The sequence below is a fragment of the Aeromonas sp. QDB30 genome, from assembly GCF_027707645.1.
Lineage (GTDB): Bacteria > Pseudomonadota > Gammaproteobacteria > Enterobacterales > Aeromonadaceae > Aeromonas > Aeromonas caviae.
This window is the reverse complement of the sequence record NZ_JAPCIY010000003.1, coordinates 57,370-115,040: the sequence shown is the minus strand read 5'-3', so window position 1 is coordinate 115,040 and position 57,671 is coordinate 57,370. Positions and strand designations below refer to the sequence as shown.

General features: G+C 62.0%; 50 protein-coding genes and 1 pseudogene (2 of these 51 only partly in view). 25 read left to right on the top strand and 26 right to left on the bottom strand.

The features are described from left to right. The 9 genes from PG896_RS01900 to PG896_RS01860 all read right to left on the bottom strand — a co-directional run. On the bottom strand, window positions 1-373 hold the 5' portion of the coding sequence (locus PG896_RS01900; protein WP_010674780.1) for a sulfite exporter TauE/SafE family protein. 314 nt of this gene lie to the left of the window's left edge; the window shows 373 of its 687 coding nt (coding positions 1-373); it begins with the start codon at window positions 371-373; the stop codon falls past the left edge of the window. Next, complete coding sequence (gene ccoS, locus PG896_RS01895) at window positions 357-563, bottom strand: cbb3-type cytochrome oxidase assembly protein CcoS (RefSeq protein ID WP_010674779.1); 207 nt, start codon at window positions 561-563, stop codon at window positions 357-359. The genes PG896_RS01900 and ccoS overlap by 17 nt, the downstream gene beginning before the upstream one ends. 82 nt (window positions 564-645) lie before the next feature. Next, complete coding sequence (locus tag PG896_RS01890; RefSeq protein ID WP_029314548.1) at window positions 646-3,042, bottom strand: heavy metal translocating P-type ATPase; 2,397 nt, start codon at window positions 3,040-3,042, stop codon at window positions 646-648. 88 nt (window positions 3,043-3,130) lie between these two features. Next, on the bottom strand, window positions 3,131-3,619 hold the full coding sequence (locus PG896_RS01885; protein ID WP_010674777.1) for a FixH family protein: 489 nt from the start codon (window positions 3,617-3,619) through the stop codon (window positions 3,131-3,133). A 113-nt stretch (window positions 3,620-3,732) separates the two neighbouring features. Then, entirely contained in the window at window positions 3,733-4,722 is a 990-nt protein-coding gene (ccoP, locus tag PG896_RS01880; RefSeq protein ID WP_010674776.1) for a cytochrome-c oxidase, cbb3-type subunit III, read from the bottom strand. Beyond that, on the bottom strand, window positions 4,722-4,901 hold the full coding sequence (locus tag PG896_RS01875; protein ID WP_202040249.1) for a cbb3-type cytochrome oxidase subunit 3: 180 nt from the start codon (window positions 4,899-4,901) through the stop codon (window positions 4,722-4,724). Before PG896_RS01875 ends, ccoP begins: the two co-directional genes overlap by 1 nt. An 11-nt stretch (window positions 4,902-4,912) precedes the next feature. Further along, window positions 4,913-5,527, bottom strand: a complete 615-nt coding sequence (gene ccoO, locus PG896_RS01870; protein WP_010674774.1) for a cytochrome-c oxidase, cbb3-type subunit II — start codon at window positions 5,525-5,527, stop codon at window positions 4,913-4,915. Between the two features lie 18 nt (window positions 5,528-5,545). Further along, a complete protein-coding gene (gene ccoN / locus PG896_RS01865) occupies window positions 5,546-6,970 on the bottom strand; it encodes a cytochrome-c oxidase, cbb3-type subunit I (protein WP_010674773.1) in 1,425 nt (474 codons plus the stop codon). Then, entirely contained in the window at window positions 6,945-7,208 is a 264-nt protein-coding gene (locus PG896_RS01860) for a hypothetical protein (RefSeq protein WP_125117269.1), read from the bottom strand. Before PG896_RS01860 ends, ccoN begins: the two co-directional genes overlap by 26 nt. Before the next feature lie 41 nt (window positions 7,209-7,249). Here PG896_RS01860 and PG896_RS01855 point away from each other — a divergent pair, with 41 nt between their 5' ends. The 14 genes from PG896_RS01855 to rmf all read left to right on the top strand — a co-directional run bounded on the left by PG896_RS01855 (window position 7,250) and on the right by rmf (window position 27,590). Then, the gene (locus tag PG896_RS01855; RefSeq protein ID WP_010674772.1) at window positions 7,250-7,708 is read left to right on the top strand and encodes a hypothetical protein; all 459 of its coding nucleotides are present in this window, start codon (window positions 7,250-7,252) and stop codon (window positions 7,706-7,708) included. 108 nt (window positions 7,709-7,816) lie between these two features. After that, window positions 7,817-8,275 carry a GAF domain-containing protein gene (locus tag PG896_RS01850; RefSeq protein WP_010674771.1) on the top strand — a complete coding sequence of 153 codons (459 nt, stop codon included), beginning with the start codon at window positions 7,817-7,819 and terminating at the stop codon, window positions 8,273-8,275. A gap of 101 nt (window positions 8,276-8,376) precedes the next feature. Continuing rightward, on the top strand, window positions 8,377-9,021 hold the full coding sequence (gene proQ / locus PG896_RS01845; RefSeq protein WP_010674770.1) for an RNA chaperone ProQ: 645 nt from the start codon (window positions 8,377-8,379) through the stop codon (window positions 9,019-9,021). Window positions 9,022-9,029: 8 nt separating this feature from the next. Continuing rightward, entirely contained in the window at window positions 9,030-11,045 is a 2,016-nt protein-coding gene (prc, locus tag PG896_RS01840) for a carboxy terminal-processing peptidase (RefSeq protein ID WP_247631742.1), read from the top strand. A 129-nt stretch (window positions 11,046-11,174) separates the two neighbouring features. Next, a complete protein-coding gene (gene pepN / locus PG896_RS01835) occupies window positions 11,175-13,799 on the top strand; it encodes an aminopeptidase N (protein WP_010674768.1) in 2,625 nt (874 codons plus the stop codon). A gap of 67 nt (window positions 13,800-13,866) precedes the next feature. Next, window positions 13,867-14,088 carry a DUF2835 family protein gene (locus PG896_RS01830; RefSeq protein ID WP_010674767.1) on the top strand — a complete coding sequence of 74 codons (222 nt, stop codon included), beginning with the start codon at window positions 13,867-13,869 and terminating at the stop codon, window positions 14,086-14,088. Window positions 14,089-14,362: 274 nt separating this feature from the next. After that, window positions 14,363-19,225, top strand: coding sequence for an NAD-glutamate dehydrogenase (locus tag PG896_RS01825; protein WP_270835330.1), 4,863 nt, complete (start codon window positions 14,363-14,365; stop codon window positions 19,223-19,225). Window positions 19,226-19,272: 47 nt separating this feature from the next. Continuing rightward, on the top strand, window positions 19,273-20,283 hold the full coding sequence (pyrD, locus tag PG896_RS01820) for a quinone-dependent dihydroorotate dehydrogenase (RefSeq protein WP_039040791.1): 1,011 nt from the start codon (window positions 19,273-19,275) through the stop codon (window positions 20,281-20,283). An 85-nt stretch (window positions 20,284-20,368) separates the two neighbouring features. After that, entirely contained in the window at window positions 20,369-20,905 is a 537-nt protein-coding gene (locus tag PG896_RS01815; protein ID WP_041211431.1) for a cell division protein ZapC, read from the top strand. 308 nt (window positions 20,906-21,213) lie between these two features. Next, entirely contained in the window at window positions 21,214-23,385 is a 2,172-nt protein-coding gene (rlmKL, locus tag PG896_RS01810) for a bifunctional 23S rRNA (guanine(2069)-N(7))-methyltransferase RlmK/23S rRNA (guanine(2445)-N(2))-methyltransferase RlmL (protein ID WP_162726567.1), read from the top strand. Continuing rightward, complete coding sequence (locus PG896_RS01805) at window positions 23,385-23,612, top strand: glutaredoxin family protein (protein WP_102948506.1); 228 nt, start codon at window positions 23,385-23,387, stop codon at window positions 23,610-23,612. The genes rlmKL and PG896_RS01805 overlap by 1 nt, the downstream gene beginning before the upstream one ends. A 72-nt stretch (window positions 23,613-23,684) precedes the next feature. Next, window positions 23,685-25,595, top strand: a complete 1,911-nt coding sequence (gene uup / locus PG896_RS01800) for an ATP-binding cassette ATPase Uup (protein ID WP_029314544.1) — start codon at window positions 23,685-23,687, stop codon at window positions 25,593-25,595. Window positions 25,596-25,603: 8 nt separating this feature from the next. Further along, window positions 25,604-27,253 carry a DUF3466 family protein gene (locus tag PG896_RS01795; RefSeq protein ID WP_053288446.1) on the top strand — a complete coding sequence of 550 codons (1,650 nt, stop codon included), beginning with the start codon at window positions 25,604-25,606 and terminating at the stop codon, window positions 27,251-27,253. Between the two features lie 157 nt (window positions 27,254-27,410). Further along, window positions 27,411-27,590 carry a ribosome modulation factor gene (gene rmf / locus PG896_RS01790; protein ID WP_005315693.1) on the top strand — a complete coding sequence of 60 codons (180 nt, stop codon included), beginning with the start codon at window positions 27,411-27,413 and terminating at the stop codon, window positions 27,588-27,590. Window positions 27,591-27,670: 80 nt separating this feature from the next. Here the strand turns inward: rmf and fabA are convergent, their stop codons facing one another. The 4 genes from fabA to PG896_RS01770 form a co-directional block, all read right to left on the bottom strand. Beyond that, entirely contained in the window at window positions 27,671-28,231 is a 561-nt protein-coding gene (gene fabA / locus PG896_RS01785; RefSeq protein WP_010674758.1) for a 3-hydroxyacyl-[acyl-carrier-protein] dehydratase FabA, read from the bottom strand. Window positions 28,232-28,309: 78 nt separating this feature from the next. Beyond that, complete coding sequence (locus PG896_RS01780; RefSeq protein WP_102948504.1) at window positions 28,310-30,289, bottom strand: Lon protease family protein; 1,980 nt, start codon at window positions 30,287-30,289, stop codon at window positions 28,310-28,312. A 207-nt stretch (window positions 30,290-30,496) separates the two neighbouring features. Beyond that, window positions 30,497-31,792, bottom strand: a complete 1,296-nt coding sequence (locus PG896_RS01775; RefSeq protein WP_041201615.1) for a tyrosine-type recombinase/integrase — start codon at window positions 31,790-31,792, stop codon at window positions 30,497-30,499. 280 nt (window positions 31,793-32,072) lie between these two features. Further along, window positions 32,073-32,378, bottom strand: coding sequence for a YebG family protein (locus tag PG896_RS01770; protein WP_010674755.1), 306 nt, complete (start codon window positions 32,376-32,378; stop codon window positions 32,073-32,075). 261 nt (window positions 32,379-32,639) lie between these two features. On the opposite strand from PG896_RS01770, the gene PG896_RS01765 reads away from it, so the two are divergent. Together PG896_RS01765 and PG896_RS01760 are read left to right on the top strand one after the other, a co-directional pair. Beyond that, window positions 32,640-32,888 (top strand): hypothetical protein, encoded by a 249-nt coding sequence (locus PG896_RS01765; RefSeq protein ID WP_442866191.1) that lies wholly within the window; start codon window positions 32,640-32,642, stop codon window positions 32,886-32,888. Window positions 32,889-33,730: 842 nt separating this feature from the next. Then, the gene (locus PG896_RS01760; RefSeq protein WP_047337397.1) at window positions 33,731-34,045 is read left to right on the top strand and encodes a DUF736 domain-containing protein; all 315 of its coding nucleotides are present in this window, start codon (window positions 33,731-33,733) and stop codon (window positions 34,043-34,045) included. 71 nt (window positions 34,046-34,116) lie between these two features. On the opposite strand, the gene PG896_RS01755 is transcribed toward PG896_RS01760, so the two are convergent. The 3 genes from PG896_RS01755 to PG896_RS01745 are packed head-to-tail and all read right to left on the bottom strand — an operon-like array spanning window position 34,117 to window position 36,711. Next, window positions 34,117-35,136, bottom strand: a complete 1,020-nt coding sequence (locus PG896_RS01755; RefSeq protein ID WP_116326034.1) for a hypothetical protein — start codon at window positions 35,134-35,136, stop codon at window positions 34,117-34,119. Continuing rightward, window positions 35,133-36,386, bottom strand: a complete 1,254-nt coding sequence (locus PG896_RS01750; RefSeq protein ID WP_116326035.1) for a hypothetical protein — start codon at window positions 36,384-36,386, stop codon at window positions 35,133-35,135. Before PG896_RS01750 ends, PG896_RS01755 begins: the two co-directional genes overlap by 4 nt. Then, window positions 36,379-36,711, bottom strand: a complete 333-nt coding sequence (locus PG896_RS01745) for a helix-turn-helix domain-containing protein (RefSeq protein ID WP_154211320.1) — start codon at window positions 36,709-36,711, stop codon at window positions 36,379-36,381. Before PG896_RS01745 ends, PG896_RS01750 begins: the two co-directional genes overlap by 8 nt. Window positions 36,712-36,989: 278 nt before the next feature. Here PG896_RS01745 and PG896_RS01740 point away from each other — a divergent pair, with 278 nt between their 5' ends. From PG896_RS01740 to PG896_RS01700, 9 genes are all read left to right on the top strand, one after another. Continuing rightward, window positions 36,990-37,340, top strand: coding sequence for a DUF2958 domain-containing protein (locus tag PG896_RS01740; protein ID WP_047337399.1), 351 nt, complete (start codon window positions 36,990-36,992; stop codon window positions 37,338-37,340). A 348-nt stretch (window positions 37,341-37,688) separates the two neighbouring features. Continuing rightward, entirely contained in the window at window positions 37,689-38,459 is a 771-nt protein-coding gene (locus PG896_RS01735; RefSeq protein WP_047337400.1) for a DUF2285 domain-containing protein, read from the top strand. A gap of 111 nt (window positions 38,460-38,570) precedes the next feature. Further along, window positions 38,571-38,855 carry a helix-turn-helix transcriptional regulator gene (locus tag PG896_RS01730; RefSeq protein ID WP_011241663.1) on the top strand — a complete coding sequence of 95 codons (285 nt, stop codon included), beginning with the start codon at window positions 38,571-38,573 and terminating at the stop codon, window positions 38,853-38,855. A 14-nt stretch (window positions 38,856-38,869) separates the two neighbouring features. Continuing rightward, complete coding sequence (locus tag PG896_RS01725) at window positions 38,870-39,727, top strand: replication initiator protein A (protein ID WP_047337401.1); 858 nt, start codon at window positions 38,870-38,872, stop codon at window positions 39,725-39,727. Window positions 39,728-39,980: 253 nt separating this feature from the next. Continuing rightward, window positions 39,981-40,619 carry a ParA family partition ATPase gene (gene parA / locus PG896_RS01720; protein ID WP_116325961.1) on the top strand — a complete coding sequence of 213 codons (639 nt, stop codon included), beginning with the start codon at window positions 39,981-39,983 and terminating at the stop codon, window positions 40,617-40,619. After that, entirely contained in the window at window positions 40,616-40,879 is a 264-nt protein-coding gene (locus tag PG896_RS01715) for a hypothetical protein (protein ID WP_047337411.1), read from the top strand. The genes parA and PG896_RS01715 overlap by 4 nt, the downstream gene beginning before the upstream one ends. A gap of 188 nt (window positions 40,880-41,067) precedes the next feature. Next, a complete protein-coding gene (locus PG896_RS01710; RefSeq protein ID WP_047337403.1) occupies window positions 41,068-41,625 on the top strand; it encodes a DUF2840 domain-containing protein in 558 nt (185 codons plus the stop codon). Then, the gene (locus tag PG896_RS01705; RefSeq protein WP_116325962.1) at window positions 41,622-42,221 is read left to right on the top strand and encodes a S26 family signal peptidase; all 600 of its coding nucleotides are present in this window, start codon (window positions 41,622-41,624) and stop codon (window positions 42,219-42,221) included. The genes PG896_RS01710 and PG896_RS01705 overlap by 4 nt, the downstream gene beginning before the upstream one ends. Window positions 42,222-42,669: 448 nt before the next feature. Next, window positions 42,670-44,664 (top strand): relaxase/mobilization nuclease domain-containing protein, encoded by a 1,995-nt coding sequence (locus tag PG896_RS01700; RefSeq protein WP_210538761.1) that lies wholly within the window; start codon window positions 42,670-42,672, stop codon window positions 44,662-44,664. A gap of 6 nt (window positions 44,665-44,670) precedes the next feature. Here the strand turns inward: PG896_RS01700 and PG896_RS01695 are convergent, their stop codons facing one another. From PG896_RS01695 to PG896_RS01650, 10 genes and pseudogenes are all read right to left on the bottom strand, one after another. After that, window positions 44,671-44,937 carry a glutaredoxin family protein gene (locus tag PG896_RS01695; protein WP_210538760.1) on the bottom strand — a complete coding sequence of 89 codons (267 nt, stop codon included), beginning with the start codon at window positions 44,935-44,937 and terminating at the stop codon, window positions 44,671-44,673. A gap of 10 nt (window positions 44,938-44,947) precedes the next feature. Beyond that, window positions 44,948-45,646, bottom strand: coding sequence for a CopM family metallochaperone (copM, locus tag PG896_RS01690; RefSeq protein ID WP_008786731.1), 699 nt, complete (start codon window positions 45,644-45,646; stop codon window positions 44,948-44,950). Between the two features lie 224 nt (window positions 45,647-45,870). After that, the gene (locus tag PG896_RS01685) at window positions 45,871-47,067 is read right to left on the bottom strand and encodes an MFS transporter (RefSeq protein ID WP_210538759.1); all 1,197 of its coding nucleotides are present in this window, start codon (window positions 47,065-47,067) and stop codon (window positions 45,871-45,873) included. A 78-nt stretch (window positions 47,068-47,145) separates the two neighbouring features. Continuing rightward, window positions 47,146-47,478, bottom strand: a pseudogene (locus tag PG896_RS01680) (MerR family transcriptional regulator); the annotation flags it as partial. Window positions 47,479-47,568: 90 nt separating this feature from the next. After that, on the bottom strand, window positions 47,569-49,074 hold the full coding sequence (locus PG896_RS01675) for an efflux transporter outer membrane subunit (RefSeq protein WP_270835329.1): 1,506 nt from the start codon (window positions 49,072-49,074) through the stop codon (window positions 47,569-47,571). 20 nt (window positions 49,075-49,094) lie between these two features. Further along, complete coding sequence (locus tag PG896_RS01670; RefSeq protein WP_270835328.1) at window positions 49,095-52,271, bottom strand: efflux RND transporter permease subunit; 3,177 nt, start codon at window positions 52,269-52,271, stop codon at window positions 49,095-49,097. Continuing rightward, a complete protein-coding gene (locus tag PG896_RS01665; RefSeq protein WP_234493403.1) occupies window positions 52,268-53,548 on the bottom strand; it encodes an efflux RND transporter periplasmic adaptor subunit in 1,281 nt (426 codons plus the stop codon). Before PG896_RS01665 ends, PG896_RS01670 begins: the two co-directional genes overlap by 4 nt. Window positions 53,549-53,685: 137 nt before the next feature. Continuing rightward, the gene (locus tag PG896_RS01660; protein WP_210538757.1) at window positions 53,686-56,400 is read right to left on the bottom strand and encodes a heavy metal translocating P-type ATPase; all 2,715 of its coding nucleotides are present in this window, start codon (window positions 56,398-56,400) and stop codon (window positions 53,686-53,688) included. Between the two features lie 166 nt (window positions 56,401-56,566). Continuing rightward, complete coding sequence (locus PG896_RS01655) at window positions 56,567-57,136, bottom strand: DUF4148 domain-containing protein (protein WP_003821150.1); 570 nt, start codon at window positions 57,134-57,136, stop codon at window positions 56,567-56,569. A gap of 229 nt (window positions 57,137-57,365) precedes the next feature. Further along, on the bottom strand, window positions 57,366-57,671 hold the 3' portion of the coding sequence (locus tag PG896_RS01650) for an ArsR/SmtB family transcription factor (RefSeq protein ID WP_439328552.1). It continues 153 nt past the right edge of the window; 306 of the gene's 459 nt are visible here — the last part of the coding sequence; its start codon lies off the right edge, out of view; its stop codon occupies window positions 57,366-57,368.

The window sequence follows — 57,671 nt, the reverse complement described above, 5'->3', positions numbered from 1 at the left end:
TGATGAGAGGCCAGAACTTCGCACCGATGCGCTCGAGCAGCAAGACGCCATGCCACCAGCCAGCCAAGTAGAGGCCGAGCGCTATCATCAGCAGGGCGGCGATGAGGCGAAGCCCTGCCAGGGCGTGTTTGCCAGCGCCTATCTCCGTGGTGGTGGCGAGCAAGCCGCCCACCAGCGCGCCCGCCAGCACATAGCTCAGGATGCGCCCCAGGTTGTAGTTGAGCAGATAACCGAGCCTGCCCCAAAAATGCTGCTTCTCGGCAGGTATGGCCATGGAGAGCGCTGCGGACACGCCGCCACACATGCCGATACAGTGGCCGGCACCGGCAAGCCCGACCAGCAGGGCGCCCATGAGGTCAAGGCTGCTGGTCATGGGGCCCGTTTTCCTGTTCTGCTTGTTGTTCAGAGGGGGGCAAGGGGCGCTGCTCCTCGTCAAACAGGATGTTGGAGCCCTGCCTGTCGAGATCCTCGAACTGCTCGGAGCGGATGGCCCAGAAGAAGACGGCGCCGGCAATGACAACGAACAGGATGGCGATGGGGATGAGGACGAAGATAATGTTCATGGCGTGGACCCTGTGGTGAAAGGGGGATGATAACCCGGCGAGGCAAGAGGTGCCGCCACCCGGGAGGATGCCAGATGGCTGCTCACCGGTTGAGCCGCATGGAGTTGGTGACCACGATGAGGGAGCTCAGGGACATGCCAGCAGCCGCCAGATAAGGGGGGAGCCAGCCACTTGCAGCCAGCGGCAGCACAAGCAGGTTGTAGCCGATGGACCAGGCAAAGTTCTCCTTGATGATCTTGCGAGTTCGCAGGGCCAGGGCCCGGGCGGCCAGCAGACGGGAGAGATCGTCGGCCAGCAGGATGGCGTCGGCACTGTTCTTGGCCAGATCCGTGCCCCCCGCCATGGCAAAGGACGCGTGGGCGCCGGCCAGCACAGGGGCGTCGTTGATGCCATCTCCCACCATGATGCTGATATCCCCGGCCGCTTCCCGGGCCTTGAGATAGGCCAGCTTGCCGTCCGGGGTGACCCCTTTTACCAGCTCATCGACCCCCAGCTCGCGGGCCAGCATGTCCGCCTGGTCCGAACCGTCGCCGGTGAGAATGGTGGTTTGCAGGCCTGCCTCCTTGAAGGCCTGGATCAGTGCACCGGCATCGGGGCGCAGCGTGTCGGCCAGGATGAAACGGGCCAGCAGTCCGTGTTCATCGGCCAGATAGATGGTCAGCCCTTGAGCGGCATTCTCTTCTTGCGCCAGTTCGAGCCAGCGTGCACTGCCGATGCGGTAATGCTTGCCCTCAATTACTCCCTGCACGCCGTGGCCGATGACGGGGGTGACGTCGCTGGCGGCGAGCGGCACCCCGTCCGCCAGTGGTTTGCTTCGAAACGCACGGGCGATGGGATGCTCGGAATAGGTCTCCAGGGCCTGGGCGAGGGCGAGGCAGCGGGCTGCGTCGAGCTCGCCGAGGGGCTGGGTGCTCACCAGGCTGATGTTGCCCGTGGTCAGGGTCCCCGTCTTGTCCATCACGATGCGGTTGGCCCGGGTCAGAATGTCCAGCACGTGGCCGCGGCGCAGTAGGATGCCGCTGCGGGTCAGGTTGGCAGTGGCCGAGGTCAGTGCGGTCGGGGTGGCCAGCGAGAGGGCGCAGGGGCAGGTCGCCACCAGCACCGCCAGGGTGACCCAGAAGGCCCGCTCGGGCTCATGAAAATGCCAGAAGGTCCAGACCCCGGCCGCAATGATCAGGAGCACCAGGATAAAGTGGCGCGACAGCACGTCCGCCAGCTGGGCGATGGCGGGCTTGTCGTCCAGAGCATGATCCTGCAGGCGCATGATCTGGGCCAGGCGCGACTCTTCAATGGAATGGCTGACCCGGATCTCCAGGGGGGCATCGGTGTTGATGGTGCCTGCATAGACGGGATCTCCGGCCTGTTTGAGCAGAGGCAACTGTTCGCCAGTCAGCATGGATTCGTTGAGGCTGGCCTGGCCCAGGGTGACGATGCCGTCTGCCGGCAGGGTGGCCCCCGCGAGTACCCGCACCCTGTCTCCGACTCGCAGCGTCTTGGCGGCCACCTCGTGTTCGCCGTCATCATCGATGCGGGTTGCCATGATGGGTACCAGGCGCGCCAGGTTGGAGCTCGACTCCGACGCCTTGCGCCTCGCTCGCAGTTCCAGCAGACGGCCCAACAGCAGGAAAAAGACGAACATGGTGATGGAGTCGTAATAGACCTCACCCGTGTTGAAGACCGTGGCCCAGATGGAGGCGACGAAGGCGCCGATCAGTGCCAGCGACACCGAAACATCCATGGAGAGGTGCCCCTGCTTCAGGCTGCGCCATGCCCCCACGTAAAAAGGCTGGGCCGAGTAGATCATGATGGGGGTGGAGAGCAGAAGGCTTATCCACTTGAAGTAGATCATGAACTCCTCTTCCACGCTGATGAAGAGGTCCATGTAGAGTGCTACGGCGCACATCATCACCTGCATGGAGCCAAGGCCGGCCAGCGCCATGCGGAACATGTAGCTGCGCACCTCTTTGGCGTAGAGCGCTTCCTGCTGATGAGTCTGGAAGGGATAGGCGCGATAGCCGACCCTGGCAAAGCCCTTGAGAATGTCGCTCAAAGAGAGCTGGGCCGGATCCCACTTGATGCGGGCGCGATGGGTGGTGGTATTGACGTTGATGTAACGCAGACCGCGCAGGGTCATCAGGTGCCGCTCGATGAGCCAGGCACAGGCGGCGCAGGTCAAACCTTCCACCGTCAGTTGGATCTCGCGCGTAGTTTCGCGACCCGTACCGGTGTCGGTGACGAACTCCTGCTGCACCTCCGCCAGATCGTAGTGGGTGAGGGCGGCGAGCTCTTCGGGCACCAGTTCCCCCTTGATGCCGGGAGCGGTGCGGTGTTCGTAATAACTGGCGAGGCCGCATTCGAGAATGGTCTGTGCCACGGCCTGACAGCCAGGGCAACACATCGGCTGAACGATGCCTTTGATCTCGAGAGTAAAGTTACTGCCAGTGGGAACCGGTTCACCACAGTGAAAACAGCCGGTCATGGTGATCATCCCTCTTTGATGCAGCCCAGCAGGCCGGGTCGGGGAGAAGGGTGGCTGACCGGCGTGCCGATCACCCTGCCTTCGTGATTCAACGTCCCTTGGGATCGAGCTCAATCGCTGCCTGAGTCGGCAGTTGTGCCGTCTCCTGGAGGCGCCATTCATGGTTGAAGGCATCGACCCGCACGTGCCACTTGCCGGTGAGGGGCTTGTCCAGCATCAGGCGATAGACTCCCTTGCCATCGGCCGTCAGCAGATGTTCGCTGTCCAGGCCCGCCAACGTGGGATGAAACAGGGAGAGGTGCAGTGCCTGCCCGAGGGGGAAATCCCCGGACAGTGGATTTAACGTCAGCTCCTTGTCGCTGACATTGAGGGCGATACGGATGCCGAGCGCCTCGGCGCGATCGAACTTGCTGAGATCCTGATTAATCTCCTTGCCCTGCTTGTAGTAGTCCTCCGCTACCAGGTTGACCCCATCCTTGCTGGCAATGATGGCGGTGGCGATGCTGCCTACCACGGCGGCGCAGGGGAGGGCGATGATGAACCAGGGCCAGAATTGGCGATACCAGGGTTGGGTCATGATGCTACCGAAACAAATGGTTAACGAAATGGCGGTAATTCAGCCAACACAAGATAACAAAAAGCCTCGAAGAGTCGAGGCTTTTTGCTGATTAATCACGTGCTTATCACATGTTACTGCTGATTTTGCCGATCGTTGTGGGACAAGCTGTAAACGTAGGAGGCGAGCAGATGTACCTTGTCTTCCCCCAGAATGTCCTTCCAGGCCGGCATCACGCCGTGACGACCGTGGGTGATGGTCTGTTCGACCACCTGACGGGAGCCGCCATAGAGCCAGATGTTGTTGGTCAAGTCGGGGGCGCCGAAGGCGATGCCGCCCTTGGCATCCGGGCCGTGGCAGGCGGCGCACATGGCAAAGCGTGCTTCCCCTTTCTTGGCTTCCACCAGATCAACCTTGCGACCGGAGAGGCTCAGCACATAGGAGGCCACCTCCTTCACCCCGTCCTGACCCAGGATCTCGCCCCAAGCGGCCATGATACCCTGACGACCGCCCATGATGGTGGTCTTGATCTGGTCGGGTGCGCCGCCCCACTGCCATTCGCTGTCGGTCAGGTTCGGGAAACCGCGGCCACCGCGGGCATCGGAGCCATGACACTGGGAACAGTTTTGCAGGAACAGGCGCTGACCCACCTTCAGGGCTTCCGGATCCTTGGCGATCTCGGTGATCTCCTTGTAGCTCTTGCCGTCAGCCTGATAGGTCAGCTCGCGGAACTTGGCGCCGTAGATCTCGTCGGCCTTGGCAAGTTCCCGATCGTATTCCACCGCGCGTCCTTCGGCCTTGGCGGAAGCCGCCGCTGCCTTGGACTCGGCCAGGGAACGTACATCCTGGTTGGAGCTCTGCCAGCCCAGCAGACCCTTGAAGTTGCCAAGGCCCGGGAAGGCGAGCAGGTAGATGAGCCCGGTGACGATGAAGAAGAGGAACATATAGGACCACCACTTCGGCAGGGGATTGTTGATCTCCTCGATGCCGTCGAAGGTGTGACCCATGGGTTTGCCCTCTTCGGCCCCCATCTTGTCCTTCATGCACCAGGCCAGCAGCAGGAAGCAGCCGAGAATGGTGCCAAGGCTTATGACGGTCACAAAAATGCTAAACAGAGTGCTCATTATTGCTTCGCTCCTGCGTTCTTGTTATCAGCACGGGGTTGCTCGTCATCGGCAAAAACCAGGTTGGCGGCCTCGTCGAAAGAAGCCTTGCGGCGCTTGCTGTAGGCCCAGACGATGATGCCAATCATGATGACCATCAGCAGCAGGGTGTACAGGCCGCGAAATGTGCCGTAATCCATATCCCGACTCCTTATTTCAGGGCATGGCCCAGTGATTGCAGATAGGCGATCAGCGCATCCAGCTCGGTCTTGCCCTTGACGGCCTCACCGGCGCCAGCGATGTCGGCATCGGTATAGGGCACGCCGAAGTGATCCCGGAACAGAGCCAGCTTCTTGCCAGTCAACTCGCCGCTCAGCACATTGGTCTCGAGCCAGGGGAAGGCCGGCATGTTGGACTCGGGCACCACGTCACGCGGGTTGATGAGGTGGGCGCGATGCCAGTCATCGGAGTAGCGGCCGCCGACCCGGGCCAGATCCGGGCCGGTACGCTTGGAGCCCCACAGGAAGGGGTGCTCCCAGACGCTCTCGCCGGCAACCGAGTAGTGGCCGTAGCGTTCGGTCTCGGCGCGGAACGGGCGGATCATCTGGCTGTGGCAGACGGTGCAGCCTTCGCGGATGTAGATGTCGCGTCCTTCCATCTGCAGGGCGGTGTAGGGCTTGAGGCCCTCCACCGGCTCGTTGGTCTGCTTCTGGAAGAACAGGGGGGTGATTTCCACCAGGCCCCCCAGGCTGATGGCGAAGATGATGCCAATCACCAGCATGGGGACGCTTTTTTCAAAAATCTCGTGACGGTTGTTGTTGCTCATGCTTTAAACCCCTTCAAATCAGGCTGGCTGTGCGACGGGTTCCAGAGAACCCTTGGGCGCAGTGACGGTGCGATAGGCGTTGTAGGCCATCAGCAGCATGCCGGTGACGAAGAAGCAGCCACCCAGGAAGCGCACGAAGTAGAAGGGATAGGAAGCTTGCAGCGCCTCCACGAAGCTGTAGGTCAGGGTGCCGTCGTCGTTGACCGCACGCCACATCAGGCCCTGCATCACACCGGAAATCCACATGGCGACGATATAGAGCACGGTGCCCACGGTGGCCAGCCAGAAGTGGACGTTGATGAGCTTGATGCTGTACATGCGCCCCTGCCCGAACAGGTTCGGGATCAGGTGGTAGACGGCACCGATGGACACCATGGCAACCCAGCCCAGGGCACCGGAGTGAACGTGACCGATAGTCCAGTCGGTGTAGTGGGAGAGGGCGTTGACGGTCTTGATCGCCATCATGGGGCCTTCGAAGGTCGACATGCCGTAGAACGACAGGGAGACGATCAGGAAGCGCAGGATGGGGTCATAACGCAGCTTGTGCCAAGCACCCGAGAGGGTCATGATGCCGTTGATCATGCCGCCCCAGGAGGGCACGAACAGGATGAGGGACATCACCATGCCCAGCGACTGGGCCCAGTCAGGCAGGGCGGTATAGTGCAGGTGGTGCGGACCGGCCCAGATATAGAGGGAGATCAGCGCCCAGAAGTGCACGATGGAGAGGCGGTAGGAGTAGACGGGACGACCCGCCTGCTTGGGCACGAAGTAGTACATCATGCCAAGGAAGCCCGCCGTCAGCAGGAAGCCCACCGCGTTGTGGCCATACCACCACTGCACCATGGCATCCATGGCGCCGGAGTACATGGAGTAGGACTTCATGCCGGAAAGGGGCACTTCCATGTTGTTGACGATGTGCAGCACGGCCACCGTAATGATGAAGGCACCGAAGAACCAGTTCGCCACATAGATGTGGGAGGTGGTGCGCTTGACCAGGGTGCCGAAGAAGACGATGGCATAGCTCACCCAGACCACGGCGATGGCGATGTCGATGGGCCACTCCAGCTCGGCGTACTCTTTTGAAGTGGTATACCCCAGCGGCAGCGAGATGGCTGCGGAGAGAATGATCGCCTGCCAGCCCCAGAACACGAAGGAGGCGAGGGGACCACCAAACAGCCGGACCTGACAGGTGCGTTGCACCACGTAGAAGGAGGTGGCCATCAGGGCGCTGCAACCAAATGCGAAGATGACCGCATTGGTATGCAGGGGACGCAGACGGCTGTACGTCAGCCAGGGGGTGTCGAAGTTGAGGGCAGGCCAGATCAACTGGGCTGCAATCAATACACCCACCGACATGCCGACGATACCCCAGACAATCGTCATGACGGTGAACTGGCGCACAACGGTGTAGTTGTACTCAGGGTGGTTTGTTGTATGGCTCATCGTTGTATTCCGCTTCCGATGCTGTTGTTAGTGTTGCCCGGTGTCCTGGGCCATTTTCACCCCGGTTTTGCAAAATCCCCTCGTTAACATCTGTTAATAAAAGGAAAAGCAAAAGGTGGTTAAATGAAAATCCATTGAGAATGATACTGAAATGACCGGTAAAATAACAGTACAAACAGTGATATATTTGGCTCCAGCGGGTCTCATGTCCGCCAGTTTTTACCTTGAGCCAGATCACGAAAATTACATTTTCTACGTACCTTACAGAGCTGTTTTTTCATGAAAGAGAGACTCACTTCACGCAAAATCGTCCACCTGTCCATGGTGCTGGTCATTTTGCTCTCCCTGATGGCCTATCGAACCTGGTTTTCAGGCACAGGAAGCGACCATGCAGAGGGCTCCAATGTTCAGATTTGTGATCTGTCCCACAGCCCCTGCCGCCTCATCGTCGGGGATCGCCCGCTGACGGTCAGCATCGATGGCTTGCCGATCCGCCCTGAACATGACTTTGTCCTGCGCCTTCAAGGGGGTGTGCCGGCCATTACGCCGGTCAAGGCCTGGCTCGAGGGCAAGGAGATGTTCATGGGGCTCATCCCCGTGCTGTTTGAAGCCAGCGATGCGGGGTGGCGAGGGGTGACCCAGGTGGGAAGTTGTACGGCAGAGGCGATGGACTGGCTCTTGACCATCGAGTGGAGCAATGGCCAGCGCCATCAACTGACGTTGGGCGCGGCACGTTGAACGGACTCTCATCGGGCCCCAGGAGGGGGGATAAATGAAAATTGATTTGAAATTTTCAGGCAGGACGGTACCTTGCATTGATTATCAAAGAGTGAAGTTCATTTAATCATGATTGAAAAACAAGCATTTTATCGCACGCTCAACCAGCAGGCCCAGGCATTGCTAGAGGGCGAACCCGACATGATCGCCACCCTGGCAAACCTGTCTGCCCTGCTCAATCAGGAACTGGCTGACATCAACTGGGTTGGTTTCTACCTGCTGCAGGGCGAGACCCTGGTGCTCGGCCCGTTCCAGGGCAAGCCGGCCTGTGTGCGCATCCCGGTCGGGCGCGGCGTCTGTGGCACTGCGGTTGCCGAGGGCAAGACCCAGCTGGTGGACGACGTGCACCAGTTCGCGGGGCACATTGCGTGCGACGGTGCCAGCAACTCGGAAATCGTGATCCCGCTGCGCCGTGGCGGGGAGATCATCGGGGTGCTGGACATCGACAGTCCAATCTTTAACCGCTTTGACGAGCAGGACCGGATTGGCCTCGAAGAAACGGTGCAAATTTTGGAAAGCATGCTCTAAGTCATTGCTAGATGGTTCGCAAAAGGTCCCAAGCTCTCTATAATGGGGCCTTTGTTGTGTTCGGGCATGCCCGTGCGTCTATATGAAAGCCAAGGTTATACATGGAAAACACTGAAAAGCTGAAGAACAGTAAAGAGATCGTCGCCTACCTGGTCGAGAAATTCCCGGCCTGCTTCATCGCTGAAGGAGAGGCCAAGCCACTCAAGATTGGCATCTTCCAGGATCTGGCCGCGCGTCTTGCTGATGACGAGAGAGTCTCCAAGACCATGCTGCGCTCTGCTCTGCGTCAATACACCTCCAGCTGGCGTTACCTGCATGGCCTCAAGGCTGGCCAGGCCCGTGTCGATCTGGACGGCAACCCGGGCGAGCTGCTCACCGAAGAGCACATCGAGCATGCCAAACAGGCGCTCAAGGAGAGCAAGGAACGTGTCTTTGCCAGCCGCCGCACCAACACCAAGGAGAAGGAAGACAAGCCCAAGCAGCCGCGTCGCAACGCGCCGCGCAAGGCTGACGCTCCCCGCTCCGACAAGCCCAAGTCCGCCCCTGCTCCCAAGGCTGCACCGGTCGCCGATGCGCCGCTGGTGAAAGTGGATGCCGCTACCCTGAAAGTCGAGCAGGGCGTGCGCGTCGTGCTGGGCAAGTCCCCTGTGCCTGCGACCATCAAGGAAGTGACCAAGGATGACGTACAGGTTCAATTGCAGACCGGCATGATGTTGCGGGTCAAGTTCGAGCATCTGGTTCTCTAAGGAGACGAATGTTGAAGCATGGCGTGATTCGTTTTTCACTCGTTGCCTGTAGCCTGGCGCTTGCCGGGCTCGCACAGGCCATCGAGCCGGTGCTCAAGGAAAGTGATTTGCCTGTGTTGGCTCAAGAGAGCCAACATGCTACGGCCAGCAAGCGAATTGCCAATCTGTTTACCCGCTCCCACTACAAACAGTTCAAGCTGGACGACGCCTTTTCCTCCGTGATCTTTGACAAGTATCTGGAGAATCTGGACTACAGCCGCAACCTGTTTCTGGCCTCTGACATCAGCCGTTTTGAGAAATATCGTACCGGTTTTGACACCGACCTCGAGCGAGGGCGACTGGCTCCGGCCTACGAGATGTTCAACCTGAGTCAGCAGCGGCGGTACGAGCGGTTCGAATACGCCCTCAAACTGCTCGACACTCCCTTCGATTTTACCCAGAAAGACAATTACGTCTTCGATCGGGAAGGGGCTCCCTGGCCCAAGGATGAAGCCGAGCTCAACGAGCTGTGGCGTCAGCGGGTCAAGTTCGATGCCCTGAGCCTCAAGCTCAGCGGCAAGGAGTGGCCCGAGATCAAGGAGCTGCTTGGCAAGCGTTACAACAACGCCATCAAGCGGATGTCCCAGACCGAGAGCGAGGACGTGTTCCAGCTCTTCATGAACTCCTTCGCCCGCGCCATCGAACCGCACACCAGCTATCTGTCTCCGCGCAGCGCCGATCGGTTCAACACCGAGATGAACCTCTCGCTGGAAGGGATTGGGGCCGTGCTGCAGGCGGAAGATGACTTTACCGTCATCCGCTCCCTGGTGCCAGGCGGCCCGGCGGCCAAGTCCAATCACCTGAAACCCGATGACAAGATCACCGGTGTGGGGCAGGACGACGGTAAGATCGTGGATGTCATTGGCTGGCGTCTTGACGACGTGGTCGAGCTCATCAAGGGGCCCAAGGGCAGCAAGGTGAAGCTGGAGATCCAGCGCGGCAAGGGCGCGACCGCCAAGACCGAGCTGGTGGAGCTGGTGCGTGACAAGGTGCGTCTGGAAGACAGAGCCGCCAAGTCCAAGGTGATCACCGCCGAGGGCAAGAAGATCGGCGTGCTCGAGATCCCGAGCTTCTACGTCAACCTGCACGACGACGTGATCAAGGAGATCTCCAGCCTCAACAAGCAGAAGATCGACGGCCTCATCGTCGATCTGCGCGGCAACGGTGGCGGTGCCCTGACGGAAGCTTCCGCCCTGAGCGGTCTCTTCTTTGCCAGCGGCCCCGTGGTGCAGATCCGTGATCACATGGGTCGCATCACCGTCAATGGCGACGACGACGGCAATGTCTACTACGGTGGCCCCATGTCGGTGATGATCGACCGCTACAGCGCCTCGGCCTCCGAGATCTTCGCTGCCGCCATGCAGGACTATGGTCGTGCGCTGATCCTCGGCGAAAACTCGTTCGGCAAGGGGACGGTGCAGCAGCATCGCAGCCTCGCCAAGGTCTATGACTTCTACGAGCAGCCGCTGGGTTACGTGCAGTACACCATCGCCAAGTTCTACCGTATCGATGGCGGCAGCACCCAGAACAAGGGAGTTGCACCCGATATCGCCTTCCCGACTGCGGTAGCGCCGGGGGAGACGGGGGAGAGCCGCGAGTTCAACGCCTTGCCCTGGGACAAGATTGCCTCGGCCAGCTACGAGCGACTGGGGGACTTCTCCAGCCTGCTGCCCAAGCTGAAAGCGGCCCACGAGGCACGGATCACCAAGGATCCGGAATTTGCCTATGTGCTGCAGGACATCAAGGAGTATCAGGCGGACAAGGACAAGAAGTCGGTCTCCCTGAACGAAGCCGAGCGGCTGGCTGAACAGGCCAAACAGGACGAGAAGGCGCTGGCGCGAGCCAATGAGCGGCTGACCCGTCTTGGCAAGCCGACGGTGAAGAGCCTGGATGAACTGCCGACCGATTTCGAGGCACCTGACGAATACCAGGTGGAAGCGGCCAACATCACGGCGGATCTGGCCACCCTCAGCAAGAAGAGCTGATGCTGGCAACGAAATGACAAGGGCGACTCGGGTCGCCCTTTCTTTTGCCTGAATGCAAACTATTTGACCCTGTCCGAGCCTTGTGACAGCCTCTGACACGTCAATAACAAAGCGTGGAAGCACACAATAATGACTGAACAACCTCAGGCCATGACGGCCAAATATCGCCAGGATTACCAGGCTCCCCTCTATTGGTGTGACAGCCTGGATCTCGATTTTCAGCTGCAAGAGCCCCTGACCCGGGTCACCGCCATTTCCCGTTTGCGTCGCAGCGGCGATCACAACGAACCCCTGGTGCTGGACGGCGAGGGGCTTGACCTTGTCAGCGTCATTGTGGATGGCGTGCCCTATCAGCAATACGAGCAGGGAGAGAGCAGCCTGACCCTGTTCAACCTGCCGGCCGAGTGCGTGCTGACCGTGGTCACCGACATCGATCCCGCCGCCAACACGGCGCTGGAGGGGCTCTACAAATCCGGCGATGCCTATTGCACCCAGTGCGAGGCCGAGGGCTTTCGTCGTATCACCTATTACATGGACAGGCCGGACATCCTGGCCCGTTACAGTACCCGCATCACCGCCGACAAGGCCAAGTACCCCTATCTGCTCTCCAACGGCAACAAGGTCGCGAGCGGCGATCTGGACGACGGTCGCCACTTCGTGCAGTGGCAGGATCCCTTCCCCAAACCGAGCTACCTCTTCGCCTTGGTGGCGGGGGACTTCGATGTGGAACGCAACCACTTCATTACCAAAAGCGGCCGCCAGGTGGCGCTCGAGATCTTCGTGGACAAGGGCAACCTGGACCGCGCCGGTTTCGCCATGGAGAGCCTCATCAACTCCATGCGCTGGGACGAGCAGCGTTTCGGCCTCGAGTATGACCTCGACATCTACATGATCGTGGCGGTGGACTTCTTCAACATGGGGGCCATGGAGAACAAGGGGCTCAACATCTTCAACTCCAAGTTCGTGCTGGCCAACCCGGCCACTGCCACCGATGCGGACTACCACGGCATCGAGCGGGTGATCGGCCACGAATATTTCCACAACTGGACCGGCAACCGCGTCACCTGCCGCGACTGGTTCCAGTTAAGCCTCAAAGAGGGACTGACGGTGTTCCGGGATCAGGAGTTCTCCTCCGATCTGGGGTCGCGCGGCGTCAACCGCATCAACAACGTGCGCACCGTGCGCGGTCCGCAGTTTGCCGAAGATGCCGGCCCCATGGCCCACCCCATCCGCCCGGATGTGGTGATCGAGATGAACAACTTCTACACCCTGACCGTCTACGAGAAGGGCTCTGAAGTGATCCGCATGATGCACACCCTGCTGGGGGAGGACGCCTTCCAGGCGGGTATGCGACTCTACTTCGAGCGTCACGACGGCTCTGCTGCCACCTGCGACGACTTCGTGCAGGCGATGGAGGATGCCTCCGGGGTGGATCTCGCTCGCTTCCGCCGCTGGTACAGCCAGTCCGGCACCCCCGAGCTCACCGTGACCGACGAATACGATGCCGAAAGCGGTGTCTATCGTCTGCACGTGAGCCAGCACACGCCGCCGACCCAGGATCAGCCACAAAAGCTGCCGCTGCATATCCCCCTCGACATCGAGCTCTACGATGCACAGGGTGCCGTCATCCCGCTGCAATACCAGGGCAAGGCCATCGGCAATGTGCTGGACGTGCTGGAAGCACAGCAGACGTTCGAATTCGATCGAGTGCCGGTCAGACCGATACCCTCCCTGCTGCGAGACTTCTCCGCCCCGGTCAAGCTGCACTATGACTACAGCGACGAGGCCCTGGCCTTCCTGATGCGTCATGCCCGCAACGAGTTTGCCCGCTGGGACGCCGCCCAGATGCTGATCAACAAGGCGGTGATCGACGGGGTGGCCCGGGTCCAGCACGGGCAGGGGGTTGAACTCTCCCACACCCTGCTGGCGGCCTTTGTCGCCATTCTGGACGAGGCTGCACTGGATCCCGCCCTCAAGGCAGAGATCCTGGCCCTGCCGGGGGAGGCGACCCTGGCCGAGCTGTTCGAGGTGGCCGACATCGACGCCATCCACCAGGTGCGCAACGGGATCCAGACCGCATTGGCCCACGCCTTCGGCGACCGCCTGCTGGCGTGCTACGAGAGCCTGCGTCTGCCGGCTTATCAGGTGGTCCATGCCGACATGGCCAAGCGGGCCCTCAAGGGTGTGGTGCTGGGTTATCTGGCGGCGCTGGATGCCGCGAAGGCCGATACCCTGGTGCGCGAGCAGTACGAGGCTGCCGACAACATGACCGACACCCTGGCGGCGCTCCAGGTGGCCAACAGCCATCTGCTGCCGTGCCGCGCCGCGCTCTTGGCCGACTTCGAAGGCAAATGGGCCCATGATGGCCTGGTACTGGACAACTGGCTGCGGTTGGTGGGGGCCAAGCCGGCCAAGGATGTGCTCCATGACGTGAAGCAGGCGATGGCGCACCCGACCTTCAGCATCCGCAACCCGAACCGGCTGCGGGCGCTCATCGGCAGCTTCGCCATGAACAACCAGGTGCAGTTCCACGCCGCCGATGGCAGCGGCTATCGCTTCCTGACCGATCTCTTGATCGAGCTCAACGAGGTCAATCCCCAGGTGGCGTCCCGCCTCATCACCCCGCTTATCCAGTTCAAGCGGCTCGATGAGGGGCGCAAGGCGCTGGTTCGCGCCGAGTTGACCCGCCTGGCCAACCTGGACGGGCTGGCGCGGGATCTGTTCGAGAAGGTGAGCAAGGCGCTGGCACAGTAAGCGCCGCGACGGCGGGCAGGGGAGCCTGGCTTTCCTGCCCGTTTTTCATGGATGACCAGGAGGTGACATGAGGCAATACACTTTTCGGCTCTCCCTTGGCCGCGACGAGATCATGTTGATGTACCAGGGGCAGGTGAACCGCCTGGTGGTACGTACCGAGCAGGGTCTGACCCTGGAGCTGGGATTGGAGAAAATCCGGCGTTTTGTGTCGGAGAGCGGCGTTCACGGCTACTTTCGACTGAAAACCCAGGACGATCATCGCTTCATTTCCCTGGAACGCATAAATTAACAAAACTTGAACATCAATCCGGGTAATTATCTGCTTTAAGTCACTATCTATCCGGCAAATGGCGCGGCATCCAGTGGGATTTTCTGAATTTTGCCAACTTGGCAAAATTTATCACAACCCAAGCCGTGATCTGTCCCTTGTTTTTAACATCCCGTTATCACCTTTGCTCGCCTTCCTTGATCCAAGCCATTACACTTCGCTGCAACTCTGTACCGGTGGGCATCCTGGGTGGATGTCGCCGTGTCTGTGATGTCGTCCGATAAGGAAACTAGCAATGGCATTGAAAGACGCCCCTACCTCCGTTCTGCTCGAAAACGTTCTCAGTCTGATCCACCAGAAATTGCCGAAAAACAGTGCCTCCCTGGTCGAATGTTTCGTTGCCAAGTTCTACGGCAACATGGCCAGCACTGATCTGCATGACCGCAATGACAGCGATCTCTATGGCGCCGCCCTCAGTCTGTGGAATGCCCTCAACCACCGTACCGGCATCGAGCCCTATATCCGGGTCTACAACCCCGAGCTGACCCGCCACGGATGGCAGTCTCCCCATACCATCGTCGAGATCATCCTGCAGGATTCCCCCTTCCTGGTGGACTCCATCCGCATGGCCCTCAAGCGTCTCAATATCACCGCCCACATGATGCTGCACCAGCCGCTGCACCTGATCCGCGGCGAAGGCGGCAAGATTGGCGCCATCCTGGATCTGGACAACACCGCAGAGCAGACCTCGGTGGAAACCGCCTTCCTCATCGAAATCGATCACCTGACCGGTGAAGAGGAGATGGACGCCCTGACTGCCGAGCTCAACTCGGTGGCGCGGGAAGTGGCCCTGGCGGTGGGAGACTGGCAGCCCATGCTGACGCGCCTGAACGAGATCATCGAGGAGCTGCCCAAACGCAAGAACCCGGTCAGCCAGGCCGAGGTGGACTCCTGCGTCGCCTTCCTCAAATGGGTGGCCGCCCACAACTTCACCCTGATGGGTTATCGTCGCTACGACGTCAAGGCGGTGGAGGGGGATCACGAGATCCTGCCGCAGCCCGAGTCCAGCCTGGGGCTGATGAAGAACTCCATCAAGGACGAAGGCCAGCGCCTCGGCACCATGCCCGCCAGCGCCCGTCACGCGGCCCTCAGTTCCGACTTGCTGATCCTCACCAAGTCCAACAGCAAGTCCCGGGTGCATCGTCCGGCCTATGTGGATTACATCGGCATCAAGCGCTTCGACGAGCACGGCAAGGTGGTGGGAGAGGATCGCTTCATCGGCCTGTATGCCTCCTCCATCTACAACACCAGTGCGACCCAGATCCCCCTCATCAGCCACCGCCTCGAGCGCATCATGGCCGCCTCCGGCTTTGAATCGGGCTCTCATGCCTACAAGGCGCTGCTGAACGTGCTGGAAACCTACCCGCGCGACGAGCTGATCCAGGCCCGTGAAGAGGAGCTGCTGGCCACCGGTCTCGGCGTGCTGGAGATGCAGGAGCGGGACATGCTGCGCCTGTTCGTGCGCCGCGACGTCTACGGCCGCTTCTTCTCCTGCATGGTCTATGTCACCAAGGAGCGCTACAACACGGCGCTGCGGGTCAAGACCCAGCAGATTTTGCAGAAATATTTTGGCAGCAGCATCGATGTGGAGTTCAACGTCTACTTCACCGAGGGCGTGCTGGCACGGACTCACTACATAGTGCGGGTCAACAACAACAACGTGGATGTGGATGTGAACGAAGTACAGAACAACCTGATTGAAGCGGCCCGCAGCTGGGATGACCGCCTGGATTCCGTGCTGCTTTCCCACTATGGCGAGGCCCGCGGTAACGAGCTGCGCCGCCGTTTCAGCACCGCCTTCCCCCGTGCCTACAAGGAAGATGTGCTGCCGGGCTCTGCCGTCGCGGACATCATGGCCCTGGATGGATTGAGCGAGGCCGAGCCGCTTGGCATGCTGTTCTACCGCGCCCAGGAGGAGGAGAACGATCGCCGGGTACGCCTCAAGCTGTTCCACCGAAGCGAACCCATCCACCTCTCCGACGTCCTGCCCATGCTGGAAAACATGGGACTGCGCGTCATCGGCGAGACCCCGTATCAGGTACGGACCCCCACCGGCGAGGTGTTCTGGATCCTCGATTTCTCCATGCTGCTGCGGGGCGAGCAACCGTTCGATCTGGAGCAGAGCCAGCAGCGCTTCCAGCAGGCCTTCGCCGCCATCTGGAACAAGACCCTGGAAGATGACGGCTTCAACCGTCTGGTGCTGGGGGCCGGCCTCACCGGTCGTCAGGTATCCGTGCTGCGGGCCTATGCCAAATACATGCGCCAGACCGGCGTCTCCTTCAGTCAGTCCTATATCGAGGAGACCCTGACCCGTTATCCGGATATCGCAGAGCTGCTGTTCACTCTGTTCGAACAGCGTCTGGATCCGGCCGGCAAGCAGGACGCCAAGGTGCCATCGCAAGATGCCAAGGCATCCGCCAAGCTGCATGAGCAGCTCGCCGCCAAGCTGGATCAGGTCGCCAACCTGGATGACGATCGCATCATTCGCCGCTATGTGGAGATGATCGACGCCACCCTGCGCACCAACTACTACCAGCTGGACAAGGCGGGCAACATCAAGCCCTACATCTCCTTCAAGCTGGCCCCCTCCAGCATCACCGACATGCCGCTGCCGCTGCCGAAGTTCGAGATCTTCGTCTACTCCCCGCGAGTGGAAGGGGTACACCTGCGCTGGGGCAAGGTGGCCCGTGGCGGCCTGCGCTGGTCCGATCGCAAGGAGGACTTCCGCACCGAAGTGCTGGGTCTGGTGAAAGCCCAGCAGGTGAAGAACACCGTCATTGTGCCGGTGGGCGCCAAGGGCGGCTTCTATTGCAAGCAGATGCCGGCAGGCGCCCCCCGTGCCGTCATCCAGGAGGAGGGCAAGGCCTGCTACCGTCTGTTCATCCGCGGCCTGCTCGATGTGACCGACAACATCATCGGCGGCGAGGTGATCCCGCCAAAATCCGTGGTGCGTCACGACGAGGATGACTACTACCTGGTAGTGGCGGCCGACAAGGGCACCGCCACCTTCTCCGACATCGCCAACGAGATAAGCCTCGAATACGGCCACTGGCTCGGCGATGCGTTTGCCTCCGGCGGCTCGGTGGGCTATGACCACAAAAAGATGGGCATCACCGCCCGCGGCGCCTGGGAATCGGTCAAGCGCCACTTCCGTGAGATTGGCATCAACTGCCAGACCACCGACTTCACCTGCGTGGGTATTGGGGACATGGCCGGCGACGTGTTCGGCAACGGCATGCTGCTCTCCGAGCACATCCAGCTGGTGGGCGCCTTCAACCACATGCACATCTTCGTCGACCCGACCCCGGATGCGGCCAGGAGCTTCGTCGAGCGCAAGCGCCTGTTCGAGCTGCCGGGCTCGAGCTGGGATGACTACAACCGTGAGCTCATCTCCAAGGGGGGCGGCATCTTCCTGCGCTCGGCCAAGTCCATCAAGCTGAGCCCCGAGATGCAGACCCTGCTCGGCACTGACAAGGCCAGCATGGCGCCGAACGAGCTGATCAAGGCCCTGCTCTGTCTGAACGTGGACCTGCTCTGGAACGGCGGCATCGGCACCTATGTGAAGAGCGCCCGCGAGAGCGACGCCGACGTCGGGGATCGCAGCAACGACGTGCTGCGGGTCAATGGTCGTGACCTGCGTGCCCGCATCGTGGGCGAGGGTGGCAATCTTGGCTTCACCCAGCTTGGCCGGGTGGAGTACGCGAGCCAGGGTGGTCGCATCAACACCGACTTCACCGACAACGTGGGCGGGGTGGATTGCTCCGACAACGAGGTCAACATCAAGATCCTGCTCAACCAACTGGTGGCCGCCGGGGATCTGACTCTCAAGCAGCGCAACCAGATGCTCTACGATATGACGGATGCGGTGGCCCAGGTGGTCATCACCAACGCCTATCGCCAGTCACAATCCATCTCGGTGACCGCCTTCCGTGGTGCTGAGCAGCTGAAAGAGCAGCAGCGCTTCATCCAGGGGCTGGAGCGGGAAGGCAAGCTGGACCGGGCGCTCGAGTTCCTCCCCTCCGACGAGGAGCTCTCCGAGCGGATGGCGGCAGGGCAGGGGCTGACCCGTCCCGAGCTGGCGGTGCTGGTGGCCTACGGCAAGATGGTGCTCAAAGAGCAGCTCAACTGCCCGGAAGTAACCGAAGAGCCCTTCCTCGCCAACATGCTGGTCACCAGTTTCCCGACCCAGTTGCAGCAGCAATTTGGCGCTGCCCTGGCCCAGCACCCGCTGCGAGGCGAGATCATCGCGACCCGGGTGGCCAACATGCTGGTCAACGACATGGGGCTCAACTTCGCCAGCCGGATGAAGGACGAGACCGGTGCCTCGGTGGCGGAAGTGGTCTGCTGCTTCGCCATGGCCCGGGAAGTGTTCGGCCTCGGCGCCCTGTGGCGTGACATCGAAGGGTGTGACAACGGGGTGGATGCCCAGACCCAGCTCGAGCTGATGTTCTACAGCCGCCGCATCGTACGCCGCGCCACCCGCTGGTTCCTGCGCGCCCGCAACCGCAGCTGGAGCATCGGCGAGAACATCGCCTTCTTCCGCCCGGCCTTCGAGACCCTGAGTCAGCACCTTTATGAGGTAATGGACGAGAGCGAAGTGGCCGAACACAGCCAGGCGGTCGCCGCCCTGATGGAGAAACAGGTGCCGGAGGCCATCGCCCGTCGCGTGGCCCACATGAGCAGCCTCTTCTCCTGCCTGGATCTGGCGCAGATTGCCGCGGAGCACAAGACCGACATCCTGCGGGTTGCCAACGTCTACTACCGCCTGGGTGCCAAGCTGGATCTGCACTGGTTCCTCGAACAGATCAACCATCAGCCGGTGGGCAACCACTGGCAGGCGATGGCGCGGGCCTCCTTCCGCGAAGATCTGGACTGGCAGCAACGCAGCCTCACCTCCGTGGTACTGGAAGGGTGCAAAGAGCAGGGGGAATGCGCTACCATACTGGCCGACTGGATTTCGGAGCATGAGCAACTCTTGTCCCGTTGGACCCACATGTTGGCCGACTTCAAGACCACGAGCACGCACGAGTTCGCCAAGTTCTCGGTGGCCTTGCGAGAGTTGAACCTGCTCCAGTTGAATTGCCGAACCTCGGCATAACCCCAAAAGCCCCGGCCAGTTGCCGGGGCTTTTTTTAAGGAGCAAGCATGCTGTACCCACTCGCCAGGCATTTCCTGTTCAAACTCAATCCGGAGCAGGCTCACGATCTCTCCATCAAATATTTGCCCCGCCTTCTCGGTACCCCGCTTGATTGTTTCTTCCGCCATTCTCTGCCCAAACGCCCCGTCACCGTCATGGGGCTTAATTTTGCCAATCCGGTGGGGTTGGCCGCCGGTCTGGATAAAGACGGGGAGTGCATCGATGCCTTCGGCGCCATGGGGTTCGGTTTCATCGAGGTCGGTACCGTGACCCCCAGACCCCAGAGCGGCAATGACAAGCCTCGTCTCTTCCGGGTGATCCCGGCCGAGGGGATCATCAATCGCATGGGATTCAACAACAAGGGAGTCGATCACCTAGTGGCCAAGGTGAAAGAGGCCAAATATCAGGGAGTGATCGGCATCAATATCGGCAAGAACAAGGACACCCCCATCGAGCAGGGCAAGGATGATTACCTTCTCTGCATGGACAAGGTGTATGACCACGCCGGTTATATTGCGGTCAATATTTCCTCGCCAAACACCCCGGGTCTGCGTCAATTGCAATATGGCGATGCACTGGATGAACTGCTGGCCGCATTGAAACAGCGTCAACAGGAGCTGGCCGAGAAATATAAAAAGTATGTGCCGCTGGCCGTGAAAATTGCCCCGGATCTGTCACTCGATGAAATAGATCAGGTAGCCGCCTCTTTGATCAAGAACCGTATTGACGGTGTCATCGCCACCAATACCACTCTGGAGCGGGAGATGATATATGACATGCCCCATGCCGCAGAGGCTGGCGGGCTCAGCGGTCGTCCGCTCCAGCACAAGAGCACCGAGGTGATTCGCCACCTGGCCAAGGCCCTCGACGGCGCCCTGCCCATTATCGGTGTGGGTGGTATCGACAGCGCCATGGCGGCTCGGGAAAAACTGGCAGCGGGTGCCAGTCTTGTCCAGATTTACAGCGGCTTTATTTATAAAGGGCCGAGTCTGGTCAAAGAGATCGTTACCCATATTTAAAAAATAACCGGTTGCCCTTATTTAACGTTGCTCAAATTCTCGACATGGAATAAAGTCGAGGGACGGCTTAGATAAGGGCACCACCATGTGTATTCAACCCAATGACAATTGGCAGTGGCATTATGACGCTCAGGATGATCGCCTGATGCTGGATTTGTCCGATCGCATGATATTTGCCACCGAATATAAAGGTCGACAACTTGTTCCCTGTTCTTTCACCACCCAGCCTTTTTGTGTGGATGATGCCGCCCTCTATTACCAGTTGATGGACAAGGCCGCTGAACTCGACTGGAGTACGCCCCACCAGGTCCAGCTGGTCCTCAATGCCATCGCCGTCAGCCGTTTTTATAAACCCCTGATGCCGCAAAGCTGGTTCTTTCATGAACAGCAGGCTCATGTTATTCCAGAGATGGGATCCCTGGTGTGGATGGATACTCCCCACGGTCGGGGGGAATTCATGGTCATCGAAGCCGGCGATCAGGCGAGCGTTTGCCTGAACCTGACCGACGAACTGGTGCTGACCAACAGCAAGACGCTGCCGCGCTTTGCCGTGATCAAGGTGATGAATAACCGGATGCAAGCCAGAGTCCGGGCACAGACACAATATCGGGAAGTGGGCTGACGATGGGGCCGTTATATGGCGACGAATAAGTCTGTTATAGGCCTGCTATATTGGTCTGATATTTAAGCGCACAGTCTCTCTCTTGTTCCATTATTTGTCTTTTTCCTTCGTCTGGTCGTCACGACCATTTTCTGCCTGGTCCTGGCAAGATTTTCGAATTCTTTACGAATGTGATGGTAGACAGCTGCCAGCCAAGAGCGGGATCCTGTCGCCCGCAAGGGGGGAGGGGAGAGTCTGCCGCGCCTCTTGCCGTTTATATGGCGCCTTTGTCCAAGGTTCGAGTGCCGAGCGCGGGCCGATAAGGTATAATGCGGCACTATTTTTATGGCATCCCCGTGAGCGTGATGAAAGAATTTTTTGCAACCTGCCCCAAGGGGCTGGAAAACCTGCTGGCCGTCGAGCTGACCAATCTGGGTGCGGAGCAGGTCCGTGAGACCGTGGCCGGCGTCCACTTCAAGGGCGAACTGGCCATCGGCTACAAGGCCTGTCTGTGGAGCCGCTTTGCCTCCCGTATCGTGCTGGTGCTCTCCGAGTTCCAGATGAACGACGATCTGGACCTCTACCTCGGGGCTCATACCATTCCCTGGGAGGAGCACTTCTCCGGTACCGCCACCATCGCGGTGGACTTTACCGGTACCAACGCCTCCATTCGCAATACCCAGTACGGCGCCCTGAAGATCAAGGACGCCATCGTCGATCGCTTCACCAAGCGCGGCCACGTGCGCCCGGATGTGGACAAGAAGTCTCCGGACATTCGCATCATGGCGCACCTTGGCAAAGGCAAGGCCAATATCACGCTGGACTTGTCAGGCCCGGCGCTGCACCAGCGCTTCTATCGCCAGGGCACCGGCGAGGCGCCCCTCAAAGAGAACCTGGCTGCGGCCATGATTGCCCGCAGCGGCTGGGCTGGCGAGCCCATGATGGACCCCATGTGCGGCTCCGGTACCCTGCTGATTGAAGCGGCCTTCATCGTTGCCGACATGGCGCCTGCGCTGCGCCGTGAGCGCTTCGGTTTCGATCGCTGGCTGCAACACGATGGTGAACTGTGGCAGAGTCTGATGATGGAAGCCCAGGTGCGTGCCAAGCGCGGCATGCAGCGCTGCGAGGTGAAACTGTTCGGTTGCGATGCGGATACCCGGGTCCTGATGAAGGCCCGTGACAACGCCAAGGCCGCCGGCGTGGCCCATCTCATTACCTTCAAGCAGGCCGATGTCACCAAGCTGGAAAATCCGCTGCCGATGCCGGCTGTGGAAGGAGAGAGCCGTCAGGTCGGCATGCTCATCTCCAACCCGCCCTATGGCGAGCGTCTCGGTGAATTCCCGGCGTTGCTGGAAGTGCATCAGGCCCTTGGCGATGCCCTGCGCCGCGGCTTCCAGGGGTGGAAGGTCACCATTCTCTCCGCCTCTCCCGAACTCCTGAGCTGCCTGCGCTTGCGTGCCGACAAGCAGTATCGCCTGTTCAACGGCGCCCTCGAGTGCCAGCTGCGCAACTATCAGATCGCCCTCGATGCCGTCGCTTCCCAGAAAGAGGTGGCCCAGGACTTTGCCAACCGTCTGCGCAAGAATCTGAAGACCCTCGAGAAATGGGCGAGCAAGGAGAACCTCGATTGCTACCGCCTCTATGACGCGGACTTGCCGGAGTACAACGCTGCCATCGACCGCTATCAGGATTATCTGGTGGTACAGGAGTACGCGGCGCCCAAGGACATTCCCGCCCAGAAGACCCGCCAGCGTCTGCTGGACATGGTGCAGGCCGCCATCAAGGTGACCGGCATGGACGGCGAGAAGGTGATCCTGAAGGTGCGCGAGCGCCAGGAAGGCAAACAGCAGTACCAGAAGCTCTCCGAAGAGCAGCACCGGATGGAGGTTCAGGAGTACGGTGCACGCCTCTGGGTCAACCTCTACGACTATCTGGACACCGGCCTCTTCCTCGACCATCGCCAGACCCGCCGCATGCTGGGCCAGATGGCTCGGGGCAAGCGCTTCCTGAACCTCTTCGCCTACACCGGCAGTGCCACCGTGCACGCGGGGCTCGGCGGCGCCCGCGAAACCACCACGGTGGACATGTCGCGCACCTACCTCAACTGGGCCCAGGACAACATGCGCCTCAACTCGCTGGTGGGCCGCGAGCACAAGTTCGTGCAGGCGGACTGCCTGAAGTGGCTCTCCGAGGCGGACGAACAGTACGACCTCATCTTCATCGATCCGCCCACCTTCTCCAACTCCAAGCGGATGGACGAGAGCTTCGACGTGCAGCGGGATCACCTGCTGTTGATGCAGCACCTCAAGCGCCTGCTCGCGGCGGACGGCACCCTGGTCTTCTCCAACAACAAGCGCCACTTCAAGATGGACTTGGCCGGCCTTGACGCCATCGGTCTCAAGGCGCAGAACATCACGAACAAGACCCGGCCCAAGGACTTCGAGCGCAACCAGCATATCCACAACTGCTGGATCATCACCCACGCCGAGGCACAAGGCTGATGCTGACCCTGTTTCACACCGACGGCTGCCACCTGTGCGAACAGGCGTGGACGCTGGTGGAACAGGCCGGGATGGCCGCGCAGACCCGCCGTTGCGACATCCTGGAGGAGGAGGCCTGGCTCGAGGCTTACCGGGTGCGCATCCCGGTGCTGCAAGACAGTGCCGGCCGGGAGCTGGGCTGGCCTTTTACCCTGGGGGAGCTGCAAGGCTGGCTGGTACAGGGGTGAGCAGGATTTGACGACAAAACGGGGGCAGACTCACGCTGCCGCCCGTTTTTTCATAAGCAACAAGGAACAAACATGGCTCTTTTGACATTGCACGGCGCGTCCCTGTCGTTCAGTGATTTTCCGCTGCTCGACCATGCCGAGCTCACCATAGAGCGGGGCGAGCGCCTCTGTCTGGTGGGTCGCAACGGGGCGGGCAAGTCTACCCTGATGAAGGTGATTGCCAGCGAACTGCCGCTGGACGACGGCCGTCTGGTGTTGCAACAAGATTTGAAAGTGACCCGCCTCGAGCAGGATCCGCCCGCCTCGAGCGAGATCACCGTGTTCGATTACGCCGCAGAAGGGCTGGCCGGGGTAGGGGAGCTGCTCAAGCAGTACCACCATGTCTCCCACGCCCTGGCGCACGACCCTTCCGATGCCAACATTCGCACCATGAGCCAGTTGCAGGAGCAGCTCGACTATCAGAACGGCTGGCAGTACGAGACCCGCATCAATCAGGTGCTGACCCTGCTTGATCTCGACCCTGATGTGACGCTCGACAGTCTGTCTGGCGGCTGGCTGCGCAAGGTGGCTCTGGCCCGCGCCCTGGCGTGTGACCCGGATCTGTTGCTGCTGGACGAGCCGACCAACCACCTGGACATCGATGCCATCAACTGGCTGGAAGAGTTCCTCAAGGATTTTCGCGGCGCCATCGTCTTCATCTCCCACGACCGGGAGTTCATCCACAAGCTGGCGACCCGGATCATCGATCTCGATCGCGGCGTGATCACCTCCTGGCCCGGTAACTATGACGAATATCTGCAAGGCAAGGAGGAGTGGCTGCGGGTCGAGGAGCTGAAAAACGCCGAGTTTGACCGCAAGCTGGCCCAGGAAGAGGTATGGGTGCGCCAGGGGATCAAGGCGCGTCGTACCCGCAACGAGGGACGGGTGCGGGCCCTCAAGGCGATGCGCATGGAGCGCACCCAGCGCCGGGAACTGCAGGGCAAGGCCAAGCTGCAACTGGACGAGGCGGGCCGCTCCGGCAAGCTGGTGTTCGAGACCGAGGGGCTGGGGCTGGACTTTGGTGATCGCACCCTGTTCCAGGGACTGGATCTGCAGGTGCTGCGCGGGGACAAGATTGCTCTGGTGGGCCCCAACGGCTGCGGCAAGTCGACCCTGATCAAGCTGCTGATGGGTCAGCTCGAGGCGAGCCGTGGCTCGGTGCGCCAGGGGACCAACCTGGAAGTGGCCTACTTCGATCAATATCGTGAGCAGCTCGACCCCGAGAAGACGGTGGTGGACAACGTGGGGGAGGGCAAGCAGGAGGTGATGGTTCGCGGCCGCTCCCGCCACATCCTCGGCTACCTGCAGGACTTCCTGTTCGAGCCCAAGCGGGCGCGCACCCCGGTCAAGGCCTTGTCAGGGGGCGAGAAAAACCGTCTACTGTTGGCCAAACTCTTCCTCAAGCCCAGTAACTTGTTGATTCTGGATGAACCAACCAACGACCTGGATGTCGAAACGCTGGAATTGCTGGAAGAGCTGCTCACCGATTACCCGGGGACCCTGCTGCTGGTCAGCCACGATCGCCGTTTCATCGACAATACCGTGACCGGCTGCTGGCTGTTTGAAGGGGATGGTCGGATCAGCGATTATGTCGGGGGCTACGCCGACATGATGGCCACACGAGCCCTGCAGGCCGCCCAACAGACGGCCAAGCCGGCCCCGGTCAAGGTGGCAGAGCCTGTCGCGTCGGCAGCGGAGCCTGCGAAAAAAACACGAAAACTCTCTTACAAGTTGCAACTGGAGCTGGATAATCTGCCAGCCCGGCTGGAACAGTTGGAAATGGAACTCGATGCCCTGCAGGCCGAGATTAACCACCCCGGTTTCTTCTCTCTGCCAGCAGAGCAGACCCAGCCCAAACTGGATGCATTGAATGCGGCAGAGGCCGCATTGGAACACGCCTTCTCCCGTTGGGAGGAGTTGGAAGCGTTGAAACATCAAGACTAAGGAAGTAGATGAAAAAGCAATTATCCATGCTGGCCATCCTGGTCGGCGCCAGCCTCAACGCGCAGGCGGCACAAAGCTCCTTTTTCACCATCGTCGATGACGAAGTCAAAGGCTATGCCAGCGGGATCAGCGGCGATGCCAACGGCCTCATCGGGCTCAACACCAAAAACAACATGGCGGAATACTTCTCCACCGTGCGGTTTGCCGACTTCCTGGTGGATCGTTTCCGTTTCGAGCAGGGTTGCATGCTCTCCAACTCGGTCTGCAACTCCTTCTGGAGCGACAACTCGGGCTTTGCCTACCAGTGGCGTCGCGACTTCCTGGACAAGGTGGATCAACGCAGCAACCTGGGCTACGTGACCAGCTCCGAGGTTGATGGCCTGGTGACGGCCCTCGGGGATGTCCCGGAGGATCGGGTCGGTTACAAGATGAATGGCAAGCTGCGCACCGCCTTTGCCGTGGTCAATGACGGCAACCCGGTCGAGCTCAAGGATGCGGCCAGCACCCACGGCCTGAGCGTACCCACTTCCATCAAGAAGCTGGACAACGGTCAGTATCTGGTGACCGGTACCGCGGCCAGCGACAAGTATCGCCACAAGGTGGGCGGTGACTTCTACAAGTGGTGTTTCGAGACGGGCAATGACAGCCAGTACGGTGACTTCCGCTACTGCCCCGGGGTCGATACCCAGGCGAGCTTCTGGCTGCTCAACAGCTCGGGCGGGTTCAACAAGTTGATGCAGGCCGGCACCTATGGCCATCAGCGTGACGAGGTGCTGCAAACCGCCTCTGCACTGGGCGTGGCCAAGTACAACGGCACCCTCTACGGCGTGGGCTACAGCTCCACCGGCGAGGTGGGCACCGGTGATCTGGATGGTCGCAACCTCGCCAGCTACTGGACCCTGGATACGGCTACCGGCACCGTGGGCACCACCAAGATCATCCCGCTGCCGGATGGCGAGCCTGGCAAGGACGATGCCAAGCTGCAACACAGCTGGGCCGTGGCCGTCAACGACAACGGCTACGTGATCGGCAACCAGCGCTATCGCATCAACAAGGGACAGAACCGCCCGGTGGAGATGTTCCTGTTCAACCTGAGCAAGCCGGGTACGGCGGCCAGCCTTCCTCTCCAGGACAAGCCGGTCTCGGGGGCAGGCTCGGAAGCGGCCGCCATCAACGAGCACAACATGGTGGTCGGCTGGCGCGACTCCCGCCATCAGACCCAACCAGTGGTCAATGGCACCAACCGCATGCAGGAAGCCTTCCTGCTGAACGCGGCCGCCCCGGCCAACAGCTGGTATCTGAACGATCTCATCTGTGGCAAGGATGACGCCGGCAACAAGCAGTGTGCCCAGAACGGCAAGTACTATCACATCGCTTACGCCAGCGGCATCAGCAGCGACGGCACCATTGCCGCGACGGCGTATCGCTATGACAGCGAGAGCGACCTCAACAAACGCGCCAACGCCACCGTGGTCGCCGTCAAACTGACGCCGGCCGTGGCGGATTATCAGGGCAATGCCCCGGCCAGCTATGTGGTCAGCAATGCGCCGGTCAACAACCAGACCGGTCAGGATGGTGGCGAGGGCGGTGGCGGCAGCCTGTTCTGGTTGACTCTGCTGGCGCTGCCCTTTGCCTGGCTGCGTCGCTATCAGCGATAAATAAGTGTCATCAAAAATTAATGCAGTTCAGTATCTTGTGTCACAACCCCTGAATAGCATGGAATTTTTTGTTTGACCCTGCCTCCCCCCTGGGGTAAAAATGAAGGCGACCGGTGAAAAACTGGTCGCTTTTTTTGTTCCACGAAGAGGGTCGTAGATGATGAAGAGACAGAAACGGGACCGTCTGGAGAGAGCTCGCGCTCGTGGTTATCAGGCTGGCGTAGTCGGCAAACAGAAAGAAGCGTGTCCGTACCAGTGCCTGGATGCAAGGGGCCATTGGCTTGGTGGTTGGCGCGATGCCATGGAAGGGCGAGGCTCAGGCCTCTTCATGAAGTAACCGATACTTCATCACTCATTACAAAAGGAAAGGGGCCATCGTGGCCCCTTTACGTTGTCTCTGCTCACCCAGGAGCAGGATCAGAATGCGGTGGTGTCTTTGAACAGGCCCACTTTCAGATCGGTGGCGCTGTAGATGGGGCGACCATCCACTTCCACGACGCCATCGGCAATGCCCATGACCAGTTTGCGGTTGATGACGCGCTTGAAGGTGATCTTGTAGGTGACCTTCTTGGCCGTCGGCAGGATCTGGCCGGTGAACTTGACTTCACCGACACCCAGCGCACGTCCTTTGCCAGGACCCCCTTTCCAGCCCAGGAAGAAGCCGACCAGTTGCCACATGGCATCCAGGCCCAGGCAGCCGGGCATGACGGGATCGCCGGGGAAGTGGCAGTCGAAGAACCAGAGATCCGGCGTAATATCGAGTTCAGCCAGGATTTCACCCTTGCCGTGCTCGCCGCCATGGTCGTTGATCTTGACGATGCGATCCATCATCAGCATGTTGGGGGCGGGCAGCTGGCTGTTACCTTCACCAAATAATTCGCCACGGCTGCAGGCAAGCAACTCTTCACGGGTAAAGGACTCTTTGCCTTGTTCGCACAGGGAGAGGCGGGGATCAGTGGTGTCGTTATCTAGGGTCACGCTGTTTATCCTTCATATGGGTCAAAGCCGGGCCAATTTAGCTTACAGCTGTTCGCTAAACAACTCCGATCACTTCATTTAACGGCCAAGCAGCCGATCCAGCAGGCTGCGCAGCAGGCCGCCACTCTTGGTTGCCGTGCCATTGAGTTCGTCAAGTCTCTCCTGGATGCGACCAAACAGGGTATCCGGCATGTCCGGTTCGCCAGCAACGCAGCCGGTGAGCAGCTCGATAGCCTCTTCCACGTGATCCACCGGGTGGATGTGGAACTGGCCGGCCTCTACTGCCGCGATCACTTCATCAGAGAGGTTGAGCTGCTGGGCGTTGGTGCCGGGCAGCAGAATGCCTTGCTTGCCGGTGAGACCGTGGATCTTGCACACCCGGAAGAAGCCCTCAATCTTCTCGTTCACGCCGCCAACGGCCTGCACATTGCCGAACTGGTCGACCGCACCGGTCACGGCGAAGTGCTGATAGATGGGCTGGCGGGCGAGGGCGGAGAGGAGGGCACACAGGCCGGTCAGGGAGGCGCTGTCACCATCGATCTCGTGGTATGACTGCTCGAACACCAGGTTGGCCGAGAGCGGCGAGGGGTTCTCTGCACCGAACTTGTTGGAGAGGTAGCCGTGGATGATCATCATGGCCTTGGCGTGAATGTGACCGGCGAGCTCCGCCTTGCGCTCGATGTCAGCCACATCGCCATCCCCGAGGTGGACGGTCGCGGTGAGGCGTACCGGCTCCCCGAAGTCATAGGGATGGCCGGCCACCTGGATGACGGAAAGGCCGTTGATCTGGCCAACCTCTTCACCGTCGGTCTGCAGCAGGATCTGGCCGTCGATGACACCCTGATCCGATTGCTCCACCAGATAGTTGAGGCGGTAATCCTGCTCTTCCAGGGCGAGCAGGATATGTTCGTCAGTGACGCAGGTCGCTTCCAGCTCGCGGGCCAGGCTGTCGGCCATGCGCATGATGGCGCCGAGCTGTACCTCGGAGAGGGATAGCCACTCCTGGTGGTCACACAGGCGGCTGGCATGGCGACAGAGGGCGAGGAGGGCACTTGGCGTGAAATCCAGCAGCGCCCAGCGCGCTCGCAGCCAGGCGAGATATTGCAGGAAGGCGGGGAGATCTTCCTCGATGTTCACTTCGGAGACCAGATCGGCACGCAGGAAGATGCGCTCCGCCATGTCCCTGTCCAGCATCTGGAATTCCGCCACGTCCAGCCTGTCACCGACCAGGATCAACTTGAACCGGATGGGGGTCGCTTCCGGGGTGAAGAACGGCGTCAGCGTCTTGCCTTCCTGATAGGCATTCCAGTCCAGCTCGCCTTTTTGCATGGCGTTTTTGAGCTTGAACCAGAGATGAGGCTGATCCAGCAGCTCATCGAGCTGAAGTATCAGGTAACCACCGTTGGCTTCCCGCAGCAGACCAGGTTCCAAAAGGTGCTGGTTGGCGTAAACGGAGCCTTGTTCCGTCTGATAGTTGATGGAGCCGAACAAGGTATCCCAGTTCAGGTCACGGCCGTAGACGACAGGGGCTTGCTGATCCTCATGATGGATCAGCAGGTTGATTAGCACCGGGTGCTGGAACTCGAGGCCCTGGGCGACATGGGCGGCCAGATCGGAGAGGAAATCCACGATCTTGGGGTCGTTGTTCTGTTTGCGGATGATCCGGGTGACCAGCCGCTCGGCGTCGAGATGGTGGCTCATCAGCTTGAGCAGCTCACCGACCATTTCGCAGAACTCGAAACCCGAGCCCGGTTGCAGGCGCAGCCAGATGGGCTTGAAAGGGTTGTTGAGATTCTCGGTATAACAGAGATCGAACAGGTCGCCATCCTTGCCATTCGAAGAGGCGATCAGGGTCTGGCAGACATTCTCGTAATCTGCACCGGGGAAACCGTTGAGGATCATGACCGGGCAGTCACCATCAAAACTGGCCAGCCGTTTGATACCCGAAATCGCTCTGGGTTGCAGGGCGGCAAACGGCATGGGGTCGAGTTCGCCAAGTGTGGGGAACTGCTCAATCGAGAAAGCGGGTTTTAATTGTTCTGATGTTAATTCAGCCACTTAAGACATCCGGTCGGGGATAGGATCAATTGCCACCATTATACACAGTTCGGTTGAGGGTGACAGAATACCAAGATATATCATTTAACATAATATACATTATGCGCAGTGTCGTATTTTATGAGTCCCAGGGCATAATCAATCAAGGATTGCCTTTAGGTCCCGTGTCTTGGTTATGAGTGCAGTTTTATTGTTCACCATTGGTTATCAGTCATATGTACGGTTCTGGTCGAGCAAGTGATCCAGCGGCTTGCGGCTGGCACTCTCGTGACGTTCCCGGTTGCCGGTGTGCAGGTACTTGGAGGTGGTGTCGATGCTGTCGTGTCCCGCATCGGCTTGTACGTGGGATAAAGGCCGGCCGTGCAGATTGATGTCATGGGTGATACCGGTATGGCGAATGGAGTGCGGCGTCAGGGTTCGCATTTCAGCGGCATCCTGATCAAAACCGTCTTGTTCGGCGAGGCTTGCGGCCTGTTCAAATACCGCCATTACCAGGTCTCGAAGCTGGCGGATACCCAGATTGGCATTGAGTTCGCCTTGTTCGCGGCCATGGGCCGCCGCCTTGTGGCGTACGAACAGCGGGGTCTGCTCGCCGGGGGCCGGCAGTGGCGAAAGGCCAAGAAAGGTACGATAGCGAGTCAGGGCTTCGAGCAGAGCCTGAGAAACGGCCACGGTGCGACGTTTACCGCCTTTGCTGCGGGGAATGTCATAACCCCAGACGCCCGTTTTGGCGTCACGTCGAAACTGGCCCATGACGGGGCTGAAACCCGGCCTGGCCGCCACCTCGGAAATCCGCAGATAACAGGCATACATCAGACAGATGAGAAAGCGGCTGCGCTCATGTTGTGCCGGGCATTCGGCAGCGAGCTGTTCGGCGGCTTGCATCACATAAGACCATTGCAGCTCAGTGAAGGATTGCGCGTCTTCACCAGCCTCCTGGGGGCCCGCACGTTTAACCCGCTGCAGCAGGAGAGCCGGATTGCGATCCATGTACTCCTCCTGGATGAGAAACTGGAAGAAGGCGGACAAAATGGCGAGTTTTGTCTTCATCGCCTGCTCACTCAGTCGATACGGTAGCTCCCGGCCCAGTTCCCGCTTGCCAAGAAACGGACGCCACAGGGGGTTTGGCAACCGTTCCCCCCACTCCTTGTCGAGCACGAACTGGGCGACGTTGCGGTAGGCAATCAGTCTGGACGGTGGCGCCTGGCAATAGTCGAGATAGCGCATCATGATGCGCCTGGTGAGATCCCTGGGGCTGATGGCCACCTCGCAAAAACACCAGTGCAAAAAAGTGGTCAGCTCACTGCGATAGGTCTTGTAGTTGTTTTCGCTGTGGCGCTGCTCCAGCAGCCAGTCGACGGCCAGCTCATACACGATCCCCGCGTCGGGGACTTTGCCAAGACTCAGGGTGGCGAGGTACTGGTTGACCTGGGGATTGCCCGCCTCAAGGTGGTCCACGCTATCGAACAGTGGCATGGCGGGTGGAAGTGCTGGATGAGTCATGATGGTGTGTGATGTCGGTTGAATGTTTTGAACGGGGCCGCACCCCCCTGATGCCGATAAATGGGGTTATCGGCATCAGGGGTTGCAGTGCGCCTTGGGGGCAACGACCTGAGGCATCTTGCTGTGATACCCCATGATAACGAGCAATCGGCATATTCAATAAATATGCGGTGTGGTTGGAAAATTCTCGGGGAAAAGAGGCGTGACAATGACTTAAGTTGCACTTTTCATGAATGAGAAAGTGGATTCTGCCTCACATCCCCTTCCCCGCCCTTTCGTCTCAAGCCACGCTCTTCAGGGGCTTCCCCTTTGGCAGTTCAGTATCCAGCTTGTCTTCTTTGGGGGAATTCCCCTGCCCTTTTCCACCGCGCAATACCTGCTGCAACTGATCCCGCTGCTCGGCCAGATAAAAGGCCAGACTCTCCTGCTGCTCCGGTGCAAGCGCGACCGGCGCACCCGCCAGCAGTGTCATCAGCTCATCGGCGGTGTCCAGCAGTTTGTCATAGGCATCCGCCTCTTTCTTGCTGGCAAAGGTCATCTTCTCCACTCCCCCACGTACCACAACATACTTGATCTCAACGGCCATCGCGGCGCCCTCCTGATGATAGTGATTGCAAGTATATGTACGTATATACAGTATTGCAAATACCCTCAGCATGGGGTTCTAGGGATTTTCCGTCCAAAAACGACAAAGTGCTCTGGAGGCCACGCCGTCCGCGGCCTCCAGAGGGGTATTACTTTTTTGGCGCTTCACATAGCCAGTCACAATAAATCAATCACTTAGCAGTCTGAATGTCGCATTTGGACGGAAAATCCCTAGAACCCCAATGAGGGTTATTTCCGGCATGTGCCGAAAGCCGCGATTCTGGAAGCCGTGGGCGAGTTTGCACCGGAGCATGTGACCCGGCTGGCGAAGTTGAAGAAGGCCGACAGTGCCAGCGAAGCCGAACGGCTGGCCGATGGCACCGGCTGGATGCCCGCCATCTTCCGCACCGAAGGCCCGCAAGAGGTAATGCCGGAAGCAGGCACGGAGCAGGACGGTACGGGAGAAGCTGCCGCCGTGGCGGATGAACCGGCCGAGGCATTGGCCGCGTGACCCTGCACCGCAGATAGGCGCTCCGGTTCCGACCGGGGCGCTTCATGCTGTCGAAACGAAGGACTCCCCCCATTCGCACCAGCTCCAGGCCGTTCCGCCTTGGAGCTGGCGGTCAAGAATCCGGGCGCGGCGGTAGCCGCGCTCGGATTCAAGGCCCAAGCCAAAACGCCCCTTCGCCGCCTTCGGGCAGGCGGCGAAGGGGCCGCGCACAAGCAGCCTTGTGCGCGAGAAACCCAAGAAGCCGGCAAGTGCGCCGGCGCATCGCGCCGCCGGTGCTTAGACAGCGCCCCGCTGCAATGGGCGAGGCTTGTAGGGCTACGCTCAGGTTTGCTGCGGCAGGTTGTGCGAAAGCGTGCCGTCCCCGACGCTGGCAGTTCGCTGCCTGGTCGTCACGAAGGACGGTTCACCGACACGCCGCACGGCCATGCCTATGGAGCTTCCACGCCACGCCTCAAGCACGTTGCCGCCTGCGACGGCAGGCGCGTTCTCGCCCTTGTCCTTGGTGGTTGGCCTTGCCCGCGTCAGGGCGCAAGCCGGTGAAGCCGTCGCGCGGGGATGCCGAGTCGGCCATGTCTCCATTCGGGGGCGGTCGGCCTGTACGTCCTTGTCTTGTTGTGAATCCTGGCGGGGGGGCGGCTGCGCCTTGGGCTTGATGGTCGCAACCTTCCAGCGAAAACAATTTCCCCTGCGCTGCGCGCATTCCTCGCGGGACAAATTCTTTTCGCTTCCAGGCTCTCCGCTGCGCTTCGACCGCAAGCGGTGCGGCCAGCCCATCCCCCGCCGGACGGATCACAACAAGGACGCACTGGCGCGACCTTGTTCAACCCGAAAGGAGAAACATCATGGCTAACATCGGCACCTTCATCGCAGAGAAAGACGGCTTCACCGGCACGCTCCGCACCCTGACGCTCAACGTCAAGGTCAAGCTGGTTCCCAACGACAAGGGCGACACCGAGAACGCCCCCGACTTCCACCTTCAGGCGGCCGGCCACGAGATCGGCGCGGCGTGGAAGAAAACCAGCCAGGCCGACCGTCCGTACCTGTCGGTTTCACTCGATGACCCTTCGTTCCCCGCGACGGTCTATGCCCGCCTGATCGAGAACGAGGACGGCACGCACGACCTGATCTGGTCGCGTAGCAAACCCAAGGCAGCCTGACGGCCGCCTACCGCGCCCCGCCCCTTGCGGCGGGGCATGGCATCTCTCAGTTCCAATCGCTCGCCTGCGCGTTAGGCGAGCGCAATCTTTCGATCTACGCCGCAAAAATCAGCGATCACTCCAACCACTGCCTGCGCCTGTGAAGGCAGCGCGGATGGCGTGGGAGCTTGGGGCGAAAAGGCTGCGGACTCTAACGCAAGGGCCACATCGAACGCCGCTGACCCCGTTAGGTTCCTGGCAAAGAACTCGGCCAACAGATCGGCTTTGACGTTACTGGCCTGTTGCTGAAGCTCCTGTTGCAGCGTATCAGCGAGGCCAGGTTGAGCCGCGACGCCCTCCACCAGTGCTGCCGCCATGCGACCGACCTTCTCCGTGAAAGCCTGCCCTGATACGCCGTAGCGTATTCCGCGTTCGATGATCTGACGGCGTTGCTCCTGATCCTCAGCAATGAATTCTCTGAGGATGAAGTCCATCGCGATCATGAAATGCGAGCATGAGGCATAGAAGAGTCTCCATGCCCGATTGCCGGAGGCGATTTGGGTCAACAAATATTCGATGTCTTCAAGCCAAGCGTTGCATCCGTCGAAGTTCAAGGAGTGAAGCAGGCGAGATTTGCTTTCCTCATACCTGCCACGCCAGTCACCACTCAATCGGCCTAGAGAGCCCGATTCAAGATCCGCAAGGAAGTCTTCCTCGGTGATGCGCTCTTTGTGGCTGCGTGCGCTATTAGTTAGTCGCGAAAGGAACTTACCATCCAATACCCGGACATTGTGTTGGAGGCCAAACTCGCGAACATCCGGCCTAGAATCTGTTGTCGCGACAATGCACGAGTCAAGACCTAGAACTGACTGCAGTCCCTTTGCCCAAAAAATGCGTTCGAGAGCCTGCGGTGTCTTCTTGTTCTTGATGTCGACGCAGATGCGTTCTCTGCTGAGAGGCGAATTGCGCGCATATAGCCACAGATCGACATCGGTTACATCAAATCGATGGAATGTAAACTTGATGCCTCTGGCAACATAGTAGCCAATGCTTAGGAAATAATTCCGCAGCGCTTCCTCGGCGGCAGAGCCCTTTAGTGGTTGACTTTTCATCTCTTGAGCCCGCCGGTTCGAATTTCTTGGAGCAGGTTGCGCGCCTTCAGTTTCACTGCCTCTGTGGCATTTTTCCGCTGCACTTCTCGATTCAATTCCGGCGCGACGTACTCAGTGATACGTGCACCAGGAATATGCGAAACGCTCTCGGCCGTTATGTCGCCATCTTCGATTACGGCGAGTGCAAGACGCCCCACTTCCGGCTTCAGGAGCCTCATGCTGAACATGCCGTTATCAGCAGGTGTCACGGCGACGACGCCTTTGAGCTCAAGGGCCTGATAGTCGCTTCCAATAGCGGTGGCGGGACCGACGCTATGGCCTGCGATCAGCTTATTCATGAGTGCCGAAACCATCTGGATACGGCCACGGTAATAGCTGCTGACGGTCATCCCGTAGGTGAGCGAGGCTACCAGCGCCTTGGCCAAATCCAACGCGTCGTCCGCAATGGAGTTGCTGAATTTGGAGAATGCAGCCGGACGGGTAACGAAGTAGCTCTTTCCCTGATCATTACCCACGACGCTGACATCGAATAGACCAATGGAGTGAAGGCGTGCGAAAAGATCCTGCCCGAGAATCCTGTTGACCGTCTCCAATGGTAGGCAGCCTGTTTCTTGAAGCTTCTGATTCACTTCTGTCAGAAGCGCAGCCTCGGGGGCTTTCAAGGTTGATAGAATTGCATTGACCTTCCGCGCATCATCGCGCCGGAACAGGTTGCCATTGAAAAGTAATTTCTCTTGAGCCGAGATCGGCTCAGAGTCAAAGAAGCCGATGTTGGTCGCAAGATCCAGCGTATCGCCGACTTCCTTGCGTGAAAGCTTCAAATTATCGGAAACGACCTCGGCGATAGCTTTGTCCGTCGTGGGCGTCTCGGAGGCAATCTCTGATACGAAGATTACGGCTTCTTCATGTGCCTCGTGGCTGCTTTCATCGAAAATTCTGGATGTGTGCTCGAGCACGCTATGTCCAGTCAAACCGAGGACTTCCACCCCCCCGCTGCCCGGCAGGATTAGCTTTTGTCGCGCGAGTTCGGCAACGATTGCAGGGAGTTCCGTTTTGGGGCTGATGTGGTTGGCACGTGCGAGGGCTTCTAGGCGTTGTTGCGTGACAACGCTTTGCCTTTCCGCGGAGATTGCGGACAACAACGTGCCACTTTTCCCAGCGAAGGCGATCGAGTCAAAATCTTGGTTCGTTGTTGCTTGAAGTTTTCTTGCGTGGTGCAGCAACCACGCGCCTTGGGTCTTCTTATCCATGAACATCCCGTTGCTTGATAGATAGCAGCTCTTGTTCTATTTGCTTAAGCACACGCCTTACCTTGTCCATGTCGTCGCCTGCATAGGCCAGAGTCAGCAACGTGAGCGGATGCACGTCCATGACCTTGCACAGTTCGGTCAGCTTGTGCATGGTCGGGCTTTTCAAGTCGCGCTCCAGCGAACTCATGTAGGTACGGCTGGACACGTCGGAGAACGCTTCCTGGCTCAAGCCGCGCGCCTTCCTGACTGTCCGTATCGCCGTCGCCAATGAGTGTTTCGCTGCCACCAACTTGGTTTCCCCTAGAAAACCAAGATGACAGCTCATTGCACCCAATAGGGCTACAATCTATAGTATTCATTCCTGCTGAGCAATCCGCCTCATGCTTTTACGGAAATCCGCAACTGCGGATTTAGCCGGAGCCAGAGAGTTACTTCCGTGCCTTTCCTGACCCTCACAATTGCGCTTCTGCGTTTCTGTGCATGTACGGATTCGATGGCTTGCGCCTTCGTGCTTTCCCGCCAAAGCACGCAGCCGCTTCAGCGGTTCCGCGCTTCGGTGGAAAAGCGTACCCGTGCATCTTCGGATGCGTGGGGATTCGGGGCATGACCCAGCCGCTCGTCACCGCTGAACAGCGGGCGCAACTGCTCGCCGTCGGCGCGGCACGCACCGCTGGCCGGAGCATCGACCCGATGCCGGCGGTGCGACTGTTCACCCCTGACGCGCACGCCACCTGGCTGCTAGCCGCGCTTGACCCGGACGACGGTGATACGGCCTGGGGACTGATCGACCTGGGTATCGGCCTGCCGACGTTGGGAACGGTGAAGCTATCCGATCTGGCATCCATCGTCGGGCCGAGCCAGCATCCGGTGATGCGTGATCTCTACTTTCTGGCAGAGCGCCCGCTGTCGGAGTACGTCCGACGGGCGCAGGAGAACGGCTCGATCACGGATTGAGCGGCCACGAAGACAGAGAAGGCCGAGCCAAGGCGAGCACATTGTGACTATTTCGGTCTTGGTCAAGACCGAATAGATCTTGCTCGGCTTTATTGCACGAAATCGGTGCGTGCCTGACCGAAACAGACATGATCTTTGGCGCGGGTTTCGGCACGGTGCCTGATGCTGACTCCGATTTTCTGGCGTTTCAGCCGTCGCATCGAGACGATTTTCGCAATGCTTCGGAGCCAATCGGTCTTGACACCTGCCACATCAGTTCACCCCGACCCGATGACAGCTTGATGGCGATTCGATAGCTCCGTACGGCGAAATCCGTGGCGACGTTCCTGCTACACGGGAGGTTGCGTCATGGCCGAAGCGAGCGCCGAGCATTGGTATCCCACCGCCGCCTATCTCTACACACTGCACCTCGACGGCCCGGCACTGGCCTGGGAGTACCTGCGACGGAATCCCGATTACCGCCGCGACTGGCTGCGCCGTCGTCGCCGGCCGGACGCGGCGCAGGCTTGGGGCCTGCGCCTGCTGGAAGATCCCGCCCTGGATGCGCGGGACGCGCATCCGGCCTGGTTCCCCGATCACGATGCCGTGGTGCAGCTTCTTCCCGATGCCGATCCACCGCCCGAAGCCGCTGTCTTCGAATTCTGGCGCGTGCCTGGCCGCAAGCAACTGATCCACGATGGCAAGCGCCTGGTGCTGGTGTCGCACTGGCCCGGCTGCTGCTTGCGGCTCGCACTTGCGCCCGGCCTGGAAGACGGCATGGCGTATCTCTACGCCACCCGTGCTTGCGCCGCGCCTTGCGCGCGCTATCGCACGCTGGCGGCCGAGCTGGATGCGCTGTCCGCCGCGACCGTGGCCGCGCCTGCGGCAGCGGCCCGCTCCCGGCCTACGCCGTCCGCGGTGCTGGAGCTACACAGCTTGCAGGCGCTCGACGCGACCCTGGCGGGCGCATCCTTACGCGAGGTGGCCGAAGGACTGTTCGGCACCGATATCGTCGTGGCCGATTGGCACAAGGACAGCGCCTTGCGCGCCCGCGTGCGCCGGCTGGTGCGGCGTGGCGAGGCGTTGATGCGCGGCGGCTATCGCAGCCTGGCGCAGCTTCCGCCAGTTGCATCGCAGTAAGGGGGACGTTTTGCAGTCCCTGCAATTCGTCCCTTAGCAGGAAGCCCGGATTTCTCGAAAGTGCCTCTATCCGGTCGCGTGGTGTGGCCGGGCTTGATGGAGGACCATCCCATGCGACCCGCTCCCTTGCGGCCTGCCGCCGCTGCTGTCGCTGCGCCCGCGCAGCCCCAACGCTACCTGACCAACGACGAAGCCGCCGACTACCTGCGCCTTTCGCCGCGCACGCTGGAAAAGCAGCGCGTGATCGGCGGCGGGCCGAAATTCCGCAAGTTCGGCCGCCGCGTCATGTACGCGGTGTCCGACCTCGACGCCTGGGCCGATGCGCGCAGCTACGCGGCTACGTCCGATCCCGAGTACGCCGAGCGCCACGCGGGCGACTACCGTGATGGTCGCTGACCTTCGGCGCGTGGATGGCCTTCGCCATGCCCAGCCCGCCAGGGCAAGCCTTGCCGCAGCGCGAACAACTCGACCTGTTCCGCGCGCTGCCGGGCGACATGGCGCCGCGCGACAGCCAGGACTTGATGGCCTTTCCGTTCTTTTCGCTCGCCAAGTCGCGGCGCACAACGCCGATCGACTTTCGCACTGGCGGTATCACCATCCGCGTGGAAGGCACGCAGGAGCATGGCATCGCCACGATCTGGGATGCCGACATCCTGATCTGGGCCGCCAGCCAGATCGTGGAAGCCCGCGATGCGGGCATACCGACCTCGCGGCTGATGCAGGTGCGCCCCTACGAGATCCTGCGCTTCATCGGGCGCGGTACGTCGCTGCGCGACTACCAGCGCCTGAAAGCGGCGCTCGACCGGCTGCAATCGACCACGGTGGCCACGTCCATCCGCGAAACCACGGGAAGGCGTTTGCACCGCTTCTCGTGGATCAACGAGTGGAAGGAACTGGCCGATGCCAGCGGCACGCCGCTGGGCATCGAACTGATCCTGCCGGACTGGTTCTATGCGGGCGTGGTGGACGCGGCCCTGGTGCTGACCATCGACCCGACGTATTTCCGGCTCACCGGTGGCATCGAACGCTGGCTGTACCGATTGGTGCGCAAGCATGGCGGGCGGCAAGAACACGGCTGGCAATTCGACTTTCAGCACCTGTACCGCAAGTCGGGCAGCGTAGCGCGCTTCTACGACTTCGCCGCCGATTTGCGCGCCCTGGTGGCGCGGCAATCGTTGCCCGGCTACGTCTTGGGCATCGAGCGGATGCCTGGCGAGAAAACCGAGCTGCTGACCTTCCGGCCCGTGCTGCCTACGGCACGGGGATAAGTGCGGGAAAACCTGTGGATTCACTCGTGCTATCAGGCAACAGGAGGCTCGTGCTATCAGGCAACACATCCTCGTGCTATCAGGCACAAAAATCGGCTGAAAACCCGCGCCATTGCTGGCTTTGCGCGCCCTCTAACATACCTAACAAGAAATACATAACTTTTAGTAGAAGCGCGCCGCTTCGGTGGACAACTGCGAAACGGCACCACGCGCAACAGCCAAAGCCCGGCTTTCCAACCCGGAGGGCCGCGCCATGATCGTCGCGCTGCTCAACCAGAAAGGCGGTGTCGGAAAGACCACGCTCGCCACGCACCTCGCGGGCGAACTCGCGCTGCGCGGCCAGCACGTCATCCTGCTGGATGCCGACCCGCAGGGTTCTTCGCTGGACTGGACGCAGCGCAGAAGCCAGCAGGGCTTGCCACGGCTGTTCAGCGTCGTGGGCCTCGCCCGCGAAACGCTGCATCAGGAAGCGCCGGAGCTGGCCCGCCGCGCCGATCACGTCATCATCGACGGCCCGCCGCGCATCGCCGCCTTGGCGCGCTCCGCGCTGCTGGCGGCCGAGCGCGTGCTGATCCCGGTGCAGCCCAGCCCCTACGACCTGTGGGCCAGCGCCGAGATGGTGGCGCTGATCCGCGAGGCGCAGGTGTTCCGGCCTGCACTGCGCGCGGCCTTCGTCATCAACCGGCGCGTCAGCACCACCATCACCGGCAGGGAAGCGCGGCAGTCGCTGGCCGAACAGCCGCTGCCGGCGCTGCGTAGCGAAGTACGTCAGCGCATCGTCTTCGCCGACAGCGTGGCCGCTGGCCGGCTCGCCCGCGAGACGGCACCCGACAGCGTCGCCACCCGCGAGATTGCCGCGCTCGCCGATGAACTGCTGCGGTGGCCGACATGAGCAGCCCGCGCAGCAAGCGCGTTGGCATCGGCGCACGTCCGCCCGCGAATCCGCACGCCGAGGCGTGGATTCGCCAGGGCGATGCCGGTGCGCTCAACAAGGGCGACCTCTACACCGCACGCCTGACGCTCGACGTGACGCCCGCGCTCCGCGCGCGCATCAAGATCGCCGCCTTTGGCCAGGGCGTGACCGTGGCCGAACTGCTGCGCGGCCTGCTGGAGCGCGAGTTTCCCGACAAGCGCCTGGAGAACCCGCCATGAACGCATCCGCCTTGCCTGCCGCTCACGCGGCGACGGCTGCACCGGCTGCTGCGCGGCCTGCTGGAGCGCGAGTTTCCCGACAAGCGCCTGGAGAACCCGCCATGAACGCATCCGCCTTGCCTGCCGNNCCCGCTGCTGCGCGGCCTGCTGGAGCGCGAGTTTCCCGACAAGCGCCTGGAGAACCCGCCATGAACGCATCCGCCTTGCCTGCCGCTCACGCGGCGACGGCTGCACCGGCTGCTGCGCCGCCGCCTTCGCTTTCGGCACTCGCCGGCCAGGCCGGCAGCGTGCCGCTGACTCGCGTATCGCTCGCTTACATCGAACCGCGCTTCAAGCTCTACCTGCGCTTCGGTGAGCCGGCGCGCACGCTGCGGCTCGACCGCTGGCGGCGCTGCGCGGTGTTCCTGCCGCGAGCCATGTTCTGCCGCGTGCGCTGGGAGGCCAACGACTACGGCACGATCCGCTGGCAGCTCATGGTGATGCAAGCCGCCACGCCGCTGGACGACATGCAGCGCATCCCCGGCGTGCGGCCGGGCGCACGCCTGCTGCTGCACGCCGAAGGCGAGAACGCGGTGCGTTCCGTGCTGGAATGCATCGACGGCATCGACGCGCAAGGCATCGCCGCCATCGATGTGTCGCCCGCGTACTGGCGCACGCTGGGCAACCGTCTGGCGGCCCGTCTGCCGCTGCCCGAATACACCGCCGAGCGGTACGCCGCCTGGCTGGCCGGGAGGGCGCTGCCATGACGACCCAATCCACCACCGCGCGCACGCACGAAGCCGCGCCGCATCCTCGCTCGCGCCTGCGCGCTCGCATCGTGCTGGCGTGCTTCGCCGCCGTCGGCCTCGCTGCGCTGGCCTGGGCGGCTTTCGTGTCGCCGCTGCCGCGTCTGACCTACAACCCGTCCGACAGCGTGGCGGTCGGTTGGTATCGCATCGAGCCGTTCGACCCGCGCACCGCCTCGCTGCCACGTCCGTTGTCCGTGGACAGCATCGTGCTGGTGCCGCTGCCCGATAGGGCCGCCATGCTGGCTGCGCATCGCGGCTACCTGCCGATGCGCGTGCCGCTGCTCAAACGTGTGGGCGCGGTCGCGCCGCAACACGTTTGCATCGTCGCCGGGCAGGTAAGCATCGACGGCGTGCCTGCGGCCGCCGCGCTGCCTGCCGACCGGCTGGGCCGGCCGCTGCCATCCTTGCAGCTTTGCCGCCGCCTCGAACCGGGCGAGCTGTTCCTGTTGAGCGTGACCAATCCGGCGTCGTTCGACAGCCGCTATTTCGGGCCGGTCAGTGCGTCCGCCGTGATCGGCGTCGCGCATCCGGTCTGGCTGGAGACAAGCCCATGATGGCCGCCGATTCGCAGCACGTTGCCGTGCCTCTCATCGTGCCATCGGGCAAGTCGTTCCGGCTGCTGCAGCCGTGTCGTCGCGCGTGCAGCGCGAGCGCATCCGCGCCGCGCTTCGCGCAACATCCGGCGCAGCCGTCCAACGTGCAGGCGTCTTGCCTCGAACGCGCCCAGCCTGCGGCCATTGGCGCGTTCGCCGGCGGGCTGGCTGCTGGTGCAGCAGCGCCGCCGGGCCGCCGACGCCCGGAGCGACAGCGAAGGGCAAAGGCGGAAGGCAAGACAAAAGGACGCGGCACCGGGCCGCGTCGAAAACCAGTCTGCACATGGGGGTTGCGCGGCACGGAGCGGCTTCGCCGCCGTGCCGCTTGTGGCGCGAAGCCCGCGCCGATGCGGGCATGTCTGCGTGCTTCGCACGACCGGACACGCCAGAGCTTGCAAGGAACGCGGCCATGACCGACCGCCGCGATGACGATTTCCGCATCCGCCCCAGCGCCCCGAAGAACCGGGGCCAGGGCTTCGTCTCCAAGGTGCTCAAGCAGGCAGGCAAGGTCAGCAGCGGCAAGTCGTCGGTGCGTCGTCCTGGCGTTGCCAGCGGCTCCGCGAGGGGCACGGGCCAGCGGCCCGGCTCGCGCCTTGGTCGCGGCCACACGGCGGCGCGCTTCGCCGGGGCGAAGCTGACGCCCATGTCGCGGCGCGTGACCATCAAGACGCTACTGGTCAACCAGCGCCAAGCCAGCCCGCAGTCGCTCGCCAAGCACCTGCGCTACATCGAGCGCGACGGCGTGGGCCGCGACGGCGAGCCGGGCCAAGCCTACGGGCCGCAGACAGACGTGGCCGATCTCGACGCCTTCAAGGAACGCTGCGCCGACGACCGGCACCATTTCCGCTTCATCCTCTCGCCCGAGGATGGCGCGGAGCTGGAAGACCTGCGCACCTACACGCGGCACCTCATGGGCCGCATGGAGGCCGACCTGGGTACGGGCCTCGATTGGGTGGCCGTGAACCACTGGAACACCGACAACCCGCACACGCACATCGTCGTGCGCGGGCGCGACGACACCGGCAAAGACCTCATCATCGCGGGCGACTACATCGCCGATGGCTTCCGCTATCGCGCCGCCGAGCTGGCGACCGAATGGCTGGGGCCGCGCACCGAACTGGAGATCCAGCAGACCTTGCAGCGTGAGGTGGAGCAAGAGCGGTGGACGAGCCTGGATCGCACCCTCAAGCGTGAGATAGGCGAGGCCGGCGGCGATGGCCTGGTGCGCGTCGAAAGGTTCAACGCCCCCCGCTTGCAGCGCCAACGCCTGATGCTAATCGGCCGCCTGCAACACTTGCAGCGCCTGGGCCTGGCCGACGAGACGCAGCCCGGCACCTGGGCCATCCATGCCGATGCGGAAAAGACATTGCGCGCGCAGGGCGAGCGCGGCGACATCATCCGCACCGTGCAGCGGGCCATGCGCGGCGAGCCGCGCGAGCTGGCCGTGTTCGAGCCGGGGGACGATGGCCGAACCATCCTCGGCCGTGTGGCCGCGAAGGGGCTGGCCGACGAGCTGCGCGACCGGGGCTATCTGGTCATCGACGGGGTGGACGGCAAGGCCCATTACGTCGCGCTCAACGCCCGCGACGAGCTGGCGAACTACCCGAGCGGCGCCGTGGTGGAGGTGAAAGGCTCGGCCGACGTGCGCGCAGCCGACAAGAACATCGCCGCGCTGGCGAGCGATGGCCTGTACCGCACTGACCATCACCTGGCGATCGGGCAGGGCCGGGCCAAGGCCGGACGCGACCCGCAAGAAGTCGTCGCCGCCCACATCCGCCGGCTGGAGGCCCTGCGTCGGGCCGGCATTGTGGAGCGCGTTGCCGAAGGGCTATGGAAGGTGCCGGACGACCTGGCCGAGCGTGGCCGCCAGTACGACGCGCAGCGCCTGGGCGGCGTGGCCGTGGAGCTGAAATCGCACTTGCCCATCGAGCGGCAGGCCCGCGTGATCGGGGCCACGTGGCTCGACCAGCAGTTGATCGGCGGCGGCTCGGGCCTGGGCGACCTGGGCTTTGGTGGCGAGGCCAAACAGGCCATGCAACAGCGCGCCGACTTCCTGGCCGAACAGGGGCTGGCCGAGCGGCGCGGGCAGCGCGTGATCCTGGCGCGCAACCTGCTGGGCACACTGCGCAACCGGGAACTGGCACAGGCCGCGAAGGGCATTGCCGCTGAAACCGGCCTGGAGCATCGCCCGGTGGCCGACGGGCAGCGCGTGGCTGGCATCTACCGGCGCAGCGTCATGCTCGCCAGCGGGCGCTACGCGATGCTGGACGACGGCATGGGATTCAGCTTGGTGCCGTGGCGGCCGGTGATCGAGCAGCGGCTGGGGCAGCATATCGCCGCCGTGGTGCGCGGTGGCGGCGTATCTTGGGAGCTTGGACGGCAGCGCGGGCCAAGTATTTCTTGAGACCCTTCATCTACTTTTCGAACGGCCGAGCGCCTTCATCAGCCCCGGCTTCTGGCTCGCAAAGGTGCCATAGAAGACCTCATTACCGATGAGCGTGATCGGAGCCACGCGCACGCCGGTTCGTGACTTGGCTTCCGCAGAAATCTTCGGGTCGGTCAGGTCGCGTTCTTCAAACACGATGCTCTGCTGGGACAGCCACTCCTTCAGCACCCGACAGTCCGGGCAGGCTGGAGTGCTATAGATGATGATGCGCGGGGTGCTGGCTTGGTTCATGGTCGTGCCTTCACTTTCCCCGAGCGGCAAGCCAGCTCTTCATCATGGCGATCTCTCCTTCCTGCGCAGAGATAACCTCCTGAGCCAACTCGCGGACCTCCGGGTCCTTGCCGTACTGCAACGCCACCTTGGCCATGTCGATCGCGCCCTGGTGATGCGGGATCATGCCGCGCATAAAGTCCACATCGGCATCGCCGCTGAAGTCAATCATCATGTCGGCGTGCATGCGGTCATTGCCGGCACGGTAGGCGGTCGTCGAGGCGTCGCCCGAGCTGCCGGTCGCCGCCTGTTGGCCGCGTTCTCCAAGCCACTTATTCATCATGGCGATCTCGCCTTCCTGCGCAGAGATAACCTCCTCAGCCAACTTGCGGACCTCCGGGTCCTTGCCGTACTGCAACGCCACCTTGGCCATGTCGATCGCGCCCTGGTGGTGCGGGATCATGCCGCGCATGAAATCGACGTCGGCGTTGCCAGTGAACTGCGCTCCCATCCCCGCGTGCATCTGGTCGTTCACGGCGCGATACGCGGTCGTGGAAGGGCTGTCATTGGCCGAGGCGCTGGAGGGCATCGCGTGCCCTTGGTGATCTCCGCTCGCATTGGCCTGCATCACTTCACCCGACGGGACCACCTTCTTCTGAACGGCCATCAGGCCGATGGCGACCACGACGGCGCCCGCAATGAACAACAGGCTGAACTTGTTGACTCTCATGAAAAACTCCTTGAATGAGATTGATGGAGTCACTGTAGGGCTTCCCATTGTTGGAAGGTCAAGCCCCTCATTTCGCCGTTGATGCCGATGAAGACCCTCGGCGCAAGATCCAGTCCTTCACTTCCGCCGCCTACGACAACGCGCTGTCGAAGCTGCAGCGGTGGAAGCAGGTGATGTAGCGCCTGAGGCGACCGCTAGATGGAACACCTCCCGCATCGGCCCGATCAGCCCGGACCTAGCCGCACCGGCTTTCGCGCGGTCTGCCACAGCAGCGGCACCAAGATCAGCGCCAGGGCCGGGAAGATCATCCAGTTGACCGCCTGCCAGCCCGAGCTGTGCAGGATCGATCCCGCGAGGAACGACACGGCCGCCGTGGCGGCGAAGACGAAGAAATCGTTCATGCCCTGCGCCTTGCTGCGCTCGGCCGGGGTGTGGCAATCGGTGACCACCGCCGTCGCGCCGATGAAACTGAAATTCCAGCCGATGCCCAGCAGCGCCAGCGAGCCCCAGAAGTGGGACAGGCCGAGCCCGCCCAGGGCCACCACCCCAGAGGCGGCGAGCAGCACCATGCCGACGGCGGTCACGCGCTCCTTGCCGTAGCGCACCATCAGTCGTCCGGTGAAGAAGCTCGGCCCGAACATCGCCAGCAAGTGCCACTGGATGCCCAGGGCGGCGTTGTCCACCGAATGTCCATGGTTGACCATCGCTACAGGTGCGGCGGTCATCACGAACGCCATCACCCCATAGGACACCACGCCCGCAGCCACGGCCAGCAGATAGCGCGGCATCGCCAAGAGCTGCAGCACCGTCCGACCGCTATCGGCGACTGCTTCGGCCTGGGTCTGGCGCGGCGTGCGCAGCATGAGCAGGATCGGCAAGGCGATCAGCGGCAACAGCGCCTGGCTGAGGAAGCTGCCGACGTAGGGCGTGCCCGCTACCGCGTCGCGTGTGAAGATCACCAACTGCGGCCCGATGATAGCGCCCGCGAGGCCGCCCACCATGACCCAGGAAATGGCCTTGGCCTTGAGTGCGTCCTCGGCGGTGTCGGCAGCTGCGAAGCGGTAGCTCTGCACATACGCGCTGTAGAAGCCTGCCAGGAAGGTGCCGGCGCAGAAGATCCAGAACGACGCCAGCATGATGCCCAGTGCGGCGATCAGGCCCGAGGCTACGCCGAAGCCGACCCCGACCACGTATCCGTTACGGCGGCCATGGCGTCGCATGATGAACGCTGCGGGCAAGGTGCCGATGGCAAGGCCCAGGCCAAACAGGCTCACGGGCAACGTGATCCAGGCCGAATCGTTGGCAAGCTGCTGGCCGACCAGCCCACCCAGCGACATCACGATGGGCGCGCTGGCGCCGCCGAGCGCCTGCGCGGCGGTGAGAACACCGATGTTTCGGCGCGTGATGTTCGGGTCGGTCATGGCGTCTTTCTTATTCGTTTGTCTGGCCGGAAATATTACACGAATGAATATATATTCAGTTATAAGGCCATGCGATGCTCACGAGCCATCGCGAGCCGGTCCATCCTCGGAAGCCGCCCCGTGCAAGGCCAAGCCGAGCAGGTGCTCTTTCACCTGGATCAGTTGCTCCATACGTTCCTCGACACAGGCGAGATGGCCTTGGACAGCCTGCCTTAGCAGTTCAGGTTCCAGCAACCCCTCATGTGCCCAACTCAGCAGACGGCGCACGTCATCCAGGCCGATCCCCGACGCACGGTAGTTGCGAATCAGGTGAAGCCGTTCGACATGCGCCGGGCCATAGCGCCGATAGTTGTTGCGTGACCGCTCCGGGGCTTGCAACAGGCCCTCCCGCTCGTAGAAACGAATGTTCTCCGGGGGGTGCCCGTCAAGCGCGCAAGCTCACCGATTCTCATCCAGTTCTCCGTGCGCAACGATGGGGAACGCCACCGTTGCGCATAGCCTTTATCCCGGCGACCGGGTGGATGATTGCGCGGTGGAGCCCGATTGCACCGTATGCTCAGTCCAGCCGCCACCCAGCGCCTTGTAAAGGTGGATGAGGTTGTTCAGCCGCGTCAGGCGCGTGCGCACCAGGGTCTGCTGCGCACCGTACTGTGTGCGTTGCGCGTCGAGCAAGGTAAGGTTGTCGTCCACGCCTTCTTGAAAACGCTGCCCGGCCAGCTCGTAGGCCTTTTGACTCGCGGCCACCAGGAGTTGCTCCGAGCGGATCTGCTCATCGAGTGTGCGCTTGCCCGCCAAGCCGTCGGCCACCTCTGCGAAAGCCGCCTGAATAGACTTCTCGTAGTTGGCGATCTCTATCCTCTTTTGTACCTGTGCCATGTCCAGGCTGGCGCGCAATGCGCCGCCGCGGAAGATGGGCAGCGTGAGCTGCGGCAGAAAGCTCCAGGCCCGCGAGCCCGAATCGAACAGGCCGTCGAGCGAGGCGCTGGCCGTGCCGGCCGAACCCGTGAGGCTGATCGTTGGGAAGAATGCTGCCCGCGCCGCGCCGATGTTGGCGTTGGAACCGATCAGCATCTGCTCGGCAGCGCGGATGTCAGGACGGCGCGCGAGTAGTTCCGACGGTAAACCGCTTGGTAGATCGGTTGGCACGATGTTGTCGGGTAGCACCACAGCCTCGTCCAACTGTCGGGAAAGCTCGGGCGTCAGCGGCTGGCCCAGCAGCAGTACCAGCGCGTTGCGGTCCCTGGCCGCCTGTCGCGTGTAAGCAGCATGATTGGCCTCGGCGGTGCGCAGCGCGATCTCCACGAGGCGCAGGTCGAGCTGAGTGGAGTTGCCAGCTTCCACCAGTTGGGTCGTCAGGTCGTAGGAGAGCTTCTGTGTGGCGAGGGTGTCGCTTGTCAGGCGCAGCAGCTCCTGGTCGGCAAGTAGCGTGAGGTAAGCGCCGGCCACCTCGGACACCAAGCTCATCTGCGTAGCGATGCGGGTCTCGTCGAGGGCCAAGTAGGGCGCCAGCGCTCGGTCGTTAAGGCTGCGGATGCGGCCCCACAGGTCCAGTTCCCAGGCGGCCGCCACCCCGGCCACGTCGTAGCGCCTGAGCACCTCGCTTTGCCCCGTGGTGCTGAGGTCGGCCGGTACACGTTCTGACGCGCCGCTGGCGGAAACGCCCAGGTTTGGCAGCACCTCGGCGCGCTGGATGCGGTACAGCGCCTGCGCCGCTTCGACGTTGAGCGCGGCCTTGCGCATGTCGCGGTTGTTCTCCAACGAGATGCCGATCAACTGCAGCAGCAGCGGGTCGCGGAAGAAGTCCCGCCAGCCGATCTCGGCCGTGATCGCGTCGTCGGGCGTCGCGACCGCCGGTTCCACATAGGCCGCGCCGGAAGGATACGCTGTGTCGATCGGCGCTACGGGCCGGTCATATTTCGGTGCCATGGAGCAGCCAGCCAGTGCCGCCGCGAGGACGAGCGGCGCCAGCATCTTGGCGGATCGTTTGAGTGTGAAAGATGTCTTCATGTCGTATGTCCTCCTGGCCGTCACGCCTGCTGGTCGGTCATGCCGACATGGGCATGGCGCGCTTCGCGGCGCAGCGCCAGCTTACGCACCACAACGTAGAACACCGGCGTCAGCACCAGGCCGAATACCGTCACGCCCAGCATGCCGGCGAACACCGCGATGCCCATGGCGTGGCGCATCTCGGCGCCCGCACCGCTGGCCAGCACCAGCGGCACCACGCCAGCGATGAAGGCGAACGACGTCATCAAGATCGGGCGCAGCCGCAAGCGCGCGGCTTCGAGCACGGCTGCCAGCGGATCGGCCCCTTCGCTTTCCTTCGCGCGGGCGAACTCCACGATCAGGATCGCGTTCTTGGTAGCCAGGCCGACCAGCACCACGAAACCGATCTGCGTGAAGATGTTGTTGTCGCCCCCAGAGAGCCAGACGCCGGCGATCGCCGAGAGCAGCGCCATGGGTGCAATCAGCAGCACAGCGAACGGCAGCGACCAACTGTTGTACTGGGCCGCCAGGAACAGGAAGGCGAGCAGCACCGCCAGCGCGAAGATGTAGATCGCCGTGTTGCCAACCCGTTTTTCCTGGAAAGTCAGGTCCGTCCATTCGTAGGTCATACCGTCCGGCAGCGATTCGCTCACGATCTTCTCAATCGCGGCGGTGGCCTGGCCGGACGAGTAGCCCGGCGCTGGCCCGCCGCTGATGTCGGCCGAGGGAAAGCCGTTGTAATGCATCACCCGGTCGGGGCCGGAACTGCGCTCGATGGTCGCGATCGCGCTCAGCGGGATCATGTCGCCCGCTGCATTGCGCACCTTGAGCATGCCTATGTCCTCAGCCTGCATGCGGAACTGCGCATCGGCCTGGGCCATGACCCGGTAGGTGCGACCGAAGCGGTTGAAGTCGTTGACGTAGAGCGAGCCAAGGTTGACCTGCAGGGTGTCGAACACCTCGGTCAGCGATACGCCCTGCGACTTGGCCTTCACCCGGTCGATGTCCACCTGCAACTGCGGCGCATTGGTCTGGAAGCTGGCGAGCATGTTCGCCAGCTCGGGCGCCTGCATGGCCTTGCCCATGATCTGGCCCTGTGCCTGCGCAAGCGCCTCGGGACCCAGGCCCGCCCGGTCCTCGATCTGCAGCTTGAAGCCGCCCATCGAACCCAGGCCCGGCACCGGCGGCGGCGGGAAGATGCCAACGAAGCCGTCCGGGATCTGGCTGAACTTGCCCATGAGCTTGCCCTGGATGGCGAAGGCCGACAGCGACGGGTCCTTGCGCTCATCGAAGGGCTTGAGCATGGCGAACATCAGCGCGGTGTTCGGCTGGTTCACCGGTCCATTGACCGACAGGCCCGGGAAGGCCACCACGCTCTCGACGCCCGGCTCAGCCAGTGCGATCTTGGTCATCTCCTTGACGACCGCCTCGGTGCGATCCAGCGAGGCGCCGGTCGGAAGCTGGGCGATGCCCACGAGATAGTACTTGTCCTGGGCCGGCACGAAGCCCGCAGGCACCTTGTGGAAGCCCAGCCAGGTCAGGCCCAGGAAGCCGACGTAGAGCAGCAGCACGATGGCGCTGCCGCGCACCGCGCGGCGCACGCCCCCGACGTAGGAATTCGAGGCGCGATCGAAGAAGCGGTTGAAGCGGCGGAAGAAGCCGCCGAACACGCCGTCGATGATGCGCGTGAGACGATCGGGCTTGGCCGCGCCGTGGTGCGGCTTGAGCAGGATGGCGGCCAGCGCTGGCGACAGCGTAAGCGAGTTGATCGCCGACAGGATGGTCGAGAACGCGATGGTCAGCGCGAACTGGCGATAGAACTCGCCCTGCAGCCCCGACAGGAACGCCGAGGGGATGAAGACCGCTGCCAGCACCGAGGTGATGGCCAGGATCGGGCCAGTCACTTCATCCATCGCCTTGCGCGCCGCATCCTTGGGCGATTCGCCCAGCGCCATGTGGCGCTCCACGTTCTCCACCACCACGATGGCGTCATCCACCACGATGCCGATGGAGAGCACGAGGCCAAACAGCGACAGCGTGTTCAGCGAGAAGCCGAACATGTGCATCACCGCGAACGTGCCGACCAGCGAGACCGGCACGGCGATCAGTGGAATGATCGACGCGCGCCAAGATTGCAGGAACAGCACCACCACGATCACCACCAGGAGGATGGCCTCCAGCAGCGTGACGGCGACGGACTGGAGCGAGGCGCGCACGAAGACTGTGGGGTCGTAGGCGATCTTGTACTCGATGCCTTCGGGGAACTTGGCCTGCAGCCGCTCCATCGTCGCGCGCACCGCGCTGGACGTGTCCAGGGCATTGGAGCCGGGCGTCATCAGGATTTGCAGGCCGACCGCGTTCTCGCCGTCGAGCTGGCCGCGCATGGTGTAGTTGTCCGAGCCCAGTTCCAGGCGTGCGACGTCGCGCAGGCGGGTCACCTGGCCGTTGGCGCCGGCCTTGATCACGATGTCGCCGAACTGCTCTTCGGTGGTCAGGCGCCCCAGCGCATTGACGCTGACCTGGAAGGCGGCCGACGCATTCGGCTGCTGGCCGATCGAGCCGGCTGCGACCTGCACGTTCTGCTCGCGGATGGCGGCGACCACATCGCTGGCGGTCATGCCCCGCGATGCGACCTTCTCGGGGTCGAGCCAGACGCGCATTGCGTACTCGCCTTCACCGCCGATGATCACGTTGGCGATGCCCGGCAGGCGCGCCAGTTCGTCGCGCACGTTGAGCATCGCGTAGTTGGACACGTACAGCGGGTCGTAGCGGTCCCCCGGCGAGAGCATATGCACCACCATGAGAATATCGGGCGCGGTCTTGTCGGTGACCACGCCGATGCGCTGGACCTCGGGCGGCAACCGGGGCAGCGCGCGTGAGACGCGGTTCTGCACCTGGATCTGCGCGACGTCGGGGTCGATGTGCTGCTCGAACGAGATGGTCAGCACCATCCGCCCGTCCGTGGACATCTGGGACTGCATGTACATCATGCCTTCCACGCCGTTGACCGCCTGCTCCAGCGGCGATGCCACGGTGTCGGCGATCACCTGCGGGTTGGCGCCGGGATAGCTGGCGGTGACCTGCACCGTCGGCGGCGTGACCTGGGGGTACTCGCTCAGGGGGAGCTGGAAATAGCTGATCGCGCCCGCGATCAGCATCAGCACCGACAGGACGATGGCGAAGATCGGCCGGTTGATGAAGAAGCGGGGGAAATTCATTTGCGGGCCTCCGCCGAGCCGGCCGCGCCGTCAGCCTTGGCGGGGTCCGCGCCACCGGCCTTGGCAGGCGCCGCAGCGGGAGCCGGAGCGTTTGCCGCAGCCTTGGTCGCGCCGGTCGCGCCGGCGGCCGGTGCCGCGGGCGCCTGCATGGGCACCATGCGCGGCGTGACCGCCATGCCGGGGCGCACGAGGCCCTTGATGATGATCTTCTCACCGGCCTGCAGGCCGCCGTTGATGACGCGCAGCCCGTCCACCACCGGCCCCAGTTCGATGGGCCGGTACTGGGCCTGGTTGTTCTCGCCCACGACCAGCACGTAGTTGCGCCCTTGGTCGGTGCCCACGGCCTGATCGTCGATCAGGACGGCCTCGCGCGCCGCGCCGGTGGACAGCTTGGCCCGGGCGAACATGCCGGGTGCCATGCGCCCATCCGGGTTGGGCACAACGGCGCGCGCGCGGATCGTGCCGGTGCTTCGGTCAATGGTGTTGCCCACGAAGTCGAGCGCGCCCCTGTGCGGGAAACCCTTGTCCGTGGTCAGCCCGACCTGCACGGGCAGCGAAGCCTTGCTACCGGCGCCCGCAGCGGGCCGCGAGCGGCTGACGACGTTGAGATAGGTGGCCTCATCAATGTCGAAGTACACGTGCAACGGGTCGATGGATACGATCGTGGTCAGCAGCGTGGCCGCGCCGGCGCCGCCACCGCTGACCAAGTTGCCCTCGGTCACGAGCACGCGGTCGACGCGCCCGGCGATGGGCGCAGTGACGCGGGCGTAGGACAGGTCCAGCTGAGCCGCAGCAACGGCGGCCTTAGCCGCCTGCACCTGAGCCTGGCGCGCGTTGCGTGCGGAGGCGGCATCGTCATAGGTCTTGCGCGCGACGGCGCCGGTCGCCACCAGGCGCTCGGCGCGGTCAAAGTCGGCCTGGGCCTGGCTGGCCAGCACCTCGGCCTGACGCAGTTGCGCCACGGCCGTGTCGAGCGCAACCTGGAACGGCCTCGGGTCGATCTGGAACAGCAGTTGGCCCTTGCGCACGAGGCTACCTTCGGGAACGCTCACCGCATCGACGGCGCCGCCGACCCGCGAGCGCAGCTCGACGGTCTTGGGCGCGGCCAGGAAGCCGGTGTACTCGGCCGATGGCGCGACCGTGCGGGTAATGACCTCGGCCACGGGCACCTGCGGCGCCATCGGCGCGCCCGCCGGGGGCGCCGCGGCCTTGCCCTCGTCCTTGGCGTCGCGGGCAGCGATCGCTATCCCCCCGACGGCTGCGATGACGCCTGCCACCACAATGATTCTGTTTTTTTACGCATGGAAGTGACCCTTTCTTGGATGCAGAACTCCGGCCCTTCCGAAGCGCTCTGCAGACATTTGTGTGGAGGCTAGGCGTTACAACGACGGCAAGGTCAAGCCCTCTTGTTGCCTCAGCGGGCAGACGGCACGGACAAGGTGGTGGGACGCCCGGCGTCGTCGCCGTGGTTGGCCTCCGGCGCGCCCTTGAAGCGCAGCAGGCGCAGTGCGTTCAGCGTGACCAGGGCCGTGGCGCCGGTGTCGGCCAGCACGGCAACCCACAAGCCGGTGATACCCAACACGGTGGTGACCAGGAACAAGCCCTTGAGGCCAATGGCGAATACGACGTTTTGGTGAATGTTGGCCATCGTCGCCCGCGACAGGGCCACCAGGTGGGCCACGTCCGTGACGCGGCTCTTGAGCAGCGCGGCATCGGCGGTTTCCAGCGCCACGTCCGTGCCGCCGCCCATGGCGATACCCACGTCGGCGGTCGCCAGGGCCGGCGCGTCGTTGATGCCGTCGCCGACCATCGCCACCTTGGCATCACGCTTCATCTCGTTGACCAAGCGCAGCTTGTCCTGCGGCAGCAGCTCGGCCTCCCACTCGATGCCCAGCTTGCCGGCGATCGCCTGCGCGGTGCGGCGGTTGTCGCCGGTCAGCATGACCGAGCGCACGCCCATGGCGTTGAGCTGGGCCACGCCTTCGCGCGCGTCGCGGCGGGGCTCGTCGCGCAGGGCCAGCAGGCCCAGAACGTTCTTGCTGGCTTCGTCGAACAGGACCACCACGGTCTTGCCGCCATCCTCCAGCTTGTCGATTTCCCTGCGGTGCGCGGCTGTCAGCGTGGCCGTCTGTTCCGCATGGGCGGGCGATCCGACAGCGAGCGCACTGCCGTTCACGGTGGCGCGCACCGCCTTGCCGGCAATGGCCGATGCGCCCGTGGCCTGGGGAATCGCCACGTCCAGGCTCTTGGCATGGGCGACAATGGCCTTCGCCAAGGGATGGTTTGAGCCGGACTCGACAGCGGCGGCAAGCGCAAGGACCTGTTGATGCTTGAACAGCCCGAAGGGCAGGACCTCGGTGATGCGCGGCTTGCCCTCGGTCAGCGTGCCAGTCTTGTCGAAGGCAATGGCGCGCACGCGGCCGATGGTTTCCAACGCGTTGCCACCCTTGATCAGCAGGCCCCGTCGCGTGGCCACCGCAAGGCCCGAGGCGATGGCCGCCGGTGTGGAGAGCACCAGCGCACATGGGCAGGCAATCAACAGCAGTGCGAGGCCGCGGTACAGCCAGGTACCCCAGTCGCCACCCATGGCAAGTGGCGGAACCACCACGATCAACGCCGCGATGGCCATGACGGCAGGGGTGTAGTAGCGGCTGAACTTTTCGATGAAGCGAGCCGTGGGCGCCTTGGAGGACTGCGCCTGCTCCACCAGTTGGATGATGCGAGAAATGGTGTTGTCCGATGCCGTCTTCTCGACTTGTACTTCGAGCACGCCATCGACGTTGATGGAGCCGGCGAACACGTCGGCACCGATAGCCTTTTGACGCGGTACGGACTCGCCGGTGATAGGCGACTCGTCCAGGCTGCTTTCACCGCGGAGGATCTTGCCGTCCGCAGGCACCCGGTCACCAGGGCGCACCAGCACGCGGTCGCTCACGCGCAGGGAAGCGGCGGGCACTTCGCGCTGCCCGCCCGCGGCATCGAGCAGTACCGCCGTCTTAGGCACCAGGGAGGCCAGCGCCTTGATGCCGGCGCGCGCGCGGCCGGCGGCCACGCTTTCCAGCAGCTCGCCGATCGCGAACAGGAACACCACGGCAGCAGCTTCCTCGGCCTCGCCTATCACGAGCGCGCCCAGCGAGGCGACGACCATCAGCGTTTCGATAGAGAACGGCGAGCCTGACACAGCCAGCGCGAAGGCTTTGCGAGCGAACGGCAGCACGCCCGCGATCACCGCAGCGGCGAAGATCCATTCAGCGTAGCCAGGAACGAACTGCGCGATCGCGTAGGCCGAGCCCATCAGGCCGCCCAGGCCCAGCACGTGCTTGCCTTTCTTCGTCTGCCACCAGCGCTGATGGCGCGCCGTCGATGCTGCTGCTGGGGCCGCGGGTGCTGAGCCATCATGGCGGCGCACGTCGGAGACGCCGAAGCCCAGGCTCTTGATGGTCTTCTCGATGTGGCCGAGCTGCGTGGGGCCGCCAGACGCGAGCGTCAATTCCAGCGTTTCTGCGGTGAAGTTTATGCGGGCATCGGACACGCCATCCATGCGAGCGAGCGCCGTTTCGATCTTGCCGACGCAACTGGCGCAGTCCATGCCCTCGACGCGCATGGACACGTTGGGGGGCGTGCTGGGTGCTCCACGGGAGGCAGAGGCCGGCGCATGGTCATGCCCGCTGCAGGCCCCGTGATCGTGACCGTGGTCATGGGCATGGGCATGGCCGTGAGCATGGCCATGCCCATGGTCATCACCGCACGCTTTGCCGTGCGAATGATCGTGCCCGTGGTCGTGGGCATGCCCATGGTCATGGTGGCCGCCGCAGCCGGCGTGGTCATGCGCGTGGGCCGCATGGCGCGGTGCAGGTGCTGCGGACATTTCGGACGCGGGCAGTGCCTGCACGTCGAAGCCCAGGGACCGGATTTTCTTGGCAATGTCGCGTGCAGTATTTCGGCTACTTGTGCTGCGCGTCAACGTCAGCGTCTCATTTGTAAAATTAACCTGTACATTTGATACGCCATCAATTCGACCAAGCGCTGTTTCAATCTTGCCGACGCAACTGGCGCAATCCATACCTTCGACCCGAAAGCCCAGTTGTTCGTCCTGCGCTCCTGTGCCGTCCAATGTTTCCAAAGACATATCAATCTCCTGGTTCTCTGAGTAATCGCCGTGGCAGGACGCACAAATCAGCGATCGGAATGTTATGCAAACAAATGAACACTTGTTTGTATGTTTATTCAAAAAAAAGAAAGAATCTCTTTCTGGCTGAACCATCCGACCGCTGCTTTATGCAGCTGCCATTAAGTCATTTTTTGTTGCGCAGCATCTGGTAGGTTTCAAATGCGGTGCGGTAGGCATCACTATAGGTATCAGGCGTCTGCTCACCAGCCCAGAATCCAGCCATTCCCGCAACCTGCCAATCTGCCAAATCACTCTTTACTTGAGCACGAGTCAATGCCACCGGAGCCTTGTAAGCCGCACCCAGCTTGAGCTGGAGATAGCTCTCGTAGGCTTGTTGGTAGGCTTGGGTGTGCGAAGCGGTGGTGATTCCGCGCGAGGTGAACGCGTGCATGCCGGAGATTTTCCACAGTTCCAAATCAGCCATCACTTCAGCACGAGTCTTTCCTGCTGAGGGCGCCTGATACATATCACCTTGGGTCAATTGCAAGTAGCGCTGAAAGGCAGCCTGGTATTGAGGGCTGAACGTATCCGGGCCGCTTTCGCCGCGAGACAACGCTTCCAGCCCAGATTGCCTCCAAGCAGCCAGATCCTCTTGGACCTGTTGCCGTGTCATATCTGCGGCGAACGGTTGAGCGTTTACTCCAGCAGCAAAAAGTGCGGAAAGCAGAACAGCAAAGCGAATTTTCTTGGACATGGTCAATACTCCTTGACGTTAAAAATAATGGCGTGGTCCTTACGCCTTTCGGATACCCCGTAGACAAATAATAACACACATGAAGATATGTTCAAGTGTTTATTTTTAGAGTGCTTTTTGCTTGGGGTCTTCTAGGCATTCAGCAAGGCGCGCCGGTGTCTCTCTAGATTGATAGCCAAAAAAAGCCTACCCCTTGAAGGCGTAGGCCGGCGCGCACTCACATGTTCAGTCAATCGTCGTGTCTGTCCTCCGAAATGTGAACCGCCATGTCCTGGAGTACCTGGCTGACGTGCTGGTCGGCAATGCCGTAGAAGATGTGCTTGGCTTGGCGCTCGCCGCGCACGAGGCGCGCGCCGCGCAACAGGCGCAGGTGATGGCTGACCAAGGACTGCGACAGGTCTAGCGAGCCAGCAATGTCGCCCACTGCGACCGATCCGCGCATGCACTGCAACAGGATTTTCAATCGCGATTGGTCGCCCAGCAGGCGGAAGGTCTCTGCCAGAACAGCGACGTCACTTTGCGATAGTGCGAGGAC

Bases quoted from the DNA above. Each gene is read 5' to 3' on its own strand.
- ccoS (WP_010674779.1), bottom strand. From the start codon at position 563: ATGAACATTATCTTCGTCCTCATCCCCATCGCCATCCTGTTCGTTGTC.
- PG896_RS01890 (WP_029314548.1), bottom strand. From the start codon at position 3,042: ATGACCGGCTGTTTTCACTGTGGTGAACCGGTTCCCACTGGCAGTAAC.
- PG896_RS01885 (WP_010674777.1), bottom strand. From the start codon at position 3,619: ATGACCCAACCCTGGTATCGCCAATTCTGGCCCTGGTTCATCATCGCC.
- ccoP (WP_010674776.1), bottom strand. From the start codon at position 4,722: ATGAGCACTCTGTTTAGCATTTTTGTGACCGTCATAAGCCTTGGCACC.
- PG896_RS01875 (WP_202040249.1), bottom strand. From the start codon at position 4,901: ATGGATTACGGCACATTTCGCGGCCTGTACACCCTGCTGCTGATGGTC.
- ccoO (WP_010674774.1), bottom strand. From the start codon at position 5,527: ATGAGCAACAACAACCGTCACGAGATTTTTGAAAAAAGCGTCCCCATG.
- ccoN (WP_010674773.1), bottom strand. From the start codon at position 6,970: ATGAGCCATACAACAAACCACCCTGAGTACAACTACACCGTTGTGCGC.
- PG896_RS01855 (WP_010674772.1), top strand. From the start codon at position 7,250: ATGAAAGAGAGACTCACTTCACGCAAAATCGTCCACCTGTCCATGGTG.
- PG896_RS01850 (WP_010674771.1), top strand. From the start codon at position 7,817: ATGATTGAAAAACAAGCATTTTATCGCACGCTCAACCAGCAGGCCCAG.
- proQ (WP_010674770.1), top strand. From the start codon at position 8,377: ATGGAAAACACTGAAAAGCTGAAGAACAGTAAAGAGATCGTCGCCTAC.
- prc (WP_247631742.1), top strand. From the start codon at position 9,030: ATGTTGAAGCATGGCGTGATTCGTTTTTCACTCGTTGCCTGTAGCCTG.
- pepN (WP_010674768.1), top strand. From the start codon at position 11,175: ATGACTGAACAACCTCAGGCCATGACGGCCAAATATCGCCAGGATTAC.
- PG896_RS01830 (WP_010674767.1), top strand. From the start codon at position 13,867: ATGAGGCAATACACTTTTCGGCTCTCCCTTGGCCGCGACGAGATCATG.
- PG896_RS01825 (WP_270835330.1), top strand. From the start codon at position 14,363: ATGGCATTGAAAGACGCCCCTACCTCCGTTCTGCTCGAAAACGTTCTC.
- pyrD (WP_039040791.1), top strand. From the start codon at position 19,273: ATGCTGTACCCACTCGCCAGGCATTTCCTGTTCAAACTCAATCCGGAG.
- PG896_RS01815 (WP_041211431.1), top strand. From the start codon at position 20,369: ATGTGTATTCAACCCAATGACAATTGGCAGTGGCATTATGACGCTCAG.
- rlmKL (WP_162726567.1), top strand. From the start codon at position 21,214: ATGCGGCACTATTTTTATGGCATCCCCGTGAGCGTGATGAAAGAATTT.
- PG896_RS01805 (WP_102948506.1), top strand. From the start codon at position 23,385: ATGCTGACCCTGTTTCACACCGACGGCTGCCACCTGTGCGAACAGGCG.
- uup (WP_029314544.1), top strand. From the start codon at position 23,685: ATGGCTCTTTTGACATTGCACGGCGCGTCCCTGTCGTTCAGTGATTTT.
- PG896_RS01795 (WP_053288446.1), top strand. From the start codon at position 25,604: ATGAAAAAGCAATTATCCATGCTGGCCATCCTGGTCGGCGCCAGCCTC.
- rmf (WP_005315693.1), top strand. From the start codon at position 27,411: ATGATGAAGAGACAGAAACGGGACCGTCTGGAGAGAGCTCGCGCTCGT.
- PG896_RS01775 (WP_041201615.1), bottom strand. From the start codon at position 31,792: ATGACTCATCCAGCACTTCCACCCGCCATGCCACTGTTCGATAGCGTG.
- PG896_RS01770 (WP_010674755.1), bottom strand. From the start codon at position 32,378: ATGGCCGTTGAGATCAAGTATGTTGTGGTACGTGGGGGAGTGGAGAAG.
- PG896_RS01760 (WP_047337397.1), top strand. From the start codon at position 33,731: ATGGCTAACATCGGCACCTTCATCGCAGAGAAAGACGGCTTCACCGGC.
- PG896_RS01755 (WP_116326034.1), bottom strand. From the start codon at position 35,136: ATGAAAAGTCAACCACTAAAGGGCTCTGCCGCCGAGGAAGCGCTGCGG.
- PG896_RS01750 (WP_116326035.1), bottom strand. From the start codon at position 36,386: ATGGATAAGAAGACCCAAGGCGCGTGGTTGCTGCACCACGCAAGAAAA.
- PG896_RS01745 (WP_154211320.1), bottom strand. From the start codon at position 36,711: ATGAGCTGTCATCTTGGTTTTCTAGGGGAAACCAAGTTGGTGGCAGCG.
- PG896_RS01740 (WP_047337399.1), top strand. From the start codon at position 36,990: ATGACCCAGCCGCTCGTCACCGCTGAACAGCGGGCGCAACTGCTCGCC.
- PG896_RS01735 (WP_047337400.1), top strand. From the start codon at position 37,689: ATGGCCGAAGCGAGCGCCGAGCATTGGTATCCCACCGCCGCCTATCTC.
- PG896_RS01730 (WP_011241663.1), top strand. From the start codon at position 38,571: ATGCGACCCGCTCCCTTGCGGCCTGCCGCCGCTGCTGTCGCTGCGCCC.
- PG896_RS01725 (WP_047337401.1), top strand. From the start codon at position 38,870: ATGGCCTTCGCCATGCCCAGCCCGCCAGGGCAAGCCTTGCCGCAGCGC.
- parA (WP_116325961.1), top strand. From the start codon at position 39,981: ATGATCGTCGCGCTGCTCAACCAGAAAGGCGGTGTCGGAAAGACCACG.
- PG896_RS01715 (WP_047337411.1), top strand. From the start codon at position 40,616: ATGAGCAGCCCGCGCAGCAAGCGCGTTGGCATCGGCGCACGTCCGCCC.
- PG896_RS01710 (WP_047337403.1), top strand. From the start codon at position 41,068: ATGAACGCATCCGCCTTGCCTGCCGCTCACGCGGCGACGGCTGCACCG.
- PG896_RS01705 (WP_116325962.1), top strand. From the start codon at position 41,622: ATGACGACCCAATCCACCACCGCGCGCACGCACGAAGCCGCGCCGCAT.
- PG896_RS01700 (WP_210538761.1), top strand. From the start codon at position 42,670: ATGACCGACCGCCGCGATGACGATTTCCGCATCCGCCCCAGCGCCCCG.
- PG896_RS01695 (WP_210538760.1), bottom strand. From the start codon at position 44,937: ATGAACCAAGCCAGCACCCCGCGCATCATCATCTATAGCACTCCAGCC.
- copM (WP_008786731.1), bottom strand. From the start codon at position 45,646: ATGAGAGTCAACAAGTTCAGCCTGTTGTTCATTGCGGGCGCCGTCGTG.
- PG896_RS01685 (WP_210538759.1), bottom strand. From the start codon at position 47,067: ATGACCGACCCGAACATCACGCGCCGAAACATCGGTGTTCTCACCGCC.
- PG896_RS01675 (WP_270835329.1), bottom strand. From the start codon at position 49,074: ATGAAGACATCTTTCACACTCAAACGATCCGCCAAGATGCTGGCGCCG.
- PG896_RS01670 (WP_270835328.1), bottom strand. From the start codon at position 52,271: ATGAATTTCCCCCGCTTCTTCATCAACCGGCCGATCTTCGCCATCGTC.
- PG896_RS01660 (WP_210538757.1), bottom strand. From the start codon at position 56,400: ATGTCTTTGGAAACATTGGACGGCACAGGAGCGCAGGACGAACAACTG.
- PG896_RS01655 (WP_003821150.1), bottom strand. From the start codon at position 57,136: ATGTCCAAGAAAATTCGCTTTGCTGTTCTGCTTTCCGCACTTTTTGCT.